Source organism: Meishania litoralis (assembly GCF_042611095.1).
GTDB classification, from domain to species: Bacteria; Bacteroidota; Bacteroidia; order Flavobacteriales; family Flavobacteriaceae; genus Meishania; species Meishania litoralis.
This window is the reverse complement of sequence record NZ_JBHFPV010000002.1, coordinates 917,447-975,117: the sequence shown is the minus strand read 5'-3', so window position 1 is coordinate 975,117 and position 57,671 is coordinate 917,447. Positions and strand designations below refer to the sequence as shown.

At 41.6% G+C, this 57,671-nt stretch carries 48 protein-coding genes and 2 tRNA genes; 22 read left to right on the top strand and 28 right to left on the bottom strand.

Translation table 11 applies throughout. The features are described from left to right. Positions 1-10 precede the first annotated feature (10 nt). Positions 11-4,696, top strand: a complete 4,686-nt coding sequence (locus ACEZ3G_RS13520) for a SpaA isopeptide-forming pilin-related protein (protein WP_432426025.1) — start codon at positions 11-13, stop codon at positions 4,694-4,696. 395 nt (positions 4,697-5,091) lie between these two features. Here ACEZ3G_RS13520 and ACEZ3G_RS13515 read toward each other — a convergent pair whose 3' ends face one another. The 15 genes from ACEZ3G_RS13515 to gcvT form a co-directional block, all read right to left on the bottom strand. Beyond that, positions 5,092-5,748, bottom strand: a complete 657-nt coding sequence (locus ACEZ3G_RS13515; RefSeq protein ID WP_432426024.1) for a class I SAM-dependent methyltransferase — start codon at positions 5,746-5,748, stop codon at positions 5,092-5,094. Between the two features lie 406 nt (positions 5,749-6,154). Beyond that, a complete protein-coding gene (locus ACEZ3G_RS13510) occupies positions 6,155-7,297 on the bottom strand; it encodes a serine hydrolase domain-containing protein (RefSeq protein WP_432426023.1) in 1,143 nt (380 codons plus the stop codon). 46 nt (positions 7,298-7,343) lie between these two features. After that, positions 7,344-7,949, bottom strand: coding sequence for a hypothetical protein (locus ACEZ3G_RS13505; RefSeq protein ID WP_432426022.1), 606 nt, complete (start codon positions 7,947-7,949; stop codon positions 7,344-7,346). A 162-nt stretch (positions 7,950-8,111) separates the two neighbouring features. Then, positions 8,112-8,912, bottom strand: coding sequence for an alpha/beta fold hydrolase (locus ACEZ3G_RS13500; protein ID WP_432426021.1), 801 nt, complete (start codon positions 8,910-8,912; stop codon positions 8,112-8,114). A gap of 251 nt (positions 8,913-9,163) precedes the next feature. Then, entirely contained in the window at positions 9,164-9,808 is a 645-nt protein-coding gene (locus ACEZ3G_RS13495; RefSeq protein ID WP_432426020.1) for a hypothetical protein, read from the bottom strand. A 215-nt stretch (positions 9,809-10,023) separates the two neighbouring features. Continuing rightward, positions 10,024-10,641 (bottom strand): CatB-related O-acetyltransferase, encoded by a 618-nt coding sequence (locus ACEZ3G_RS13490; protein WP_432426019.1) that lies wholly within the window; start codon positions 10,639-10,641, stop codon positions 10,024-10,026. After that, positions 10,638-11,024 (bottom strand): hypothetical protein, encoded by a 387-nt coding sequence (locus tag ACEZ3G_RS13485; protein ID WP_432426018.1) that lies wholly within the window; start codon positions 11,022-11,024, stop codon positions 10,638-10,640. Before ACEZ3G_RS13485 ends, ACEZ3G_RS13490 begins: the two co-directional genes overlap by 4 nt. Further along, complete coding sequence (locus ACEZ3G_RS13480; RefSeq protein WP_432426017.1) at positions 11,021-11,893, bottom strand: SDR family oxidoreductase; 873 nt, start codon at positions 11,891-11,893, stop codon at positions 11,021-11,023. Before ACEZ3G_RS13480 ends, ACEZ3G_RS13485 begins: the two co-directional genes overlap by 4 nt. A gap of 25 nt (positions 11,894-11,918) precedes the next feature. Next, complete coding sequence (locus ACEZ3G_RS13475; RefSeq protein ID WP_432426016.1) at positions 11,919-12,377, bottom strand: hypothetical protein; 459 nt, start codon at positions 12,375-12,377, stop codon at positions 11,919-11,921. Between the two features lie 21 nt (positions 12,378-12,398). Continuing rightward, positions 12,399-13,478 (bottom strand): serine hydrolase domain-containing protein, encoded by a 1,080-nt coding sequence (locus tag ACEZ3G_RS13470; protein WP_432426015.1) that lies wholly within the window; start codon positions 13,476-13,478, stop codon positions 12,399-12,401. A gap of 100 nt (positions 13,479-13,578) precedes the next feature. Further along, positions 13,579-15,351 (bottom strand): helix-turn-helix domain-containing protein, encoded by a 1,773-nt coding sequence (locus tag ACEZ3G_RS13465; RefSeq protein WP_432426014.1) that lies wholly within the window; start codon positions 15,349-15,351, stop codon positions 13,579-13,581. A gap of 276 nt (positions 15,352-15,627) precedes the next feature. Beyond that, positions 15,628-16,338, bottom strand: a complete 711-nt coding sequence (locus ACEZ3G_RS13460; RefSeq protein ID WP_432426013.1) for a YebC/PmpR family DNA-binding transcriptional regulator — start codon at positions 16,336-16,338, stop codon at positions 15,628-15,630. Positions 16,339-16,407: 69 nt separating this feature from the next. Beyond that, the gene (locus tag ACEZ3G_RS13455) at positions 16,408-16,695 is read right to left on the bottom strand and encodes a 4a-hydroxytetrahydrobiopterin dehydratase (RefSeq protein ID WP_432426012.1); all 288 of its coding nucleotides are present in this window, start codon (positions 16,693-16,695) and stop codon (positions 16,408-16,410) included. Between the two features lie 41 nt (positions 16,696-16,736). Next, positions 16,737-17,564, bottom strand: coding sequence for a sugar nucleotide-binding protein (locus tag ACEZ3G_RS13450; RefSeq protein ID WP_432426011.1), 828 nt, complete (start codon positions 17,562-17,564; stop codon positions 16,737-16,739). 27 nt (positions 17,565-17,591) lie between these two features. Continuing rightward, positions 17,592-18,677, bottom strand: a complete 1,086-nt coding sequence (gene gcvT, locus ACEZ3G_RS13445; RefSeq protein ID WP_432426010.1) for a glycine cleavage system aminomethyltransferase GcvT — start codon at positions 18,675-18,677, stop codon at positions 17,592-17,594. A gap of 141 nt (positions 18,678-18,818) precedes the next feature. Between gcvT and ACEZ3G_RS13440 the strand changes: the two genes are divergently transcribed. Continuing rightward, the gene (locus ACEZ3G_RS13440) at positions 18,819-20,435 is read left to right on the top strand and encodes an aminopeptidase P N-terminal domain-containing protein (RefSeq protein ID WP_432426009.1); all 1,617 of its coding nucleotides are present in this window, start codon (positions 18,819-18,821) and stop codon (positions 20,433-20,435) included. Here the strand turns inward: ACEZ3G_RS13440 and thrC are convergent. The 3 genes from thrC to thrA are packed head-to-tail and all read right to left on the bottom strand — an operon-like array spanning position 20,432 to position 25,094. Beyond that, positions 20,432-21,727: a threonine synthase gene (gene thrC / locus ACEZ3G_RS13435; RefSeq protein WP_432426008.1), complete on the bottom strand. Its 1,296-nt coding sequence runs from the start codon at positions 21,725-21,727 to the stop codon at positions 20,432-20,434. The genes ACEZ3G_RS13440 and thrC overlap by 4 nt on opposite strands. Then, positions 21,728-22,648 (bottom strand): homoserine kinase, encoded by a 921-nt coding sequence (locus tag ACEZ3G_RS13430; RefSeq protein WP_432426007.1) that lies wholly within the window; start codon positions 22,646-22,648, stop codon positions 21,728-21,730. A 1-nt stretch (position 22,649) separates the two neighbouring features. Further along, on the bottom strand, positions 22,650-25,094 hold the full coding sequence (gene thrA, locus ACEZ3G_RS13425; RefSeq protein ID WP_432426006.1) for a bifunctional aspartate kinase/homoserine dehydrogenase I: 2,445 nt from the start codon (positions 25,092-25,094) through the stop codon (positions 22,650-22,652). A 245-nt stretch (positions 25,095-25,339) separates the two neighbouring features. Between thrA and ACEZ3G_RS13420 the strand changes: the two genes are divergently transcribed. Continuing rightward, positions 25,340-26,902 (top strand): NAD(P)H-hydrate dehydratase, encoded by a 1,563-nt coding sequence (locus ACEZ3G_RS13420; RefSeq protein ID WP_432426005.1) that lies wholly within the window; start codon positions 25,340-25,342, stop codon positions 26,900-26,902. A gap of 49 nt (positions 26,903-26,951) precedes the next feature. On the opposite strand, the gene ACEZ3G_RS13415 is transcribed toward ACEZ3G_RS13420, so the two are convergent. Both ACEZ3G_RS13415 and ACEZ3G_RS13410 read right to left on the bottom strand, forming a co-directional pair. After that, positions 26,952-27,356: an STAS/SEC14 domain-containing protein gene (locus ACEZ3G_RS13415; RefSeq protein WP_432426004.1), complete on the bottom strand. Its 405-nt coding sequence runs from the start codon at positions 27,354-27,356 to the stop codon at positions 26,952-26,954. Positions 27,357-27,556: 200 nt separating this feature from the next. Then, entirely contained in the window at positions 27,557-30,106 is a 2,550-nt protein-coding gene (locus ACEZ3G_RS13410; protein ID WP_432426003.1) for an ATP-dependent Clp protease ATP-binding subunit, read from the bottom strand. A 263-nt stretch (positions 30,107-30,369) separates the two neighbouring features. On the opposite strand from ACEZ3G_RS13410, the gene gyrA reads away from it, so the two are divergent. Together gyrA and ACEZ3G_RS13400 are read left to right on the top strand one after the other, a co-directional pair. Beyond that, positions 30,370-32,895, top strand: coding sequence for a DNA gyrase subunit A (gene gyrA / locus ACEZ3G_RS13405; protein WP_432426002.1), 2,526 nt, complete (start codon positions 30,370-30,372; stop codon positions 32,893-32,895). Between the two features lie 32 nt (positions 32,896-32,927). Further along, a complete protein-coding gene (locus ACEZ3G_RS13400; protein ID WP_432426001.1) occupies positions 32,928-34,190 on the top strand; it encodes a tetratricopeptide repeat protein in 1,263 nt (420 codons plus the stop codon). 54 nt (positions 34,191-34,244) lie between these two features. On the opposite strand, the gene ACEZ3G_RS13395 is transcribed toward ACEZ3G_RS13400, so the two are convergent. Then, entirely contained in the window at positions 34,245-34,997 is a 753-nt protein-coding gene (locus ACEZ3G_RS13395) for a C40 family peptidase (RefSeq protein WP_432426000.1), read from the bottom strand. 22 nt (positions 34,998-35,019) lie between these two features. Next, on the bottom strand, positions 35,020-36,195 hold the full coding sequence (locus ACEZ3G_RS13390; RefSeq protein ID WP_432425999.1) for an acetyl-CoA C-acyltransferase: 1,176 nt from the start codon (positions 36,193-36,195) through the stop codon (positions 35,020-35,022). Positions 36,196-36,309: 114 nt separating this feature from the next. Here ACEZ3G_RS13390 and ACEZ3G_RS13385 point away from each other — a divergent pair, with 114 nt between their 5' ends. The 17 genes from ACEZ3G_RS13385 to ACEZ3G_RS13305 all read left to right on the top strand — a co-directional run bounded on the left by ACEZ3G_RS13385 (position 36,310) and on the right by ACEZ3G_RS13305 (position 51,928). Next, positions 36,310-38,358: an HD family phosphohydrolase gene (locus ACEZ3G_RS13385; protein WP_432425998.1), complete on the top strand. Its 2,049-nt coding sequence runs from the start codon at positions 36,310-36,312 to the stop codon at positions 38,356-38,358. Positions 38,359-38,480: 122 nt separating this feature from the next. After that, positions 38,481-38,564, top strand: a tRNA-Ser gene (locus ACEZ3G_RS13380). A 475-nt stretch (positions 38,565-39,039) separates the two neighbouring features. Continuing rightward, positions 39,040-39,114: transfer RNA gene (locus ACEZ3G_RS13375), tRNA-Pro, on the top strand. Positions 39,115-39,342: 228 nt separating this feature from the next. Further along, the gene (locus ACEZ3G_RS13370) at positions 39,343-40,599 is read left to right on the top strand and encodes a site-specific integrase (RefSeq protein WP_432425997.1); all 1,257 of its coding nucleotides are present in this window, start codon (positions 39,343-39,345) and stop codon (positions 40,597-40,599) included. Positions 40,600-41,552: 953 nt separating this feature from the next. Continuing rightward, on the top strand, positions 41,553-42,029 hold the full coding sequence (locus ACEZ3G_RS13365) for a helix-turn-helix transcriptional regulator (RefSeq protein WP_432425996.1): 477 nt from the start codon (positions 41,553-41,555) through the stop codon (positions 42,027-42,029). Between the two features lie 10 nt (positions 42,030-42,039). Further along, positions 42,040-42,696 (top strand): nucleotidyl transferase AbiEii/AbiGii toxin family protein, encoded by a 657-nt coding sequence (locus tag ACEZ3G_RS13360; protein WP_432425995.1) that lies wholly within the window; start codon positions 42,040-42,042, stop codon positions 42,694-42,696. Positions 42,697-42,992: 296 nt separating this feature from the next. Then, positions 42,993-43,664: a hypothetical protein gene (locus tag ACEZ3G_RS13355; RefSeq protein WP_432425994.1), complete on the top strand. Its 672-nt coding sequence runs from the start codon at positions 42,993-42,995 to the stop codon at positions 43,662-43,664. 118 nt (positions 43,665-43,782) lie between these two features. Further along, a complete protein-coding gene (locus tag ACEZ3G_RS13350) occupies positions 43,783-44,079 on the top strand; it encodes a helix-turn-helix transcriptional regulator (RefSeq protein WP_432425993.1) in 297 nt (98 codons plus the stop codon). 265 nt (positions 44,080-44,344) lie between these two features. Beyond that, positions 44,345-44,641 (top strand): mobilization protein MbpA, encoded by a 297-nt coding sequence (mbpA, locus tag ACEZ3G_RS13345; RefSeq protein ID WP_432425992.1) that lies wholly within the window; start codon positions 44,345-44,347, stop codon positions 44,639-44,641. Continuing rightward, positions 44,638-45,507: a relaxase/mobilization nuclease domain-containing protein gene (locus ACEZ3G_RS13340; protein WP_432425991.1), complete on the top strand. Its 870-nt coding sequence runs from the start codon at positions 44,638-44,640 to the stop codon at positions 45,505-45,507. Before mbpA ends, ACEZ3G_RS13340 begins: the two co-directional genes overlap by 4 nt. A gap of 4 nt (positions 45,508-45,511) precedes the next feature. Next, on the top strand, positions 45,512-45,979 hold the full coding sequence (locus ACEZ3G_RS13335; protein WP_432425990.1) for a DUF6730 family protein: 468 nt from the start codon (positions 45,512-45,514) through the stop codon (positions 45,977-45,979). A gap of 490 nt (positions 45,980-46,469) precedes the next feature. Further along, on the top strand, positions 46,470-46,757 hold the full coding sequence (locus tag ACEZ3G_RS13330) for a helix-turn-helix domain-containing protein (RefSeq protein ID WP_432425989.1): 288 nt from the start codon (positions 46,470-46,472) through the stop codon (positions 46,755-46,757). Between the two features lie 9 nt (positions 46,758-46,766). Next, the gene (locus ACEZ3G_RS13325) at positions 46,767-48,020 is read left to right on the top strand and encodes a type II toxin-antitoxin system HipA family toxin (RefSeq protein WP_432425988.1); all 1,254 of its coding nucleotides are present in this window, start codon (positions 46,767-46,769) and stop codon (positions 48,018-48,020) included. A 741-nt stretch (positions 48,021-48,761) separates the two neighbouring features. Then, the gene (locus ACEZ3G_RS13320) at positions 48,762-49,757 is read left to right on the top strand and encodes a fatty acid desaturase family protein (protein WP_432425987.1); all 996 of its coding nucleotides are present in this window, start codon (positions 48,762-48,764) and stop codon (positions 49,755-49,757) included. Between the two features lie 55 nt (positions 49,758-49,812). Continuing rightward, positions 49,813-50,007: a cold-shock protein gene (locus ACEZ3G_RS13315; RefSeq protein ID WP_432425986.1), complete on the top strand. Its 195-nt coding sequence runs from the start codon at positions 49,813-49,815 to the stop codon at positions 50,005-50,007. Between the two features lie 406 nt (positions 50,008-50,413). Beyond that, on the top strand, positions 50,414-51,451 hold the full coding sequence (locus tag ACEZ3G_RS13310; protein WP_432425985.1) for a bestrophin family protein: 1,038 nt from the start codon (positions 50,414-50,416) through the stop codon (positions 51,449-51,451). Between the two features lie 132 nt (positions 51,452-51,583). Continuing rightward, a complete protein-coding gene (locus ACEZ3G_RS13305; RefSeq protein ID WP_432425984.1) occupies positions 51,584-51,928 on the top strand; it encodes a hypothetical protein in 345 nt (114 codons plus the stop codon). A gap of 158 nt (positions 51,929-52,086) precedes the next feature. Here the strand turns inward: ACEZ3G_RS13305 and ACEZ3G_RS13300 are convergent, their stop codons facing one another. From ACEZ3G_RS13300 to ACEZ3G_RS13275, 6 genes are all read right to left on the bottom strand, one after another. Continuing rightward, positions 52,087-52,416: a hypothetical protein gene (locus tag ACEZ3G_RS13300; RefSeq protein ID WP_432425983.1), complete on the bottom strand. Its 330-nt coding sequence runs from the start codon at positions 52,414-52,416 to the stop codon at positions 52,087-52,089. Continuing rightward, on the bottom strand, positions 52,416-53,261 hold the full coding sequence (locus ACEZ3G_RS13295) for a prohibitin family protein (RefSeq protein WP_432425982.1): 846 nt from the start codon (positions 53,259-53,261) through the stop codon (positions 52,416-52,418). The genes ACEZ3G_RS13300 and ACEZ3G_RS13295 overlap by 1 nt, the downstream gene beginning before the upstream one ends. A 698-nt stretch (positions 53,262-53,959) precedes the next feature. Next, positions 53,960-54,487, bottom strand: coding sequence for a M15 family metallopeptidase (locus tag ACEZ3G_RS13290; RefSeq protein ID WP_432425981.1), 528 nt, complete (start codon positions 54,485-54,487; stop codon positions 53,960-53,962). 124 nt (positions 54,488-54,611) lie between these two features. After that, on the bottom strand, positions 54,612-55,697 hold the full coding sequence (locus ACEZ3G_RS13285; protein ID WP_432425980.1) for an alanine/ornithine racemase family PLP-dependent enzyme: 1,086 nt from the start codon (positions 55,695-55,697) through the stop codon (positions 54,612-54,614). Further along, positions 55,694-56,773: a DUF1611 domain-containing protein gene (locus ACEZ3G_RS13280; RefSeq protein WP_432425979.1), complete on the bottom strand. Its 1,080-nt coding sequence runs from the start codon at positions 56,771-56,773 to the stop codon at positions 55,694-55,696. The genes ACEZ3G_RS13285 and ACEZ3G_RS13280 overlap by 4 nt, the downstream gene beginning before the upstream one ends. Before the next feature lie 12 nt (positions 56,774-56,785). Next, on the bottom strand, positions 56,786-56,977 hold the full coding sequence (locus tag ACEZ3G_RS13275) for a hypothetical protein (RefSeq protein ID WP_432425978.1): 192 nt from the start codon (positions 56,975-56,977) through the stop codon (positions 56,786-56,788). Positions 56,978-57,671: the final 694 nt, after the last annotated feature.

Here is a 57,671-nt window from a genome sequence, read left to right as displayed (position 1 = left end):
CAGACCTGATATGAGAAAAATTACATTCTTGTGTGCTTTATTGCTCACTTTTATTACTGCTTTTGCCCAGACAACCCTAAGTGCTGGAGATATTGCCTTTTTGGGTATAAATACCGACGGGGAAACAGATACCGATGACAGCTTTGCCTTCATTTTGTTAAAAGATGTTGACGCTGCCACACAGATTATTTTTACGGATCGAGGTTGGAGTGATGTTACTGGATTCTCTTCTTTTGCCGGTGACGGTGAATTTACCTGGACTTCTGGTGTGGCCAGAACGGCAGGCGACGTTATTGTATTGGATTTTAGTAATTTGTCTCCACCGGCGGCTTCATTTACGGTATTAGGAGATCAACTGTTCGCCATACAGGGCAGTATCGCCAGCCCTACATTTATAGCAGGATTGCATTTTAATGTGGTATCTGGCGTAACAGATGATGCAAACTGGGATGGTGACGCAACGAGCAACACCACTTCAGCGCTTCCTGACGTTTTGACAACAGGCGATACCGCTATCAGATTGACAGGCCCAGGAGGAATTGAACAAGATAACTTTCAATTTAGTTGTGGTATAGCGGGTTGTCCCTTGTCGGGCACGCCCGAAGAAATTAGGGCAACCGTACATAATATTGCTAATTGGGTGAGCGATAATGAAAATGTCTATCCAGGTACGGTTGATGTTAATTTTGCAATTACAACAGGAGACCTTGTTGATATTTTCGCGACCAAACTCCAAGATGATGGAATCGGAGGCGTAAGCTTTGCGAACGATCCAAGACTCCCAGGATGGGAATTCACGCTCTATGATGAGAGTGGCAATGAGTTGGCCGATGGTATAACCGATGCCAATGGCGTGGTTTCCTTTGGTGCCTTTCCCGTTGGGACCTACACCATATGTGAAACCCCACAGCCTGGCTGGACCAACATATTAGGTGGAGGTGATACGGATCCGGAAGGGATGAGTCGCCCATGTACCCAATTCACGGTCGACAATACCGTTAGCAATAGATCGGTCAATTTCTGGAACTATGAGGTAGACCTTGTTGATATTTTCGCGACCAAACTCCAAGATGATGGAATCGGAGGCGTAAGCTTTGCGAACGATCCAAGACTCCCAGGATGGGAATTCACGCTCTATGATGAGAGTGGCAATGAGTTGGCCGATGGTATAACCGATGCCAATGGCGTGGTTTCCTTTGGTGCCTTTCCCGTTGGGACCTACACCATATGTGAAACCCCACAGCCTGGCTGGACCAACATATTAGGTGGAGGTGATACGGATCCGGAAGGGATGAGTCGCCCATGTACCCAATTCACGGTCGACAATACCGTTAGCAATAGATCGGTCAATTTCTGGAACTTCGATACCAATGAGGTGGACCTAGAACTTGAAATGAGCGTTGATAACGCCACGCCCAATGTTGGCGACCCTGTCACATTTACGGTGGTGGTGACCAACCAGGGCCCGAGTACGGCAACCGGGGTAGTGGTTACGGACCAATTGCCCAGTGGGTATACCTATACGGGCTTCACAACTAGCCAAGGAACGTATAACAGTGGTACTGGACAATGGACTTTGGGCAGCCTAGTGGCCGTCCAAAGCGAAACCTTGACGGTGTCGGCCACCGTAAATGCATCGGGGGATTATTTGAACCTTGCGGAAGTAACCGCGCAGAACGAAACCGATGTGGACTCTACCCCGGGCAATGGTGTGGATACCAATGGGGATGGTAATGTTATTGATGACCCGGGGGATGAGGATGATGGCGATGCGGCCACAATAGATGTGATTATTCCATGTGAAGTTTCAATTGACACCCAGCCCCAGGATGTAGAGGTCTGCGAATTTGAGCCCTATAGTTTTAGCGTTGGGGCCACTGGAAACGGAACACTTACATATCGTTGGGAATCATCGACTAGTGGAGGCCAATTTTGGACTAATCTTGATAATCAGACTGAAAGTATTATCAATGCGCCACAGGGTGCATTCGTCAATGCAGATGGATGGCTATACCGTGTAATAATAACTTCGGACAACGGTACGTCGAATGACCCCACGGACGATTGTTCGGTGACCAGTGAAGCGGCCACCTTAACGGTGAACCCGGCCCCTATGGTGGAGATCACCGGAAACGATAGCTATTGCCATGACGGGAACGGGGTTACCTTGGATGCCGGGGCCGGCTTTGCAAGTTATCTATGGTCACCGGGCGGCCAGACTACCCGGACCATTACGGCCTTGGAGGGAAGCTATTCCGTAACGGTTTCAAACGAATTGGGATGTGAGGCCACTTCGGAGGCTTTCATCGTAACCAACAACGAGCCGTTGACCTGTAGCATAGAGCAAGATAGGCTCGCAACGAACCATTTGACGCTAGACGGTGTTGCAACGGTGTACCCAAAAGGGGGCGCGGCAGAGTACACTTACCTTTGGGACAACGGTGAGAACACCCAAACAGCCACCACCTTGACCTATGGAATGCATACGGTGACCGTAACGGATTCCAACGGGTGTGAGACCACTTGTCAAATAGATATTGCCAAGGAACTATACTGTTGGACAAACTTGATACAGAACGTGAGCATCCGCGGAGGTAGCGATGGCGTTGCAAGTGTAAAAGGTAACGGGGGTTATCGGCCATATAGCTTTAAGTGGCAAGACGGCTCAACCGAGGAAGTGAACAAATCACTGTCTGCGGGTACCCATTATGTGACCATTACAGATGCCACGGGGGCCACATCGCAGTGTAGCGTGACCATATCTGAACCTGGTGAGGGTAGCTGCAATGATTTCATTTGCAGTGTTGAACAGGAAGAGCTTGCAACGAACCATCTAACGGAAGACGGGGTGGCTACCGTAAATCTAGAAGGTGGATCGGGTCCATTTACCTTTTTGTGGGACAATGGGGAGATTACCCAAACAGCGACTACCTTGACCTATGGTTTGCATTCGGTTACCGTTACTGATATAAATGGATGTGAGGCTGTCGGTCAAATAGATATAGCTAAAGAATTGTATTGCTGGATCAACCTTTATGGCAATGTAACCGTTCGAGGAGGAAATGACGGTTCCGCCAAAGTGCAAGGAAATGGGGGTTACCGACCATATACCTATCAATGGGAAGATGGTACAACAGAGCAGTTGAACACAAAGTTAAAGGCGGGCACTCACTATGTAACCATCACTGACGCCATAGGATTAACCTCCCGGTGCAGCATTACAATCACAGAACCCAATGGAGAAGTCTGCGATGGTATTGATAATGATGGTGATGGCGACATAGACGAAGGTTTCGACCAAGATGGCGATGGCACGGCCGATTGCTATGATAATTGTGACGATACGATTGACACTGACGGGGACGGCACTCCTGATTGTTCCGACCAGTGTGATGACAGTATTGACAGCGATGGCGATGGAACACCCGACTGTACTGATGATTGTGACGATACGATTGACACTGACGGGGACGGCACTCCTGATTGTTCCGACCAGTGTGATGACAGTATTGACAGCGATGGCGACGGAACACCTGACTGTACTGACGATTGTGACGATACGATTGACACTGACGGAGACGGCACTCCTGATTGTTCCGACCAGTGTGATGACAGTATTGACAGCGATGGCGATGGAACACCCGATTGTACTGACGATTGTGACGATAGGATTGACACTGACGGGGACGGCACTCCTGATTGTTCCGACCAGTGTGATGACAGTATTGACAGCGATGGCGACGGAACACCTGACTGTACTGACGATTGTGACGATAGCATGGATACCGATCAGGATGGGGTGCCTGACTGTATTGACGTTTGTCCTGGATCTGATGATACCCTGGATGCTGATGGTGATGGTATCCCAGATGGATGCGATATTGAGGTTTGCGATGGTGTAGATAACGATGGTGATGGAGAAATTGATGAAGATCTAAATTGCAACCCTGGATCAATTGACAAATGCGAAACGGCTTTTGCGAGATCTTCGGATGAAAATGTAAGGACTTGCTTCTTAGACATTCCCAATATAAGTGGGAATCGCTGGGGATGGACCAATGAGATTCCTTCTATAGATGGTATATATCAGATGGATCTTTATGCTGCTGCCGGGCAATGCGATATTGGCAAAGGAGCCCTGGTAGGAACCGTTGAAGTAACATTTTCCAACGGGTCTGTCAACGTTACGGTATCAACCCTAAACGATTATAAGATGACCGAGGCCCAATTGTATGTAGGCAGTAACTCCATACCTGTAAAACAGAACAATGGTAACTTAACCGTGGCGCCCGGGGATTACCCTTATTCAGATACGGTCAGTGGTGATTTCATTACCTACACATGGCAAAATCTGAATGCAGGCGATATGGATAGTTTTCATGTAATATTACACGCTGAGGTTTGCCCAATGGATGATGTTCAAAAGTATCGTACACCTGCCTTGGAATTGTCCGGATACCCAATTCCATTTAAAAATGACATAACGCTGGTGGTGAAATCACCAAACGATGTGACGGGAGAATTGTCCATTTATGATGGAATTGGTCAAAGAGTTCGAACTTTTGGTAAATACGATCTAAAGAAGGGCGTAAATGAGATTAACCTAACAACTGATAAACTACCGGCGGGAATGTATTATATATATGTTTCTACTGGAAATGGCAATCAGATTTTAAAAGTAATTAACAAACCATAAGGCTGATAAAAAGACAAAAAGCCACCTTGTGCAAGGTGGCTTTTTTTATGGTTTCAGGCGATATCATTTCTACGTCGTATGGTATACGTTCTGCCCATCATCGCCCTCTTTAATTATTCGAGTAGTTGTCGACAACGGCGGCTTCTTCGTCTGTCAATTGATTGGTCACTTGTGGAATACGCTCAAAATCCCGAGGAAAGGATTTCAATGCCCTGGTGCTCCCATTCCTTTAGAATGGCCCCGAAACTTTCGAAAGGCCCATAAATCGGCAATACCACTACTTCCTTATGGCTTCAACTATTGTTCGTACATAAATAGGTCATGATAGGCAATGTCATTCGCCTGAATTTACTTCGATGTAGACCAAAGCCTGCTATTCAACAGTTTAATGGTCCTTAGATATCCTCTACTCGACGATAGATTTCAATGTGCCAAGGGAAGGCCAGTGCATGCGAAACTCTTTTATATCCCTGTTGCTCGAACACTTGTCTGATTTGATTTACAGAGTGCACATAGGGTCGAAAAGAATTGTTTTTAAATCTTATGAATAGAGTGCCGAACCAAGATATGATTCTAGAAATCATACCATCAATGGGGTAACTCAGCGCAACATATGTTCTTGCTTGTTGACAGCTTATTTCAAGTATTTCCTTAAATTCAGGATAGCAGCAGACTACTTTGTCTAGTGTAATATAATCAGGTCGGTCGACTTGAGAATATACTTCGGTATAATCACCAAGAATGAAATGAGTTTTTGTCTCCCATCCATTTTTAGCAGCATGTTCCTCCGCTTGCCGCAGATAACCTGATGAGGCGTCGATAGATATAGTTTTTGACCCGCCCCGTTGAAGGAACCACCATTGCAGAGCACCGATACCGCCGCCCACATCAAGCAATGATTTACCTTCAATAGTCTGCCTAGTTAATTGTTGGATGATTTTTGCCGTTACCCTTGATGGACCATTTTTTAGATAGTGCCGATATTGTTTTTCTGCCGTTTTCCTGTCAAAAAACAAATCTGCGCCACAACAATGTTCTTTTACGGAGGTCATTTATTTGATTACTAAGTTCAAAAATATCAAGTTGCTGCAGGCTATTTAACGGCACTTTCAAAAAATGATAAGCCAATGGGCTTTTAACTATTGACTAAATTATTCTTATTCCTGCATGGTATGATATACGTTCTGTATATCATTAGTTTTTATTTAAAATACTCATAATCAAATAATTAAAAAAATATACAATAATGCTTGTTCGACATTTGTTCGGTAATTTATAAGTAAGCCTATTATAAAATTAAATATTTCTTACTCTTTTGATTTTTTTCTTACCAAAAATTCCTTGTAGATTTTAAGGTCTTCTTTCCAATCCGTTTTATGAACTGACTGTGCAAATACCGAAGGCGCTATGGGAATCATCAAAATAACGGCATAAACAATTCCTTTCCGAAATGAATACCTAGAAATACTCATTTTCTATAAGTTGAAGTAGGTTATACACTAATTTGAGGGTGCTTTTTGAAGCTTCCAATTGATTTAAAGTGCCTGATACGTAGGTGTCCAATTGCGGACAGTACCACAAAAAGGATGCAGTACTACCTGTATGCCCGATTACTTCCAAGTTTGTGTCATTATCAAAAAGGGTTGTAAAAGATACCTTTCGTATCCCATAACCGTATTCCATGCCTACCGTTTCATCGACCCATTGTTGCATCGCGTGGCGTGTATTCTTTTTTACCAATTTATTGGTGTTGTAAGCTTCAAGAAAGGTAATCAGGTCTTGGGTTGTGGACACCAAACCTCCTCCACCCCAATCGGCACTTAAACTTTTTAGCGTTGATAGTTCCATATCGTCAGCATAAAATTGGGCCATGGGCCGTTCATTCTTCAGCGATGATGATTTTAAATTGATATAGGAAGACTGCATCCCTAAAGGCTGAAAAATATGCTGTTTAAAAAACGCATCCAAGGAAAGGCCGCTTACCTTTTCGACCAGCAGTGCCAACAGCACATATTCCGTATCCGTATACTGATAGCCATCACCGGGTACAAAATGAGGTTTCATTTTTTCTTTGCTAAACCGAATCATTTCCTCGGGTGACCACGACTTATCCGTATCCATCAACAGCTGATTGATGATATTGGGACTACCATCTTCGGTTTTGTCCGTAAAATAATCTGGTAGCCCCGATGTATGCTGTAAAAGATGGGCGATGGTAATGTCTTTTGAGTAGTCCTTTCCATCCAATACGTGCAGCTTTTCAATTAGTGATTTTGGCAGATATTGTGCAATCTTATCTTCAAAACTCAGCTTCTTTTGGTCCTTTAACATGCCTACGGCGGTAGCCGTGAGCATTTTGGTAATACTGGCCGTGTAAAATGGGTTTTTAATAGTTATGCCATGTTCCGTTTCCACCTTACTTTCCGCCAACCGAACATCAATTCCTTTCGATTTGGAATGGACGTGCAGAAAAGCACTTTTGATAGGTTCCTTTTGCAATTCTGTCGTAAATAATTCCGCAATCTTTTGAGGTGCCGTCTGCTGACCAAAAGTCCATATGGAAACAAAGAGTACTATGGTTCGTATTACCTTATTTTTCATTGTATTGCTTTCGTTATGTAAGATACTTCATTTAAAATAGTCCTTATTAGAACCAACTGAACCCTAACCCTATGTTAAAGCTTACTGCGTCCCTATGTGCATCTCCTGCTAAAAATGCCCTGCCCATCACTAGCTTGGACTGCACGTTCAGCGCAAAATTTTTCTTCTTGTAGATTTCATAGCCCGTGCTGGCCATCACGGCACATCCAAAATTCCAATCATCATTTTCGTTGTCCTTAATGTCATAGAGTGCCGGTGAATCTATGGCCAAACCTATACCTCCATGAATCCACCAACGATCCTTTACCCAATATTGTAGGGACGGTATAAAGCCTCCAAAATGCCTGTCGTTGTCCTGAAATTCGTATAAGTTTCCAGGTAAAGAGACCGTAAGGGCGAGTTTATCGTTCAACATATGGCCGAACTTTAAATCTGGAAAAACAAACGTTCCCTGGGCTTTGTCAAACGTTTGATGGCCAGCACTATCTTCTATACCGATTATGCCTCCACCTACTTGGAATTCGAAGATGAAACCATCCCTCTGTGTTGTTGTTTCTGAATGTGCGTTTTGTGCATATGTTATACTGGATACGAATGCAAAAGCTACACAAGCCATTTTTAGTAAAATTTGTTCTTTAATTGTTTTACTCATGCCTTTGTTATTTAATTTTAATAGGTATTCGTGAATCTTTGATTTCATGATTGTTCGTTTTTTGATTGTTTTAAATTGATGTTACAAATTTGGGGTACCTATTCAAGCAAATCGTCTTGAATTATTATTTGAAACCTAGCTATTCCTTTTACTTTGGATTGATTACTTGTTGGCCGTCGCCAAAACATGGTATATCAAGTTTTGCATTTCTACCGATTTGTACATCGGTATTTGATGTCCCACATTTTTCAGCCGAAACAGTTGCTTTTTGGGTGCTTCTAGCCTTTCATAAAATTTTTGTGTGAGTTCAAAACCGGTGGTTAGATCGTTCTCCCCTATGAATACATACACGGGGATTTTAAAAAGGGTTCGATGCTTTAATGCCTTAATGCTATACAGTTCTTTATAAAGGGGCATCCATTGTGGCTCCCATTCCTTAAAGAATTTCATGTATTGACCAAATTCATTTTCTGGAATGGGAGTTCCCTTGTAATCACTGATCCATTTAAATTGAACGGCCATATCCTCGACGTTTTCATAAGGTATATGTACAGCTTTAAGTTGCCCAACGGCTTCCTTATTGTTCCGTGCCCTGTAGTGTTTTATCAGTTTGGCTTGGGTCGCATCTTGACTTTTTTGATTATCTATTACGGGACTAATGGCCACCAATGAGGCTATTTTATTTGGATATTTTGATGCCAAATGGAACCCTAAAACGGTTCCCCAAGAATTGGCTACCACTATCATTTTGTCTTTATGAAACGCTTCCAATAGATATTCCAAGATGTCCTCGGCATCTTGTGTCATAACCGAAAGGGAGGGCGATTTTAAATTACCGAGCGATGATTTTCCTGACCCTCTTTGATCCCAATGGACCACCAAGAAATGTTCTTCCAGAATATGGGTGATTTGTTCCCTGTGGGATGAGCTCGCCGCTCCAGGTCCACCATGTAAATACAGCATAAGCGGATTGCTTTTATTCCCTTTTATACTGATGAATTGCTTACTGTCCCTAATTTTCACAAATTGGGTGGTATCCACACGTTTTGAATCCAGCCTAGGGCTTTGCGCGAATAAAGTACAGGATAGCGCAATACAAATTACTGCTAATAGATATTTCATGATGTGGTGGCTAAAAAATTATTGGTTAAATCACTGTAATCCCAATTCTTATTTAATATTCCATGGAGGACTGAATCGCTTTGGGATTTTCATTAAAATTTGATTCCAACGTATAGATTCGGTTCAAAAAGGAAATAGGATTTCCATTTATTGTCTAATTGTTTAAAGGCGTCCGGGGTATTGGTATCGAACATCCAATTTTGAAAATGGACCTGTGGCTCAATAAAAATGCGCTTCTTTTTTCCGAAAGCAATATGATAACCCAAATGGTAAGACGTGTAAAGCTTGAATCCATTGGCTATTTTTTCATTGTTCAGGTCTAGATAGGTTTTGTATTGCGGTAGCACTTCCACCGTTGCAAACAGTCCTTTCCAAAGCATGCGTTGGTATGAAATTCCAATACCCGTTTCACGTAGGTAACCGGGATAGAATTCACTTTCGGAATCTATTTTATCCAGGAGTCCGTCCCACCACTGTATGCCCATGGGCTGAAACAATCTCCAAGTGGCGAATTTTACACCGATGATGTTTTTGGAATCCAATTCGCGCTTCACATGAAGCTCAATATGTTGGGTATTGGTTCTTTCGCCTCCTTTACCAATATTACCTAGGATGATGGCAGGAAAACTCACCCTGTACTTATAATCGGAATCATTACTCAGTATAGACTCCTTGTTACCCTGTGCAAAAACACTTAATGTGCAAAGTGTTAAACCGATGATGAATAGTTTTTTCATTGTAATGTGTTTTTAATTTTCGTTTTTGATTTGTTATGAATTGATGAGGCAAAGAAACTGTACACAGGAAGGCATATCGTCCTGAATTATGATTCAAAACCTTTTTGTTTTCCTTACTAATTCAAGGTTTTTGTATCGTGAAAAGAAAAGTTAGATGCACAAAAAAGGCTTAACCTTTTCAGTGTTAAGCCCTCTGGAACATACTATGTAAGTTTTTAAAACAACGCTTCAGGATTACTGGTGAGTTTCCCTAGATTTTGGGTGATTTTTTCTATATCCCAATCCCACCATTGTAGTTCCAACAATCTGGAAATGGTAGCCTCGGAGAAGCGTTTTTTAATTGGTTTTGCAGGATTGCCCCCCACAATGGTGTAAGGTTCCACATTTTTTGTAACCACCGCTTTTGTGGCAATAATGGCACCATCTCCTATGTGTATTCCCGGCATAATCGTTGCCCCGTGGCCTATCCATACATCATTGCCGATAATTGTATCCCCTTTTGTGGGATAGCTTTTGCCCTGCATGGCATTTTGCCAGGCACCTCCAAATATGGCAAAGGGATAGGCCGTTGCGGCTTCGGTGAGATGATTACCACCGTTCATAATAAAAGTAGCACCGGAGGCGATCATACAGAACTTTCCAATGATGAGCTTGTCCCCAATAAAATCAAAATGGTATTTGACGTTTTTTTCAAAGTTGGCAACATCTTCAAAATCATCGTAATAGGTATAATCTCCCACTATGATATTCGGATTTGTAACGATGTTTTTCAGAAAACAAAGCGTATCGTAGTTTGATAAGGGGAAGCGGGTATTTGGGTCCGGAGCTTTCATGGATTACGTTTGGACATTTTAAATAAACTTAGCGCTAAAATAAGGGTAAGCAGGGCTTGCGCTTTTTCAAAAATACTTTCAGCCAGTACATTCCCAAGGGTATTGAGCACAAAATATACGGAAAACACCAATAACCATCTGTTTAGGGTTTTCTCTTGCCATTTATTGGGAATTACTTTGGTTTTCATTAAAATCAAACTGCCTAAAAACAGCATAACCAAAAGTGCTACCCATTCTAAAATTAGGATTGTTTTGGGTTCCACTATTTTTCCTCCCCAAACCACATGGGATGGGATAAATTGCAATAAAATCAGTATATGAAATAGAACGTAGGCCATTACAATACCCAGCGCAATTCTTCCAAAAACGTTTATTTTTTTCATTTTGGTGCTATATTGTTTTGAACTACTTCCTTATAAAAATCCTCCAAATGATGGGTCCCTAAACAGGGAGCAATACAATCCTCTGCCATTAAGGTGAGAAAAAATTCGATGGGTCCATAGGTTTTGACACTGGTAAAAGTTCGCAAAAACCAAATGGTCAGTTTTCTGGACCAATCCGGCAAATGCACAATTTTAATGGGCTTGTTCAAGGTTTTTAGTGCAAGTTCACTTATTTCATTCAAGCTTAGAACATCCGGACCTCCAATGGTCAATTCTTTGTTGCCATCATCCAAGGCAGCTACAATGGTCCTTGCTAGGTCATCGCCATGGATAGGATTGAATTTTTGATGACCGGAACCGAACAAATAAACACGTCCCGATTTCGCCATTTCTAAAAAATCCTTCATATCCGAGAAAAAACCATTCGGCCGTACGATGGTATAATGCAATCCCGAAGCTTTCAAATCATCCGCAAACTTTTCCTTGGCCTCAAGGATTTTTAGATTGCGGTGTTTGTCCCCATTAATGGCGGACACGTACACAAAGTGTTTTACATTCGACTTTTTAGCTTCTTCCAACAAATTCAAATTGGCCTGATAATCGACATCCATGTAGGTAAGACCGTCTTTTTGCCTGGTGATGCCCACGGTAGAAATTACGGTGTCAATGCCCTTACAGATATCACGTAAGGTCTCAGGTCGTGTTACTTGGGCCTGTTTTATTTCCAAATAATTCTCATGGTCATTTTGCAAGCTATCGGGATTGCGAACAATGGCTACGACCTGATTTTTCCTTTCGATGAGGACTTTCAATAAGAAACCACCCAAATAGCCTGTAGCGCCTGCCAATAATACGTTGGTATGTTTCATCACTAATAAAGATTTAAAGGGTTTTTCAGTCCAGTTTTCTTTTAAAAATATATCGGGTTATAAAAATCCCATTATCGTCATTTCTACCCGCGTCACTTTCCACAGCACTGGTTACGAACACCAAATCCCAACCTTCCGTAAGCATGTCCGTCAGTTTTGATGAAATCAAGGCATCGTTCGCTACAATATTTTGAAAGCGTATGCCGCCCAAATTGTAAAAGTTCAACAGTTTCGTTTCTTCAAAGTTTTTAACCCTAATGTCCTTTCTCTTAGAGGTATTCCGGGAATTATCGTCATCCGTTTGTTCGGAAGTGAATTCTTTGTAGTTCCTTTCATCGTTGGATGAGAGTATACGTGATCGCCCCAATCCGCTTGAAACAATAGATTCTACACTTGTTATGACTTTAACTTCATAGTCTTGCTGACTAAAAACAGGATTTACACAAAATGTGTACAAGGCAAATAATACTACTAATTTTTTCATGTCTCTATAATTGAAATATTTTTAATTAAACGCTGTGGTCAATACGTGTTCTATAATCGTGTTACGTTGCGTTCCCGTATCGTCTTGCTGATTGCTTAACAGTACAATCGTGGCATCATATTCCGGTATAAAACCGATCATACTCCAATAGCCATTAATATCGCCACCGTGCCAGTACATGGTGGTATTGCCCTCTTGTGTGGTAAACCATCCCAAGCCAAAATCCACATAGCCACTTGGAACATCTTTGGCAAATATTTCCGACTTTTCAGCTTCGGTAAACCAATCCGTTTTTACGGCATTTGTCCAGGTTTCCATATCGCTTGGCGTACTACTGAAATCGCCTGCCCCAAAAGGAATTTCCATAGGATACGAACTGTTAGGGCTTCCATTCAAATAGCCCTGTGCGTGGGTATCGCTGTCAATCTCATCCGTCCCTTTGTAGGATCCTGACATTACCAACGGATTGAAAATTTTCTGCTGCACATATTCGTGATAGGGCATTCCCGATACCTGCTCCACCAACAAGGCTGCAATGAGGTAGTTTGAGTTGCAATACTCTTTGTTGGACCCTGGTGTAAAATCGAGTCCATTTTCAAGAATCAATTCCTTGATAAGGTCATAAATAGTCCCTTCATCCAAAGTTCCCCCTTGTTCGTAAGCGCCTTCAGCCAGTAATTGATACTCTGGTATACCGGATTGATGGGATAGTAACTGGGCAATGGTAATTTGATCACCATTCGGGAATTCGGTATCAAATTCATCCAAGGTTTGATCAAAGCTTTGGATCAACCCGTCACGTTTTAATTGTACTACCGCCGCTGCCGTAAGTGTTTTGGTAACCGAACCTATTCGGTACCCTAGGTTATCCCCTTGGGGCAATTCCGTGTCTTGATTGGCCCATCCAAAACCCTGGCGTACCAAATCCTTCCCGTTTTTGGTGACAATGGCATAGCCTTGAAACCCGATATCGGTGAGGACAGTTTCAATGGTGGTGTCGTTGGGATTGGGTGAAGTGGTGTCGTCTTCCTTAGAGCAAGATGTAAAAAGCCCTAAAAGGGATACCATGAAAACGACTAAGCGTTTGTGTAAAGTTGTCATAATTGTTCGTTTTTTGATTTATAATTTTGATGCAAAGATTGACCGTAAGTACACATCAATCGTTCTGAATTATAATCTGAAACGAACTAAAGAAGATGAATCATGAATTGGACTTCATCCAAGCCCTAGGGGTTATCCCCTCTATTTTTTTAAAGTAGGTATTGAACACACTTTTGGAATTAAAACCGCTGTCATAGGCCAATCCAAGAATGGTCAAATGCGAGTTTTTGGGGTCCAGGGCAATGGATTTAAAGCGTTTTAGGCGGTATGAATTCACAAAATCATTAAAATTTAGATCAAAGGCGGTATTGATCAGGTAGGATATTTTATTGGTGTTGAACCCTAGGACATCGGCCACGAATTTTAAACTCAATTGCGGATTCAAAAAAGGTTCCTCTTCCTCAAAATAGGTAAGCAGTTCCTCTTTTAAGGCCGCTATTTGGGAAGCATCTAATATAGTAGGTGTTGATTTTTCTTCCTCTTCCACGGGGGATGCAATATCCGAAAGGCACAGGTTGGAATGGTGCAAATCCGAAAAACCATTCATCCCGTGTAAGGGTTTCAAAAAAGGTTCTTGCCTGTAATTGATGATTTGGCCACGCCTGCGGTCGATCATTTCCTTCAAACGGGAAAAACCTAGCGCTTTATGGTTGGAATTACTTAAAATATAAAGGTCGTAGGGAACAAGCATGGTTTCGTTGCTTTCACTAGCTGTCCATCGTGATACAATTTCCTTCGGGACTTCAACAGACTTTTCATTGATAAGCCGGAACAACCATTTTTTCTCTTCGACTAGTGGCGTGTCCTTTATAAATTCTTCAAATTGCTGTTCTTGGTTTAACCATATCAAACAAAAACACTTTGAATGATGCGCTAGGGCTAATTCCGGATTAAGGATTAGGGCATAATCTACACTTTCCAAAGCTTTATCAAATTGACCTTGATAGTAGCAGATATGGGCAAAAGTGTAATGATTGTTTGCCGACAGCGGGTCTACATCCAAAAGTTTGTTGGCATATACTAAGGCCTCGTCAAAAAAGCCGAGGGCAATGAACAGTTCCGCCATAGCTTCCAACCCATCGATGTGATTCGGATTAATGGCCAAGACTTTATTGATATGGAGGTACGTATTTTTGAAATCCCATTCCCCCCAAAAAAACTTACCCACAAAGGAATGCGGATATTCGGGTAAGGAGGTGTCTATTTCTTTTGCGATCAAAAGATTGCCAATGGCCAAATCCATAGCTTCTTGGTAGGGCATATACCCCCACATGGCCAATAAGCCGTAGCATTGCAAATTGGCATAATAGGCTTTCGCATAATTTTTATCCAAGGCAATTGCCTGATTATAATAGGTTATGGCCTGGTTAAGGCTTTCCGGGGTCCATTTCAATTGTAACGATCTTCCTTTTAGAAATAATTGATAGGCATCAATATTGCTCGTAGGTTGGTCGATCAAATGCTCCTGAACTTCAAAGTGCCCAAAATTGTTGCGCACCTCGTCTGCAATCGCAAGACTGATCTCATCCTCCAAAACAAAGATGTCTGTCAATTCACGGTCAAATTTTTTTGACCAATAATGGGTGCCATGGGCAACTTCAATGAGCTGTGCAGTGATCCTGACCCTTTTATCGGACTTCTTTATGCTACCCTCAAGAATGGTATCTACGCCCAATTGCCAGCCTATTTCCCGTATATCGATATCCTTTCCCTTAAAGGCAAAGGAAGAGGTCCGGGCAATAACCTTAAGTTGGTTAATTTTTGTGAGTGCATTAATGATTTCCTCGGTAATCCCATCGCAGAAATAGTCATTGTCAATATCATTGCTCATATTGACAAAAGGTAAGACCGCTATGGACTGCACACTTTTCATTTCTTATCGAACTCAGTAAAATGCCGATTAATCTTGACTGAGGTAATTTGGGAAAGTTAGATATTTTGATTTGACCATCCCTAGGGATAAACTTTGTTTTTCAAAATTTAGATAAAAGCTGTGTTCAACTCATAAGTGCAACACACTTATTTTTGAGTACTTCGATAGGATTGTCATAATTAATATTCAAAAACTACGAAACTTGAAGTGTATAATGATGTACAAAACTTATCTTCTAAAATATAATTAAGTTACTGAATATCAGATTAATAAAACTTATTCCTGCATGGTATGATATACGTTCTGTACATCATCGTCTTCTTCGATTTTTTCGAGTAGTTTTTCGACATCGGCGGCTTCTTCGTCTGTCAATTGTTTGGTCACTTGTGGAATTCGCTCAAATCCCGAGGAAAGGATTTCAATGCCACGGTGCTCCAATTCCTTTTGAATGGCGCCGAAACTTTCGAAAGGTGCATATATCAAGATACCGTCATCATCGACAAAAACCTCTTCGGCCCCGTAATCGATCATATCGAGTTCAAGTTCTTCCGGGTCGATGCCCTCTGCCGGAACCCTAAAATTACAGGTATGGTCGAACATAAATTCAACAGAACCCGAAGTGCCCAAGCTACCGTCACATTTGTTAAAATAGCTTCTGATGTTCGCAACGGTACGGGTATTGTTGTCAGTGGCCGTTTCGATAAGAATGGCGATGCCATGCGGTGCGTAGCCTTCAAAAAGCACTTCTTTGTAATCGCCCAAGTTTTTATCGGATGCCCTTTTTATGGCACGTTCGATATTGTCCTTGGGCATATTGACCGATTTTGCATTTTGAATGACCGCACGTAAGCGTGAATTGGAATCTGGATCTGGCCCACCTTCTTTTACGGCAATGACAATATCCTTTCCAATACGTGTAAAAGCCTTGGACATGGCCGACCAACGCTTCATTTTTCTTGCTTTTCGAAACTCAAAAGCTCTTCCCATTTCTTTCGTTATAGATTATAATGGCTGCAAATTTAAGAAAAAGTCGAGGTATCGTTTTGCAATAACGCTCTATTCAGGGTCTATAATTCGTTCTATCGCATGGGCGAGCTCAAAGTCTTTTTCGGTAACCCCTCCCGCGTCATGCGTATTCAACCGTATATTCAAGGAGTTATAAATATTGCTCCAATCCGGATGGTGGTTCTGGGCCTCACATTCAAATGCGATAAGGGTCATGACTGAAAAAGCTTCCTTGAAATTTGTGAACTCGAAAGAGGTCTCGATGGCCCCGTTGACATATTCCCAACCTTCAAGTTTTTCCAATCGCTCCTCTATGGTTCGTTCCGACAATTTTTCCATGGATTCTTTTTTGGCCAAAGATAAGAAAGACCGTTATTTCTTCAACCTAAAATATGGTGGTCGATGATATCCTGGGCGGTTGCCCCTAAATTTTTAGGAAGCTTGTTGTACTTGGGCAGAACGGCCAGATATCGTTCTTCATTTGTAGTGTACACTCTTTTGTAAATCGGGTTGAAATTACCTATCCGTTCCACAATTTCTTTGATAAGATCTTCATGGTGTACCAAGTCGATACTTCCCAAATGGAATATACCTGTTTTATTATGGTTGATAAGATAATGTATTTGTTGTGTCAGTTTGTCATCATTGGTGACGTTGATGACGAGATTCGGAAATACCTCGACAGGTTCATTTAGTGAGATAAGGTTTTTTATTTCCTTAACGCGCGGCGAACCATTGCCAAAGACCATAGGTAATCTGAGAATGGCCATTTTGTCTTTGGGAAGTCGCAACAACATGTTCTCGATCTTTATTTTTAAGCGTCCATAAATGCTTTCTGATAGGGTTTTGTCATTTTCGTACGAAGGGTATTTGCTATAAGCGTCAAAAACATTGGCCGAAGAAAGAAAATAGAGTTTGCAGTCATGCCCCGAAACATATTCGGCGAGATGCTGGTGTAATTGTGCCTGTGCCGCAAAATTGCCCCGTAGGGCAGAAATGATTAGTTGTGGACGTAGTTTTTCCAACAAGTGAAAAACATCATCCTCTTGCATGTCGTATCTGAAAAATTTTTGGTTTTCCTCAAATGTCCTTCGGGCACTGAAGTAAGTGCCATAGGTATCGAAATAGTTGCAGAGTTCTTTGTAAATGGCATGGCCCAGAAATCCGCTTCCTCCTAAAATCAATATTTTCTTGCCTCCTTCTTCCAAGCTTACCCTCCGTTTGGCACAGTTGGATTATCCTTTATAAAAAGGAAGTTTGACCACCGTGGCCGGTACGGCGTTTTTACGTATTTGAATATGGATATTACTCCCGATTTCGGAAAATATCACTGGTACATAACCTAGGCCGATACCTTTTCCTAAAGAGGGCGACATGGTACCCGATGTCACTGTTCCAATTTTTTTGCCGTTCCCATCTACAATGTCATAACCTTGACGGGGTATTCCCCGATCATCCAATTCGAAAGCGACCAGTTTCCTTTCGGGGCCATGGGCTTTTTCTTTGGCAAGGGCATCGCTATTGACAAAATCTTTGGTGAATTTGGTTATCCAACCTAGACCCGCCTCGAAAGGAGAAGTGGTGTCATCAATATCGTTTCCATAAAGACAATAACCCATTTCTAGACGCAACGTATCCCTGGCGGCCAGTCCTATCGGTTTGATACCAAAATCTGCACCTGCCTCGAAAACCCTGTCCCAGACTTGTTTTACCTCTTCGTTCTTGCAATAGATTTCAAATCCGCCAGATCCCGTATAACCGGTCGCGGAAATTATCACGTAGTCGATTCCGGCAAAATCGGCGACAACAAAATTATAAAACTTGATTTCGGAGAGATCTGCCGAAGTCAAACTTTGCATGGCCTCGATGGCTTTTGGCCCCTGAATGGCCAAAAGGGAATAATTCTCGGAAAGGTCGCGCATCTCGGCATTGAATTCAGCGTTGTATTTAGAAATATGGTCCCAATCTTTTTGAATGTTCGAAGCATTGACCACCAATAAATACTGTTCTTCTTTGATGCGATAGACGATAAGATCATCGACAATGCCCCCGGTTTCGTTGGGCAGGCAGCTATATTGGGCCTTTCCGATAGTCAACTTCGACGCATCGTTCGAAGTGATTTTTTGAATAAGGCCCAAGGCCGTTGGCCCTGTAATCAAAAACTCGCCCATATGCGAAACATCAAAAACACCTACGCCTTTGCGAACGGTATCGTGTTCTATGTTTACACCCTCATATGAAACGGGCATATTGTAACCGGCGAACGGTACCATTTTGGCACCAAGGGCTTCATGTGTCTTTGATAAGGCGGTATCTTTCATAACCTTCATGTTTTGCTGGGCAAATTTATTGAAATAAAAAGGGAAACACTTGCTCGAAACCAGTATGTTTTTACAATTTTATGCCGGCTGGGGCATATTTGTTTAGCAAAATTGCTACTTTGAGCCATTAAAACCTTTGAGATGTTCCGAAGTACAGTAGCTTTTTGCATTGCCCTTTTCATGATGACAAATGCTGGGGCGCAGAATAGACCGACCGACTTCTTGTCGGCAGATTTTCATAAGGAAAGAAGGGATTTAGTCCGTCAGATGATGCCGGCCAATAGTGTCGCCGTGCTTTTCGCGAATGCAGAACGTAACCGTGCCAATGATGTTGACTACATATATCATCAGGATCCGGATTTTTATTATTTGACAGGATATAAAGAGCCCAATGCCGTTTTGATATTATTCTCTGAAAACCAAAAGGATAGAGAAGGTAAGGAATATAATGAATTGATGTATGTGCAAGAACGTGACCCATTGGCAGAGCAATGGAACGGCAAGCGATTGGGCGTCGAGGGTGTAAAGAAGCTATTGGGTTTTGAAAAAGTGTTCAATGGTGGTGAATTCGGCAAAATAGACATCGATTTTACCTCTTTCGACAAAGTTTTGTTTTTTGATTTCGAAAATGATGTCAGGGATAAAAGTGGCGCGGCCGACTTGTACGATCTGATCAAAACTTTCAAGATAAAAACTGAATATCCTGCCGATTACAGCGCAACGAAACAGCGATTGTACAGCCGAATACAGTCCACCGATATCGAGAACAGTGCCAATGTCGCGCAGACCTTGGGCCGCTACTTGAGCTATGACGATAGGCTTAAGGAAGATGAATTGTTAAGCGGATTTGTAAACGCCAAGGATGATGCCATACGCAATGAGATCAAACAAAAAGTAAGTTTAAAACTGGATGCCAACAACCTCGATTCAAGCATAATCTCGGAAATTATGGCGACCTTGCGCGAGACCAAGACCGAAGAAGAAATGGCGTTATTGAAGAAGGCCGTGGAAATTTCGGCGGTTGGTCAAATTGAGGTCATGAAGGCCATGCACCCCAATATGTCCGAAACAGAGATTCAAGGGGTGCACGAATATGTTTATAAAAAATATGGCGCCGAATATGAGGGGTACCCTTCCATAGTCGGTGGCGGCAACAATGGTTGCATCTTGCATTATATCGAGAACAATAAGCCCCAGGTCGGCAATGATCTTGTGTTGATGGACCTGGGGGCGGAATATCATGGGTATACGGCCGATGTCACGCGTACCATTCCGGCAAATGGGAAGTTCAGTCCGGAACAAAAGCTTATATACGATATTGTTTATGATGCCCAGGAAGCTGGTATCAGGGCCAGTGTGGTCGGCGCCCCCTTTCAGGCACCGGGAAGGGCGTCTAGTGAAGTAGTCGCCCAAGGGCTTATCAAACTGGGTATCATAAAAGAAGCCGAAGAGGCCAGAACCTATTTTCCGCACGGTACTTCGCATTATTTGGGACTGGACGTACACGATAAAGGTACTTATGGGGCCTTTAAACCCAATACGGTCATTACGGTCGAACCCGGAATTTATATTCCCGAAGGAAGTGATTGCGACAAGAAATGGTGGGGCATCGCCGTACGCATCGAAGATGATATTCTGATTACCGATGACGGCCCGGTCAATTTATCGGCGATGGCACCAAGAACTACCGAAGCTATTGAAGCCATGATGAAGCAGCCGAGTCCGTTGGATGATTTCGTGCTTCCCGAACTGGATTAACGGCCCAGTAAATACCTTTTCAACTCGTCGTATACTTTTATTGGAATGGATTTTTTTTCTTTGTCCATTACCTTTTGTATCTGGGGGGGAATTTCGGGCACAATGCCCAAAGCCTTTCGCACAACGGGGAGAAACTTCACCGGATGTGCAGTTTCCAAAAAGATTCCATAGTTATTTGGATTGTTTTCTTGATATTTTTTCAACCCCAAATAACCTACGGCACCATGGGGATCGGCCAAGTAACCGGAAGTTTTGTGAATGTGCGATAGCGCCTTTTTAGTCTCGGCATCCGAAAAGGAATAAGAAGAAAGGTTCTTGCCCAACAATTCGAAATCGTCTTGATATAAATGGCGAATCCTGACAAAGTTGCTGGGATCGCCGACATCCATGGCATTCGATATTGTGGCCGAAGAAGCTTTTGGGCGGTACTCGCCCGTTTTCATGAATTCGGGAACCGTATCGTTGATATTCGTTGCCGCAACAAAATGTTTGACCGGCATGCCCAATTTTTGGGCCACAATACCGGCACAGATATTTCCGAAATTGCCCGAAGGCACTGAAAAAACGATTTCCTTTCCCTTCGATTTTGCCTGTTTATACGCAAAGAGAAAGTAAAATAACTGTGGCAACCAACGTGCCACGTTAATCGAGTTCGCGGAAGTAAGTTTCATATGGGCCAAAAGATCTTTATCCAAAAAAGCGGCCTTGACCATTTTTTGACAGTCATCAAAGGTACCATCGACCCGTAAGGCCGTAATATTTTGGCCCAAGGTAGTCAATTGCCGTTCTTGAATATCGCTGACCTTTCCGCTTGGGTAGAGAATGACCACTTTTACCCCATCAACACCTAAAAAACCATTGGCAACGGCACCCCCGGTATCACCTGAAGTAGCCACAAGAACGGTGACTTGAGAATTTTCGCCTTCCGAAAAATAACCCAGACAATGGGCCATAAACCGGGCGCCGACATCTTTGAACGCCATCGTTGGCCCATGAAAAAGTTCCAAGGTGGCTACATTATCCTCGATTTCGACCACGGGAAAGTCAAAATCAAGGATTTTGGTAAGAATCTCTTTTAATTTATCATTGGGTATATCATCTGAAACAAATTGATGAATGGCATTGAAGGCTATCTCTGTGTTCGAAAGCTCTTCGATACGCTCAAAAAAACTGTCTGGTAGCGGTTCAATGAATTCTGGAAAGTACAGACCTTTATCCGGTGCAATTCCTGCAATGACGGCCTCTTTAAAAGGTACTTTTTGCGCTTGGCTGTTTAGGCTGTAGAATTTCATTTATATAGCTCTAACTCCGTTTGTATTGATTTTAGAAACATGTACATCATGGTCGATACCGATATCTTGATAGACTTCTTTCATGCTTTCACTTACTTTCTTGGCAATCGTTTCACCCTTGCAAAAGGCAAAGATCGATGGCCCGGAACCTGAAATACCGCAGCCCAAGGCTCCTGCATTTAGAGCTTCTGATTTCACATTGTCAAAACCGGGAATCAATATCGAACGGATAGGTTCTACGATATGGTCTTCTAAAGACCTACCGATCAAGTCATAATCGTTAGTGAAGAGGCCGGCAATAAGTCCGCCTACATTGCCCCATTGCTTTATACCCTGTGCGAGCGTTATCTTTGTGCGCAGCACACTTCTTGAATCAGAGGTTTTCACCTCTATTTGCGGATGTATTACCGTAGCGTATAGTTCAGGGGGATTTGGTATTGAAACGACGTCAAGTGGATCATAACTTCGAACAAGGGTAAACCCGCCGTATAGGGCAGGGGCCACATTATCGGCATGGGCCACGGCACTTGCCAAACGTTCGCCCTCCATGGCAAACCTTACCAAATCAATTTTAGAAAAAGGCCTGCCGAGCAATTCGTTCATTGCCCAGACCGCTCCGCTTGAACTTGCGGCGCTACTGCCTATTCCGCTACCGGCCTTGATCTTTTTGTAGATTTCGATTTCGAACCCACCGTCGTAGCCACTCGCCTCCAACAAAGTCAGACCAGCGACACCTGCAACATTTCTTTCGGTTTCTTTTGGTAGATCCTGACCTTCCAATTTTGTAATTCGGATCCCTTTTTCAGGAATCTTGCGGACGACCATTTCATCACCGACCGAATCAAGGGCCACGCCCAAAACATCAAACCCACAGGAGATATTGGCTATGGTAGCGGGGCAAAAGACGCGTATTTCGTTCATCTTAAAAATTTCCTATTCTTATTATATCGGCAAAAATGCCCGAGGCGGTAACATCGGCCCCGGCCCCGGCCCCTTTAATGATCATGGGTTGATTCGGGTAGCGCTCGGTATAGAACAAAACGATGTTGTCGCTTCCTTCCAAATTATAAAAATCGTGCCCAACAGGAATCTGCTGCAGGCCAACACTGGCCCTTCCATTTTCATATTGTGCGACATATTTGAGTTTGCTCTTGGCTTCGACCGCATCTTTATACAGTTTTTGAAAATCGCATTCATATTTTTTTAGGGATTCAAAAAAATCTTCGTTGTTTTTGGTATCCAAAGTTTCCTGGGGCAGAAAAGATTTGTTTTTGATATCCTCAATTTCCAATCGGTTGCCACTCTCACGGGCCAAGATCAATATTTTGCGCATCACGTCGATACCGCTCAAATCGATTTTTGGGTCAGGTTCGGTATAGCCTTCTTCTTGAGCCTGTTTGACTACATCATGAAAGGTGGTTCGATCATTGAAATTATTGAAGACGAAGTTAAGGCTCCCTGAGAGTACCGCTTGAATTTTCAGTATTTTATCCCCAGAGGCGATGAGGTTTTTTAAGGTGTCGATTATGGGCAGACCTGCCCCTACATTGGTCTCAAAAAGAAAGGGCGCATTATATTCGCGTGAGGCATTCTTAAGGTCCATATAGTTTCGGTATTCTGATGAGCAAGCTATTTTATTACAGGTTACTACCGAGATACTATTGGTCAAATAAGATCGGTAAGTCGAAGCCACTTCGTTACTGGCCGTATTGTCGATAAATATACTGTTTCGATAATTCAACTTTTGCACGGTCGCAAAAAAGTTGGCCCTATCCGCATTTTTACCATTGGCTAGCACTGATTCCCAGTTATCCAAAGATATGCCGCCGCCGTCAAAAGCCATTTTTCGTGAATTTGAAATACCGATTACCCGAACATTCAGTCTTAACTGCTCTTTTAAGAATTTACGCTGTTGTCTTATTTGGTTCAAGAATTTCGAACCAACATTGCCGACGCCCATTACGAAAAGGTTAAGCTGTTTGATATTTTCTTCAAAAAACTGTTCGTGAAGCGTGTTCAACGCTTTCTTGACATCATCGGCTTTGATCACCGCCGAGATATTTCGTTCAGAAGCACCCTGGGCGATCGCCCTTATGTTGACATTGTTCTTGCCAAGGGTGCTGAACATTTTACCACTAAGACCCTGATGGCTCTTCATTTGATCCCCGATCAACGCAATAATGGCAAGTCCGGTCTCTGAAACTACCGGATATATCTTGCCCTGCGATATTTCAAACGCGAAGGCGCTATTGATCTTTTCTACTACATTTTTAATATCTTTTTCAGATACGCCCACACATATTGAATGCTCGGAAGAAGCTTGTGTAATTAATATGACATTGACCCCTGCCCTTGAAAGCTCATCGAAAAAGCGCGCTGAAATTCCCGGTATACCTACCATTCCAGGCCCCTCCAAGGACAGGAGTCCGACGTTTTCAATTGAACTAATGCCGCTTACCGTCTTCTTATCGTCACCTTGGGCCTTTGTTATCAATGTTCCCTGTGCGCTAGGTTCAAAAGTGTTCTTAATATGTATGGGAATGCCTTTGTACAGTACAGGTTGAATGGTTGGCGGATATAATACCGATGCTCCGAAATGTGAAAGTTCCATTGCTTCTTCATAGGAAAGTTTTGCAATGGCCTTCGCTTGTTTCACGATTTTTGGGTTGGCCGTATACATACCACTGACATCCGTCCATATTTCCAAAACCTTGGCATTGTTCAAGGCAGCTATGATGGCTGCCGAATAATCAGACCCACCTCTTCCCAAGGTAGTGGTATTTCCGTTTTCTGAAGAAGCTATAAATCCGCCCATGACGATTATCTTGGCCGTGTTTCCTTCAAAAAACTCAGAGCACTTTTTATCGGTTGCCTTAAAATCAACCGTTGCCCTGCCATATTGCTCATTGGTCTGAATAAGTTCGCGGCTGTCTTTAAAGCAGACGTCCAGCCCTTCCTCTAAGAAGTAACGGCTAATGATGTACGACGACAATAATTCTCCATAGCTAACTATTTTATCGGAGAGTTTCGGGGTCAGCTCGCCAATCGAAAAGGCACCTTCCAACAGGTTTTCTAGATGGTTCAGCTCCGATTTGACCTTGCTCAGTACGGCACTTTGCGCATTTATCGGGAATAGTTCTTTTATCGTGGCAATATGGCGCGCTTCAAGTTCCTCGACTAGTTTCGAATACGAAATATCATTCGCAGCGGCCTTTTCTGCGGCTTGCAGCAGAAGGTCTGTAATACCCCCGAAGGCAGAAACGACAGTTACCAGTCCATTATTTTCGGTCTGGGCCACTATATTCTTTACCTGTTCAATGTTTTTTGCGTTGGCTACCGAAGTGCCACCGAATTTTAGAACTTTCATGTTTTAAACGATAAGTTGAAATACTGATTAACGGAAACGTACGGACGAGAGATATAATAGCTTACCCCCAAGGGGTCGTAAGAATAACTTTTCTTGAAGTATTTGAAGAAAGTCGAGGCTGTAAATAAGTCCTGAAAAATTTCATACCCTTATTAAAGGGCCAAAAGTAGTACATTTAATACCCCAATCAAATCTTTGACATTATTTTTGCGAAATTGTCAATAATTCAATAAAAGTGTTATTAAATGAAGCTTTTTACCGCCGAGCAAATATATGCTGCTGATAAATCAACAATAGCGAAGCAACAGATAACCAGTGATGCCTTGATGGAAAGAGCGGCAGAACAAATCTTTAACTGGATCCATAGTCGTATGCAAGGTGCACCGGTGAAGATCCATTTGTTCTGTGGAATTGGCAATAACGGTGGTGATGGGGTGGCGCTCGCCCGTCATCTTAAAGAACATGGCTATAATATTGCCGTTTATGTGGTCAATTACAGCAAAAAAAGATCTAAGGATTTTTTGATAAATCTTGAGCGGTTGAAAGATAGAAAAGTATGGCCCGAATTTTTGGAAAAAGGCTCTAAATATCCTGATATAGGTCGCGATGATATTATAGTCGATGCTATTTTCGGTATTGGCCTGAATCGCACCCCGGACGAATGGGTAAAACAATTGATGGAACATTTGCATGTCTCGGAGGCGTTCATTCTGTCCATTGATATGCCTTCGGGCTTGTTTATGGATAAGGTTGCCGAAGATAGCAGGGGAGTTGTGAAATCAAACTATGTGCTCAGTTTTCAAGTCCCAAAACTGGTGTTTTTCTTGCCTGATACCGGTATATACGTGGGCCAGTGGGAAGTATTGGATATCGGTCTCGACCCGGAATATCTCATGACAACGGAAACGGATTATGAATTGATCGGTAAGCAAGAGGTGTTGCCCTTGTATGTGCCCAGACAAAAATTCTCGCACAAAGGCACCTATGGACATTCATTGATCATCGGGGGAAGTTATGGCAAAGTAGGGGCCGCAATCTTAGCGTCAAAAGCGGCACTAGTCTCAGGAAGCGGACTGGTAACCGCCTTTGTACCTAAATGCGGATATGTGCCGTTTCAAACCGCTTTGCCTGAGGCTATGGTGATTGCTGACCGCAACGAGGCACATCTTTCAAATATTACTTTTGAAATTGAACCAAATGTCATTGGAATAGGTACGGGCCTAGGTACCGAAGAAGAAACAATAAGGGCATTTTCTGATTTCTTGGAAAATAACAAAACACCGATTGTCATCGATGCGGATGCATTGAACATACTTTCAAAGAACAAGGCCTTACTTGAAAAATTGCCTAAGCAGGCCGTTTTAACGCCGCACCCAAAGGAATTGGAACGTTTGATCGGAAAGTGGAAAGACGACTTTGACAAGTTAAAAAAGGTCAAATCGTTTTCTAAAAAGTATGATTGCGTACTTGTCGTAAAAGGAGCCCATACCATAACGGTATATGATGAAAAGGGCTATGTCAATGCCAATGGAAACCCGGGAATGGCCACTGCCGGAAGCGGTGATGTGCTCACTGGGGTCATTACAGGCTTGATCGCCCAAGGTTATGAACCTTTGATAGCTTCCGTTTTTGGGGTTTATCTACATGGCAGGGCGGGCGATATTGCCATTGAGAATACCGGGTATCAATCTTTGATCGCTTCGACCATTATCGATAACATGGGAAGGGCGTATATCGATTTGTTCGAAATTCCAGAAGTGCCAGTGCCGGTTGAAGAAAAGTCGAATAGCTCCCGTTCTGACGAGTGATTATACAATCAATGACTTATGCCTAAAAAACGTTGCCTTTGCCGCTCCTTTAGGTATTACTCTTTACACGTTGCTTCACCCAAGCAAGCGCGTTATTGAATTCGATAAAGAATTTCATAGGTCTCTTATAGAAAAGCTTTTCGATCTTGAAATTGTGCATGTCGATTTCCTTCACCGATACAATAGCGAACGCCTTAAGGTTTTTCAATTCCCTTAGGTAGCTGTAAATCGTGGGGTCGATAGCATAGGAGTGCTTTCTAAGGCTGATGAACCCGAAGTTCTTTTCCCTAAAGTGTATTTCCGAAATTCCTATTAATTGATACGCGCGTTCTAGGGTTATGGTAACCCCTTCTTCGAAAATGGCGACCATATAGTTGTCGTAGACTTGTACTTTTCCAATATCCAGCTGGTATTCCCTGACAATAATTGTCTTCTTAGGTGGTTTCACTCTCATAAAATATTCGTTATAGTGTCTGCAACGAATGTAGAAGTAAGCTGAAAAACTTTGGAAAATATTAGATTAAAAGCCTAAATATCGTTCATAATACCTTGCATGTTGAAATACTGTGATTTAATTCTTACGAACGTATTTTATGACATAAAAAAAGGGAGTCATTTTATACGACTCCCTTTTAGAAAAATTCTTACGACAAGTTATGTTTTGGATGATTTTTCAGCTTTTTTGATTTTTATACTCAGCTCATCCTTCTTTTTGTCAAGGTCCATAAAAATGCTGTCGCCTTCTTCCAATTTGGAATTTACTATTTCTTCGGCAAGCGCATCTTCGATATATTTCTGTATGGCACGCTTCAAAGGCCTTGCCCCATATTGCTTGTCAAATCCTTTATCGGCGATATAATCCTTTGCATTGTCGGTTAGGTTAAGGTCGTAACCAATGTCCTTGATACGGGCATACAGCTTTCGCAACTCGATATCAATAATTTTGTGTATGTCTTCCCTTTCTAAAGGATTGAATACGATTACGTCGTCGATACGGTTCAAAAATTCAGGTGCGAACGCTTTTTTCAAAGCACTTTCGATAACACTTTTTTGATGGCTGTCTTCCTGTGACTTTTTGGCCGCAGTACCAAATCCTACGCCCTGTCCGAAATCTTTTAATTGACGTGCCCCGATATTGGATGTCATGATTATTATGGAATTCCTAAAATCGATCTTTCGCCCCAAGCTATCGGTCAAGTATCCATCATCCAATACTTGTAGCAACATATTGAAAACGTCAGGATGCGCTTTTTCTACCTCATCGAGCAGTATTACGGAATAGGGTTTGCGCCGTACCTTCTCGGTCAGCTGGCCACCTTCTTCATAACCGACATATCCCGGCGGTGCTCCGACCAATCTTGAAATGGCGAATTTTTCCATGTATTCGCTCATGTCTATACGTATCAACGCATCTTCCGAATCGAACAGTTCTTTTGCCAACACTTTGGCCAATTGCGTCTTGCCCACTCCGGTTTGTCCTAAGAAAATAAAACTTCCGATGGGTTTGTTGGGATCTTTGAGTCCGGCCCTGTTTCTTTGAATGGCTTTGGCCACCTTGGCAACGGCCTCGTCTTGCCCGATGACGTTGGACTTGATAAGATCTGGCAGTTCGGCCAGCTTGTTGCTTTCGGTCTGGGCTATTCTGTTTACGGGAATACCGCTCATCATTGAGACCACATCTGCAACATTGTCCTCTGTAACCGTTTCTTTATGAAGTCTGCTTTCTTCTTCCCATTTTTCTTGGGCAATGGCCAAATCTTTTTCGATACGTTTTTCGTCATCGCGTAATTTGGCCGCTTCTTCGTACTTCTGCTTTTTAACGACGCTGTTCTTCAATTCGCGAACATCTTCCAACTGCTTCTCAAGTTCCAAAATTTGCTTGGGTACGTCCATATTCACAATATGAACTCTTGAACCCGCCTCGTCCATGGCGTCTATTGCCTTGTCTGGTAGAAAGCGGTCGGTCATATAACGATGGGTCAATTTTACACAAGCAACAATTGCCTCATCAGTAAATTGAACGTTGTGGTGGTCTTCGTATTTGCCTTTGATGTTCTGGAGTATCTCTATGGTTTCGTCTACCGTTGTCGGTTCGACGATGACCTTTTGAAAGCGTCGTTCAAGGGCACCGTCTTTTTCGATATACTGGCGATATTCATCAAGTGTCGTGGCACCGATACATTGTATTTCACCTCGTGCCAAGGCGGGCTTGAACATGTTCGAAGCATCTAGACTACCCGTGGCACCGCCTGCGCCAACGATGGTATGTATTTCGTCAATGAACAAAATGACATCGTCATTTTTTTCGAGCTCGTTCATAACGGCCTTCATGCGTTCTTCGAACTGGCCGCGATATTTTGTTCCGGCGACCAAAGAGGCCAGGTCTAAGGTAACAACACGTTTATTATAAAGAATACGTGAAACTTTTTTATTTATGATCCGCAACGCCAAACCTTCGGCAATGGCACTTTTACCAACGCCGGGTTCACCGATCAGTAAGGGGTTGTTCTTTTTTCTACGACTCAATATTTGCGAGACCCTTTCGATTTCTTTTTCCCTTCCGACAACAGGATCCAATCTATTTTCCTCGGCAAGTTTTGTCAAATCCCTACCAAAATTATCGAGAACGGGTGTTTTTGATTTCTTATTTCCTTTTTGGCTAGATGTCGATCCAAAAGTGCTTTCTTTCGAATCGCCCATATCTTCAGAGTCACCAGGAAAAGATTCCGATGTTGGCGAGTCTATGATCTCGTCATCACTGGTAATCATAAATTTGAACTGCTCTTTGACCCCGTCATAATCAACTTTCAATTTGTGCAACAATTTGGTTGTCGGGTCATTTTCATTGCGAAGAATGCACAACAACAAGTGCGCCGTATTTATCGAGGAGCTCTGAAACAGCTTTGCCTCAAGAAAAGTAGTTTTTAGGGCCCTTTCTGCCTGGCGGGTCAAATGAAGGTTTTTCTTGTCTTTTTGGGAACCACCCGAATTCGGATTCGAAGGGCTCAAAATTTCGACCTTGCGTCTCAAATGATCCAAATCGACCTCAAGAGCGTCGAGAATACTTATAGCTTTTCCATTACCATCGCGCAAAAGACCAAGCATCAAATGCTCGGTACCGATAAAATCGTGGCCAAGCCTAAGCGCTTCTTCCTTACTATATGCAATTACATCTTTTACCCGAGGCGAAAAATTATCATCCATAGACTATCCTTCAATTCAATTATAAAATTAGTAAATCTCGACCAATCATGGACAAATACCGTACCTATATTCGACAAACTTGTTCGAAATGACGAAAAAAGCATTGATTTACAAAATAATTAACAATGTAATTATCAACTATATCTAACGGTAAAAGTGTTGATAAATTATTGAATAAAGTATTTGTTCTTTTCTATGAAAGGATTGATTTTGCGTATATTGGCATGCTTTTTTAATACTTAAACAAAACAGAAGATTCATAGATGGCAGAAGGTGAAAAATTGATTCCGATCAACATAGAAGATGAAATGAAATCTGCCTACATCGATTATTCGATGTCGGTCATTGTGTCACGTGCACTTCCCGATGTCAGGGACGGTCTAAAGCCTGTGCACAGAAGGGTGCTTTACGGCATGCATGAACTGGGTGTCCGCTCAAATAGTGCACACAAGAAATCGGCACGTATCGTCGGTGAGGTTCTAGGTAAGTACCACCCACATGGCGATACATCTGTTTATGACTCTATGGTGCGCATGGCGCAAGAATGGAGTTTACGCTATATGCTGATCGATGGTCAAGGTAATTTTGGGTCTGTCGATGGCGACAGTCCTGCGGCCATGCGGTACACCGAGGCGCGTATGCGCAAGATCGCCGATGACATGTTGGCCGATATCGAGAAAGATACGGTGGATCATCAGCTCAATTTTGATGATTCGTTACAAGAACCTACCGTTTTACCGACAAGGGTTCCGAATCTATTGGTCAATGGGGCCTCTGGTATAGCCGTGGGCATGGCGACCAACATGCCTCCGCATAATTTATCGGAAGTGGTAGACGGTACCGTGGCGTATATCGATAATAACGATATTGAAATAGATGAATTGATCACGCATATAAAAGCACCCGATTTCCCGACAGGAGGGGTCATTTACGGCTACGATGGTGTGAAAGAAGCATTTCATACCGGTCGAGGGCGTGTCGTTATGAGGGCAAAGGCCAATTTCGAGGAGGTGCAGGGAAGGGAGTGTATCGTTGTTACTGAAATACCTTTTCAGATCAATAAAGCGGACATGATCAAAAAGACCGCCGATTTGATCAATGAGAAAAAAATCGACGGAATTTCAATGATCCGCGATGAGTCCGATAGAAAGGGAATGCGCATTGTATACATACTTAAGCGAGATGCTATACCGAACATCGTTCTGAACACCCTTTTCAAGTATACGGCACTCCAATCTTCGTTCAGTGTCAATAATATCGCCCTGGTCAACGGACGACCGGAAATGCTCAACCTCAAAGACATGATCTATCATTTCGTTGAGCATCGTCATGAAGTTGTCGTACGTAGAACAAAGTTCGAACTGAAGAAGGCCGAAGACAGGGCTCATATCTTGGAAGGACTAATTATCGCCTCCGATAATATCGATGAAGTCATTGCGATAATCCGTGGTTCGGCCAATGCCGATGAGGCCCGTGAGAATTTGATGGAACGTTTCAAATTGTCCGAGATACAGGCCAGGGCCATTGTAGAGATGCGTTTGCGCCAACTTACCGGTCTTGAACAGGATAAGTTGCGATCCGAATATGACGAAATTATAAAGACCATCGCCGATTTAAAGGATATTCTTGAGAAGAAAGACCGAAGAATGGAAATCATCAAGAATGAACTTTTTGAGGTCAAGGAGAAATATGGCGATGAAAGGAGATCTGAAATCAATTTTGCCGGTGGGGATTTGAGTATCGAAGATATGATACCCGATGAGCAAGTGGTGATTACCATTTCACATGCAGGATACATTAAAAGAACCCCTTTAACGGAATATAAGACACAGAATAGGGGCGGTGTTGGCCAAAAGGCCTCATCGACCCGTAATGAAGATTTTCTAGAACATCTTTTTGTAGGTACTAACCATCAGTACATGTTGTTCTTTACCCAAAAAGGGAAATGTTTCTGGATGCGGGTTTATGAAATTCCGGAAGGAAGCCGTACTTCTAAAGGAAGGGCGATCCAAAACCTTATCAATATTGAAAATGACGACAAGGTCAAAGCATTTATATGTACCCAAGATTTGAAAGATGAAGATTACGTCAACAGCCATTATGTAATTATGGCTACCAAACAGGGTACGGTCAAAAAAACATCGCTAGAGCAATATTCGAGACCACGCCAAAATGGTATCAATGCCATCGGTGTCAGGGAGGGCGATGAGCTATTGGAAGCTAAATTGACCACCGGTACAAGCCAGATTTTCTTAGGATTGAAATCGGGCAAGGCCATTCGTTTTGAAGAAAGTAAAACAAGGCCTATGGGCCGTAACGCTTCCGGTGTACGCGGTATTACATTGGCCGACGATAATGACGAGGTAATCGGTATGGTATCGGTCCATAATTTCGAAGATGAAATACTGGTGGTCTCCGAAAATGGTTACGGTAAACGCTCGAGTATCGACGATTATCGCGTTACGAACCGTGGCGGTAAAGGCGTTAAAACGATATCGATTACCGAAAAGACCGGTGGACTCGTCGCCATAAAGAACGTTTGTGATTCAGATGATCTGATGATTATCAATAAATCCGGTATCGCCATACGAATGAGCGTTGAGGACCTAAGGGTCATGGGTAGGGCGACTCAAGGCGTCAAGTTGATCAACATCAAAGGTGACGACTCGATTGCCGCTGTGGCCAAAGTAATGAAAGATGAAGACGCGGTAGAAGGCAATGATATACTTGATATCGAAGTAGATACAGAAGATGGCACGGCTATTGATAAGGAAGGTAGCGAAGAATAAAAATCTTTTAAACACTAAATATCTAATTAAAAATGAAAACTAGAATTTTAATGCTAGCGGTTACGCTGATCGGCGCGATCGGATTTGCACAGAAAAACGAAATAAAGGCAGCGGAAAAAGCCCTAAAGGGCGGTGATTCAATGGCTGCAAAAACAGCTTTGGAAGGTGCATCGGGCATGATTGCCGGCGCAGATGAGAAAACCCAGGCCCAATATCATTTTGTTCGAGGTAAGGTATATGCCGATTTGGCCAAGAAGGGAGACGCGACCGCTTTTGAAGATGCGGCTTCTTCATTGCAGAAAGTTATTGAAATCGAGAAAAATTCAGGAAAGTCAAAGTACACTGACGAAACCAAACAACATATGGAGTCCTTGACGGCAGATTTGGTCAACGCGGCGGTAAAGGACAATAATGAGGAAAAATACAAAGAAGCTGCTGAAAAGCTGTATACCAGCTACAAAATCAGTCCACAAGACACTTCTTATCTATATTTTGCCGCGGGAAGCGCTGTAAGGGGTGGACATTATGATCAAGCCTTAAGCTATTACGAAGAACTTAAAGCTATTGGGTATGATGGCGGCGGCTTGGTCTATAAGGCTACCAATGTAGAATCGGGAGAGGTAGAGGAGATGGATAAGATGCAGCGGGACCTAATGATCAAGGCTGGTACCCATAAAGACCCTATTGATGAGAAAACACCTTCGAAAAAAGCTGAAATCGTCAAAAATATAGCGCTGATCTATTCAGAAACCGGTCAAGATGAGAAGGCAATGGCCGCTTATGTCGAGGCCAGGGAAAACAACCCTGACGATGTCAATTTAATTTTGAATCAGGCGAACCTATATTATGCACAGGGAGATTTGGATAAGTTCAAGTCTCTAATGGGTGAAGCGACCACTTTGGCACCAGAGAATGCCGATCTTCATTACAATATTGGCGTTATAAACATGGAGCAGGGTAATATGGAAGAGGCCCGCGCATCTTACAAGAAGGCCTTGGAAATCAGACCTGATTACACCAATGCCCAGTTAAACCTTTCGACTACATATATCAATGAAGGCAATGCATTGATCGATGAGATGAATTCTTTGGGCAATTCAAAGGCTGACATCGCTAAATATGACGAACTCAAAACAAAGAAAGACAATTTCTTTGAGCAGGGAGCCCAAGTGTTGGAAGATGCCCTAAAGACAAGTCCGGATAGCAAGAGTATCATGGAACAATTGAAGAATATATACGGTGCAATGGGCGATAACGAAAATTTTATGCGCCTTAAGAAGATGATGGGCGAATAGAACATCTAAAGTAAAACGCAAATAAAAAAAACCTCCCAAATTTGGGAGGTTTTTTTATAGTACCTTTTTGATTACCCGTAAATTATGGGTGTAATTCCCTTCTTCGGTGTTGAAGATTCCGGTATGGTCCAAACGGTCTATACGAACTTTTCCATTGACATGAATAATATAGTTGTTATCCATAATTAGGCCGACGTGATCGATTACTCCCTCTGAGTTATCAAAAAAAGCAAGATCTCCGGCCTCGCTTTCCTCGATAAAACTCAATGCGGTTCCGACGGTAGCTTGTTCTTGTGCCTTTCGATGTAGATTGCACCCATGTAGTTTATATACCATCTGGGCAAAACCTGCGGCATCTATTCCAAAAGGAGATCTTCCTCCCCATAAGTAGGGCGTGTTCAAATAAAGCAAGGCCATGCTTATCAAGTTGGATTTATCGTGCGGACCGTTTACGGATCCACCCTCAAATTTGTGCTGAAGCAATGCGGTATTGCCAATCGTCGAGCCTAGGACTATTGGAACCAACAAGTTTTTTTTCGTCTCAACATAAGAAATCAGGTCTGAGGAACATTCATTTGAATTTCTGCTTTCTATATCCTTATAATCACTTTCAGAAATTTTATGCAGCTGGTTATTTACGGCCCATCCTTCACATCCGTCAAGAGCGATTCTGACCTTGCTCCAATGTTTGCGCTGTTCCAAAATTTTGAAGTGCTCGCCATACAAGATTTGCGTTACCATTTCACTTTGGTGATCCGGACTAAATCTGACGGGTACAATACTAAGCGCACAGATACCGTACTGCATAAGGCTTTCTTAGTATACGGGATTAGTGTTTTTCAAGAATAATTGCCGAGGCGCCCCCGCCACCGTTACAGATGGCCGCCGCACCGATTTTCCCTTTGTTTTGTTCCAAGACGTTCAATAGGGTCACAATGATACGGGCGCCTGAACAGCCCAAGGGATGCCCCAACGAAACGGCTCCGCCGTTTACATTTAAGTTTTTATCGGTAAGACCTAAAAGTTTCATATTGGCAAGGCCTACGACCGCAAAAGCTTCATTGAATTCGAAGTAATCCACTTGGTCTATTGAAATACCGGCCCTGGCCAAGGCTTTTGGCAATGCTTTGGCAGGTGCTGTGGTGAACCATTTCGGTTCTTGGGCCGCATCGGCGTACCCCCTGATGGTCGCAATGGGCTCGAGGTTCAATTCCTTTGCCTTTTCGGCACTCATTAAAACCAGTGCCGCCGCTCCGTCGTTAATGGTAGAGGCATTTGCCGCCGTGACGGTTCCATCTTTGGAGAATGCAGGGCGCAGAGAAGGTATTTTTTCCATATTTACGTTCTTATACTCCTCGTCCTCATCGACCAATATCGGTTCTCCTCTTCTTTGGGGCACTTCAACGGGCACGACTTCATTATCGAATTTACCGTTCTTCCAAGCATCTGCGGATCTGTTGTACGATTGAACGGCAAAATCGTCTTGATCTTTACGACTGAATTGATATTCTGCGGCACACGAATCGGCGCAGACCCCCATCGCATTTTGATCATAGGCATCTACCAGTCCGTCTTTTTGCATGCCGTCGATTAAAGACGCGGGCCCAAATTTGTGTCCGTTTCGCATATGAATATAATGCGGTATCAGGCTCATATTTTCCATTCCTCCGGCAATTACAATCGAAACATCGCCCAGGGCAATGGCCTGTGCCGCCTGCATTACCGATTTCATTCCCGAAGCGCATACTTTGTTGACCGTAGTGCATGGCACATCGTCAGGTATTCCGGCATAAATAGCGGCCTGTCTAGCTGGTGCTTGACCCGTGCCCGCCTGTACTACGTTGCCCATTAAAACTTCCTCGACCAGATCTGGCTTGAGACCTATTTTATCCATCGCACCTTTGATGGCAACGGCCCCTAATTTTGGAGCTGGAACCGAGGATAACTTTCCTAAAAAGCTTCCAATAGGAGTACGGACGGCCGAAACAATTACAACATCCTTCATTTCACGAATTTTGATGATGCGAAATTAAGAAATTAATGGACAATCGAATCAGGGAGCGGATCAAAAGGACTATGTACGTATATATTTTCTATTTTTGGTATAGATATTCCCTACATGCGAAATTTCTTGGAAAAGCTTTTCAAAAATCAATCACGCATTTACAAATACCTACTGTATCTGGGTGCCATTTGTTGCGTAGTATTTTTTTTTCCAAAGGGAGGAAAATTCAAATACGAATTTCAAAAAGGGAAACCTTGGCAATATGACAACCTTTATGCCCCCTTTGATTTTTCAATACAAAAAACACAGGATGAAATTGCCGAAGAAAAACGGCAGATCGAGAAAGGCCATTTGGACTATTTTCGTTTCGATTCTGAGATCGCCAATCAAGTTTATGAGGACTACAATATTGGCTTTTCCAATGAATTCGATAATTCTAGATATAATGAGGTGCAACGCCGAAGGTTAAGAACGGCCGGGAGGGATGTGTTGGACCGATTATACTCTAACGGAATATTAAAAAATGTGGAGGCTTCCGGTGCGGATCGAGATATCTATCTGGTCAGAAATAATGAAGCCCGGCGAATACCTTCTAAAAACCTATACGTAATCGGCGATGTCGAGCAAGTTATCCAAACGGTACTTCAAGAAAAAGGGCTGATCGGCTTCAAGAGCGCCTTCGACAATATGTTCTTTCGCCTGGTGAAACCCAATGTCTTTTTTGACCAGACCCTTTCAGGGACCGCCCTTTCAAATGAACTATCAAAGATATCGACCACAAGGGGTACGGTCGACGAAGGCAAACTAATCGTGGCCAAAGGCGAGGTTGTCGAGTCTGAGAATCTTAAAATTTTGGAATCTTTAAAATCAGAATACGAATCTGAACTTTGGACTGCCAATAATTATTACTTCATTTTGGCCGGATATACGGTTTTGGTAGCCTTGGTTTTGGTAATGCTATTATTGTTTTTAAAGAAGTATCGTAGGCGCATTTATGATAACAATGTCAAGGTCACTTTTATTTTCTTCAACATCTTGTTAATGGTTTTTGTGACCACCCTTGTGGTAAAGTATGACGAGGCTTATGTTTTTGTAGTGCCCCTTTGCATACTGCCCTTGATTTTGAAAACTTTTTTCGATGCCAGACTTGGGTTGTTTGTACATGTTCTTACCGTGCTGATTTTGGGTTTTGTGGTTCCTAATAGCTTTGAGTATATCTTTCTACAGATCATTGCGGGTATCGTGACCATATTGACAGTTTCAGAGCTGTACAAAAGGGCGAATCTGTTTATTTCGGTAGGGCAGATCACTTCTATCTATATTATCGGGTATTTGGCCTTTCATATAATCCATGAGGGAAATCTCGACAATATAATGTGGTTCACTTTAGGCCTTTTTCTACTCAATGGTATGATTACACTTTTTGCCCAACCACTTATCTATATCTATGAAAAGATTTTCGGATTGGTTTCCGATGTTTCCCTTTTGGAACTTTCGGATACCAATTCCAAATTATTGAAAGAGCTTTCGAACAAGGCCCCGGGAACGTTTCATCATTCGTTGCAGGTGGCAAACCTGGCCGAAGCCGCTGCCAACGAAATCGGGGCAAATGCGATGCTTGTAAGGGTAGGGGCCATGTACCATGATATCGGTAAAATGAACAACCCTACCTATTTTACCGAGAATCAGATTACGAATGTCAACCCCCATGATGAGCTTTCACCCAAGGATAGCGCGAAGATTATTGTCAACCATGTAATCGAAGGAATCGAGATAGCCCGTAAAAACAAATTGCCGGACAGGATAATCGATTTTATCCGTTCGCACCATGGTACTACAACGGTCTATTATTTTTTGAAGCGACAACAAGAAATAGATGAAAATGTGGATATGAAGGACTTCAGTTATCCAGGTCCATTGCCATTTTCGAAAGAGACCGCCATATTGATGATGGCCGACTCGGTCGAAGCGGCCTCCAAAAGCCTTAAAAATCCAACTTTTTCAATTATCGATGAATTTGTCGATAAAATAGTGGCGGGGCAAATGTCTGCCAACCAATTTTTGAACGCGAACATAACCTTCAAGGAGATTGAAACTATCAAAAAGATATTTAAGCAAAAACTTACAAATATCTATCATTTGCGAGTTGAGTATCCCGAATAGGCACTTCGTTTTCGGGAAATAAAAAAAGTAAATAAATTATTGCTTAATAGCTTGGGAAAAATGTACATTTGCAACCGCATTTTGCCGTTATGATTTTGGCGGTATGTTCATTTGAAATAATAGGAGAGGTGCCGGAGTGGTAACGGAGCAGATTGCTAATCTGTCGACGCGCAAGTGTCGCATGGGTTCGAGTCCCATTCTCTCCGCCTTCGCCCTCCGAAACGGATGTGGAGGAGGGCTTTTAAATTTTGATTTTAAGGCTTGGGCGGATAAATCCGCTATAAGTTCTTATTTGAACAAATATTGAATTTTCAGTTCTGATGAACTGTATCGGGGTGTAGGGCCTCGACTTCGCTCGGTCTAAACTCCGCCCGGCGGTCTACTTTAAGAAGTAGTTTTTTGAAAATGGGGTTTTTGAAATTTTGTTTTTCAGTTTTACAAACTGTATCGGGGTGTAGGACCTCGACTAGCTCGGTCTAAACTCCGCCCGGCGGGCTACTTTAAGAAGTAGTTTTTTGAAAATGGGGTTTTTGAAATTTTGTTTTTCAGTTTTACAAACTGTATCGGGGTGTAGGACCTCGACTTCGCTCGGTCTAAACTCCGCCCGGCGGGCTACTTTAAGAAGTAGTTTTTTGAAAATGGGTTTTTTGAAATTTTGTTTTTCAGTTTTATAAACTGTATCGGGGTGTAGCGTAGCCCGGTTATCGCGCCTGCTTTGGGAGCAGGAGGTCGCAGGTTCGAATCCTGCCACCCCGACTTAACTATTTTCATATAGTTGCATGACGTTGCAAATCACCTGATTTGCAACGTTTTATGTTTTTTTGGGGTGCCAAATGAAACCTCATGAAACCATATAAAAACACCGCATTGGTGTCCAAATCGGGAATTGATCTCCATCGTATTTTTTGTACATTGAAGTAGCTTTAGAAGGTATTTAACCCTGTGTTTTTTGCCATTTTATTCACTAATTTAAAGCTATGTAACATGTTAGAAAACAGTAGATTATCAGTCGTTTTCGTTACCCGAAAGCTCAATAAGGAAACAGGAAAACTAAAACTCTATGCCCGAGTCACAGTAGACGGCAAAAGAGCCGAATTCAGTCTAAATCGGGAATTGGAGGCGTCCCTTTGGGACGAAAAACGGAAAAGAGGGAAGGGATTTTCCAAGTACGTTATTTCACTGAACAAGTATCTCGATCAGGTTTTTACCGGACTGCACGAGGCCCATCGGCAACTTTTACTGGAAGATGTGGATATTACCTCTGCAGCGGTCAAGGCAAGGTATTTGAAGGAAGACGATAGGGGCAAAAGCCTATTGGATTTGATTACCTATCACAATACTACTATGAGTGCTGTTCTCAGAAAAGGCACCATAAAAAACTACTATAGTACTGAACGTTGTATCAAAGAGTTTTTAACGGAGGAAAGAGGAGTGGAGGACATACCACTTAAAAAACTCAATTATGGTTTTATCGTTGATTTTGAACAATATATTAGAAAGTACAAACCAGCTACTCGGATGGGCTGTGCCAACAACGGAACGATGAAGCATATGGAACGTCTGAAAAAGATGTCAAGATTGGCCGTAAAACTGGAATGGTTGGAAAAAGACCCTTTCATCAACTTTAAACTGCGTTTTGAAAAAGTGGAACGCCAGTATTTGACCGAACGTGATTTGGGGTTGATCGAGGAAACCATTTTTAAGGATGTTACTGTGGAACGTATCAAAGACCTTTTCGTTTTTGCCTGTTATACCGGATTGTCTTATGTTGATGTCCAGGAACTGAAAGCGGATCATTTGGTAAAGGGCATTGACGGTAATGATTGGCTCTACACCAAACGTACCAAAACCGATGAACCTTTAAAGATTCCATTGTTGCCAAGGGCCATGGAAATCATTGAAAAGTACCATGATGAAAAAGACTTGAAGGAGCAGGGGAAATTGCTGCCCATTTATAGCAACCAAATGATGAACCGCACCTTAAAGGATATTGCCAAAGTCTGTGGGATTCACAAAAAGATGACCTTTCATACGGCGCGGCATACCTTTGCAACTGCGATTACACTATCAAACGGTGTACCCATCGAAACTGTGTCAAAGCTTTTAGGGCATACCAAATTGTCAACTACTCAAATCTATGCCAGGGTGGTTGAAAAAAAGGTAGGGGAGGATATGCAGAATTTAATGGAAACGATGCGGTCAAGAAATAAAACTGCAAAGGAGGTTATTATTTATAATTGATTTTTTTGGCCAGTTTCAATCCTAGTTTCTAATTGGATAGGTATTTAATTTGGTGGCCTCTACCATCTTATAGGTAGTGTCGCGCAGTTTCAATCCTAGTTTCTAATTGGATAGGTATTTAATGTTGGTGAAAATTCGGCCATCTTATTTTTTGTTTTTGTTTCAATCCTAGTTTCTAATTGGATAGGTATTTAATCTAGTCTCAAAGCCCTCATTTATCTGGTCAACGGAAGTTTCAATCCTAGTTTCTAATTGGATAGAGCAGTACTAACGAAAGTGCAGGTTCCAAGTTCGAATCTTGGCAGGGGTTCAAAAAATTTCCCAATTTGTTTCTCTCTTTGGCTTTGCCATTCCCCAATTTTCAATAACGTATGCAGCATTTCTAGTTATTTAATCAAAAACGTTCTATCCATAGTCCCAGGGGCCATAGCATAATACTTCTTGCATTTTTATTTGGGGGAAAGTTTCTCGTAAGAGAATTCCTAAGATACTATGTTTGGATAAAATTTCCTTACTGAAAAGCGTAATTTTCAAAAAATATTTAAACGTTGTCAACCTCCGGAAGCCGGTCAACCTTCCGCTCCAATCCTCCCCATGCGGACGCGCTTCGCCAGTCCGCAACGGTCGTCTTTCCGCTACAGGTTGCCCGACATCCTCGGGGCCTAGCGAAAACACAACTGGCAAAAGGGCCACTTGACCTTTCCTTTCCCTTTCCACAAAAACCTAATTTTCCGCCCGATTATCGACGCGTATGGGATTGAAATATACCTGATAACTGAAAGTGCAGAAAATGAAGGTAACTTTTAATCGACCAAATAATCCAATGGAACTAAATAGCAATGTCCAATTTTACCATTTTGCGTTGGTCAGGTTATCCCTGAAAAAAGTTAAACCCACTAAAAACGGCATGCATCTTGCAATAAAACGTAAACAAATTTGTTTATATTTGTAACATGATTGCGTATGCCGAAAAATATAAGGGAATACATCCGGGCAGGGTGCTGAAAAGGGAACTGAAAAAGCGGTCCCTTAAGCAACGCCCTTTTGCCCTGTCCATTGGGGAACATCCCCAGACGCTTAATGCCATTACCAATGAGCGGCGCGACCTTAATACGGCTTTGGCCCTTAAGATCGAGAGTAAACTAGGACTGAAGGAAGGTAGTTTGGTTCTCTTACAGGCTTTTTATGACATCAAGAAAGAGAAAGAGGGACGGAACACGAGGACACCTGATTTTTCGATTTTGCGAAAATCCCTTTTCTGGGATACGGATATCGAAAAAATCGATTGGAAAGGGAAATACAAAGCGGTTATTCGCCGCGTCCTGGAACGTGGTAATGCTCTGGAAAAAAATGAGATTTCTCGATTTTATGGTGCAAAAAAGGTTGCTGCGGTCACCAACTCCATGAATGATATGACAACTTCACCTTAAACTCATTAATTTGCTCCATTACAAAACCGTAAACAATCTGCTCAAAGAAAGCCTCGTCAAATTAATGGGAGCAAAGGAATTTGAAGGTTTTCGATTGGTCGGTGGAACTTCCCTGAGTCTACAGATGGGTCATCGGGAATCGGTGGACATAGACCTGTTCAGTGATTTGCCCTATGGATCCATTGACTTTAACAGCATCGATAACTATTTGGACAAAGAGTTTCCATATGTGGACGATATCCGGGAACTGTTCCCTGGAATGGGAAAATCCTATCTCATTGGAAAGGATAAGGAAAACGCCATAAAGTTGGACGTATTCCATACCGATGGTTTTATAGCTCCAGTAAAAATCAAGGACGGAATCCGTATGGCCACTGTTGAAGAAATAATTGCCATGAAATTGGATGTAGTGCAACGGGAAGGACGAAAAAAGGACTTTTGGGACCTGCACGAACTTCTTACCGTTTATGGAATAGGGGAGATGCTGGAATTGCACCAAAGGCGATACCCCTATGGCCATGATAGGAATTTGATACTTGAAAATTTAACCAATTTCGAAAGGGCCGATGAGGATTTCGATCCCATTTGCCTACGGGGAAAGTATTGGGAGTTTATTAAGGAGGATATCGAGGAAGCCCTTGAAACATTTCGCATCGAAAACACCTGAAGTTCCTACGAGTATCCTTAATGTTCTTAAGCCCCTCCGGAAGTCGGCCAGACCTTCCGCTCCGATCCTCCCCTTGCGGACACGCTTCGCCAGTCTGCAACGGTCGTCTTTCCGCTACAGCTTGCCCGACACCCTCGGTGCCGCACGAAAGCACATGCAGCAAAAGGCCGCATGACCTTTCTTCTCCCTGCCCACAAAACTTTTTGATACTTCCGTCCAGTTAATCTGGCATCCCATCGATAATCATTTAGAGCACAAATCCTTTTTAACTATCTTGAAATCAATAGCCAGGAAAATTGAAAAAGATTATCGATCATATCGCGGATTGGCTGGTGGCCCTGAACGAAAGGAAAACCAAGGTCAACGATGACTATGCCACCTTTATGAAAAGGGGAAACAACGGTTTCATCTTCGGTATGACCCTTTTCGGGCTGTTCTTTCTATATATGGCCTATGACCTTTATGTAGATTATGGAAAGCTCTGGTTGGCCTCGATTCCGATAATCGCATTTGTCGTTACCGTATTCGGGATACTGATTTCGGATGCCTATAAGGACAAATTAAGAAAACGATATAGGAACCCTTCCATGAGACTGGTCGGTTTACATATGGATTTCAATGAATATATCCTCAGGAGAATATATAATTCATTGATTAACAATGAATTTTTGGACGAAAACCGGAACGAATTCGAACATTTCTACAATGTGCTGGTGTACGATTTCGAAGACCATGAATCCGTGCTGCATTTCAATTGCACTCAGGCCGAACTAAAGTACATATTGGAAAAATTCAAGCCGTTCAAAAAAGGACTACATCTATCAACTTTTGAACGCTCCGAGAAAATCTACAATAAAGGGGAGTTGATTTTCGCCAAGAAGCTTTCAAAAAGTTATAATAAAAACCCCTTAACAAGAGAAACTGAAGAACTTATAGACTCGTTCTTCGACTTTTTGGGGGATATTTAAAAGATCTTAGGGGGAGATTTCCCCTTTTCGCCCTTCCATTTGCTATCATCCATTTACATTGCATCGCACATTTGTAACACAAGTAGGCCGCATTGCGGCTCTATTAAAAGCGAAAATTATGGAAACGGAAAACGACATGATAGAACTCCTAAAGGATATCAAGGGGCTTCTTTCCCATCAAAAGAAAGTGATGAACGTTGATGACCTTGTGGCCTATACTGGACTCTCAAAAAGTAAGATTTACAAACTTACTCAATTACGGTTGATACCTATGGGCGGCAACAAACATATCCGTCAGAAATTCTTCGATAAGGATATTATCGATGCTTGGCTGTTGGGCGAACCTAATCTATCCGATGATTATTTGGATAGGGAGTTCGATAAAAAAATTGCACCTGAAAAGAAGAAAAAATAATTCAATACCGATATCAATTTTTAATCGAGAAAATGATTGAGAATAGTATATGAATACAGAAATACTAAAAATGAAAATAGTATCCAATATTTATTAGTAAGTAGTAATTCGAGATGTGTCATTGTCATGACAAATCTCGCTTTTGCTCCCGTTGGTCGCAAAAGAATAGGAACTAGCAATCGGGTTTTCAATATGTGAATTAAAACAGAATCTCGATTAGGACTATTAAAAAAATGCTCGGAAATAATATCCAGAAATACCAAAAGTGAAAAAGGAGTTCGTACAATTTCGATGTTCCATTTATGAGAAGAAGCTGCTCAGGGTCAAGGCCAAAAAGAGCGGACTTTCCATAAGTGAGTATTGTCGCCGTGCCGCATTTGAGGACAGGATCATCGAACGCTTTACAAAGGAGCAGATCGAAATGTACAAGATGCTGGCCAAGTATGAACTCAACTTTAAACGCATCGGAAATATGTTCCGGAAGCGCAATCCGAAGCTGGCCGATGAAGTAGTGCAATTGGCAAATAAGATACGTAGACATCTTTTGGGTTTCAAGAAATGATAGGTCTTGGGAAATCCATATCGCATACCGGAGCTTCTATGGGGTACGGTTGGAACGATGAAAAGGATGCCGAAGTAGTGTATCGGCAACATCTGTCTGGGGGTGACCCCAAGGAAATTACACAGGAATTCAAGGTCATACAATCGCAAAACCACAAGTGCAAAAAGAATACATTGAGTTTTGTACTGAGTCCCACCATAGAAGATGGCCGGGAATTAAAGACAAGGGAACTAAGAGAAATCACGGAACGATTCGTAAAGGAAATGAAATTACAGGAACGACAGGCGATTGCATTTGTTCATCGGAATATGAGCCACATCCATATCCATTTGTATGTAAACCGCATAAACTTTGAAGGAAAGGCGTATAAGGACAACTTTATCGGAAAACGGAGCCAACTAGCCGCCGAAAAGGTAGCAAGGCAATTGGGCATGACAACGGTCAGAGAGGTTCAACAACAAAAACTGGATAAGGTTAAGGATATACGGGCGGAAATAAAACAAATCCATGAAAAAGTCATGACGGAAATGAGACCAAAGGATTTTGACCAGTATATCAAGTATATGAAGCAACGGCATGTAGAAATCGTTCCGAGCATCAATAAACAGAACCAACTTCAGGGTTTTCGATTTGAGTACAAAGGAGAAAGCCTAAAAGGAAGCCATGTACACCGCTCCATGTCCATGGGAAGAATAGCTGAGCGAATCGGGCTGGATAGAACGGTAGCCCAAAAAAATGCTAAGGAAAACACAATGAACCTTCTTGAAAAGACCGCAGGGGTGTCGTCGAACTTGGCAACGACCCAAGCAAATAAGGCCATCAAAATGGCAGTCAAAAAATCGATTGGATTAGGAATGGAAATATAATACTATGGCAAAGCTGGACGAAATTATGGAAGTGTTTACCCAAGAAATATCGGGGTTCAACAATTCCATTGGAAAACTGGAAGAACTTTCTAAAAAGTTTGATGACGCAGAAATCAAAATAGATACCTCTCATCTAGAATTCCAAATAAAGGAATTCTTAAGGCTTCAGAACCGAACCAAGGATTCCTATGAAGAACGGATGGAGGAAGTTTTAAAAAAGGTTGAAAAATCTAGATGGACTCCCAAATGGGAGCTTGCATTGTTCTACATCTATGTAATTATCAATACTAGTGCGTTCTATTATTTCGGCTACTATAATATCAAATATGAACTTAAAATGCAGGATGCTGTTAGTACAGCGAGACAGGAAGGTCTTGGCAGGGCAAGGGGCTATTTTGAAGACCACGAAGTTATCTACAAGGATTTTGAAAGGTGGGCCAAAAAGCAGGACAGCGTTCCAAATCGAGAGTAGGGGTGCGCCCTATCCGGTTTTTGCTTAACGCTAATCTGCCGGAATCGCTGCAAAAACCGGACAGGATCCAGGCGCAAAGTTTTGGGGTAAGATTTGGGACGGACTTGCCCCAAACATAAACTACCAGCAAGTTGTGAATAAATCAATGTGTTCGGTCAATAGGAATTTGTGACCTGAAGGGCACTTCTTGTGGATAGGGGGAAGGAAGAAAAAGGTTATGAATTGTCATATTTCAATTTAACTTTAGTGATATTTTACATGTAGGGCTAATTTTGGTACAACAGTCTAGGCTAATTTTAGTATAATATTTACCCTGACTTTGTTACAAAAAATTGAAAAAATTACCCTTACTCTGTTACAAATAATCGTGAAAATTCGCCGAATATACTCTCTTTGAAAGACGGACGCTTATTGATTCCAAGAACATTTTTATTTAAAAAGGGTATTATTTTGCTCAAAAATGTTATATTTGGGATAAATATTACCCATAATGAAAAATAAGAGAGCCGTGCTATTTCCAAAATATCAAAAGATAATGGAACAGGTAGGGGAAAATATCAAACTTGCCCGTAAACGAAGAAAGCTTACCACTATTCAGATATCCGAAAGGGCTGGGATAAATAGACGAACCCTTTACGAAATTGAAAAAGGAAATTCGAAGGTCGCGATCGGGTCATATTTTAATGTTCTGATTGCACTTGGTTTACAAGATGATTTCTTGAAGTTAGCAACAGATGACGAATTCGGAAGAAAACTACAGGACCTAGATTTATTATAAAAGGGAAGAATGGCACAGGGTAAATTTGACATATACGTTTATGCACATTGGCAAGGAATGCCAGAAGCTAAGCTGATAGGTGTTCTTGCGGCCCATTATGCCAAAGGGAAAAAAGCCTTCAGTTTCGAATACAATAAGGATTGGATACAATCGGAACAACAGCTATTGTTAGACTCGGATATTCAATTTTATTCGGGTCCGCAGTACCCCAATAACAAGGAAAACTTTGGAGTTTTTTTGGATAGCATGCCCGATACGTGGGGAAGAACACTAATGAAAAGACGAGCGGCTCAACTTGCAAAAGAAAAGGCTCAAAAGGCTCCGACCTTATATGAGATTGATTACTTGCTAGGTGTCTATGATGAAAGCCGGATGGGGGCTTTACGTTTTAAAACGGATCCTAAAGGCCCATTTCTTGATAATAGCGAAAGCAATCCCACCCCACCGTGGTCATCGGTCAGGGAGCTTCAAGAAGCAGTCAAAAATTTTGAGAATGATACGGGTAACGAAGAAGCAAAAAAGTGGCTAGCCGTTCTTATGGCTCCGGGATCTTCTCTTGGGGGAGCAAGACCGAAGGCTAATATCTTGGATGAACACGGAAACTTATGGATAGCAAAATTTCCTTCCAAGAACGATACAATAGATAAAGGGGCTTGGGAATTTTTGGCATATCGATTGGCAGTAAATTGTGGTATCGAAATGGCATCTTCAAGAATTGAAAAGATAGTTGGAAAATATCATACATTTTTTACACAGCGTTTTGATAGGGCGGAAGGGGAGAGGATACACTTTTCATCCGCAATGACCATGACCGGAAACAATGAAGATACTATCCGGGATAGTCCGGCAAGTTATTTGGATATTGCAGCGTTTATACAGTCCGATGGAGTTAATGTAGATCAAAATTTACACCAATTATGGCGCAGGATTGTATTTAACATTGCTATTTCAAATACCGACGACCATTTGCGAAATCATGGTTTTATTCTAACCCCAAAAGGATGGATACTTTCCCCTGCGTACGATATTAACCCATCAATAGACAAAAACGGACTAGCATTGAACATTGATATGGATAACAATGCCTTGGATTTTGAGTTGGCAAAAAGTGTAGGCGAGTACTTCCGTTTGGACAATAAACAAATGGATACTATTATCGAAGAAGTTCTGGAATCGGTGGGGCAATGGAAGGAGATTGCCGAAAAAATTGGAATTTCTAGAGGAGAACAGGAATTAATGGCAGGGGCTTTTATGATTAACTAGCCGTTGTATTTTTTAAATATGTCGATAAAATTCTAAAATTTTGACATATGTAGAAAATATGTCGATGGGATAAACATCTAGCCATTTCACCTTGTTGGAAGTGTCGGATAAAATATGAATTAACGAAACTACATAAAAAAGTCCAGAATTGGGACATTCGGAGAATAGGCCTTTTGATTTGCCATATATGTCTGATAAAACGGCCTTGAGTAGAAACGCCCAAAAAGCATGCTAAAAATCCAATTCCAACTTATGTCAGTTACCTATATTACATAGGTTAAAATAATGAATACCAGTATTTAACATATAATTGGGGTATGTTACCCAAATTACAGGTATCTTTGTGAAGTTAAAATTCAGAAAGCCTAGATTCATTTAGTCTTACCCAATTCTCGATTTATTTTCAGCTCTCTTCATTTTTTAAAGCAATAGTGCAAAAAACATTTTAAGCTAAACGCAGGGTAGTGATTGTGGTTGGGATACAGTTTTTCCAATACAACAAGTCTTCACAATTAGATTTTCTCCTGGTAGCTCAAGGTTTTCATGCTTATACATAATCCTTAAGGTCTTAGGCTAGAAGGGATTCAAAACAAAATTACTAGCAGTATCAAAAATCCGAAATTCTCAAAAAGAGCAAACACTGATTTCTCAAGGACATTGAGAAAGAGGGTGAACCATTATTTCAAAACAAACAACATCAGTAAGCATGCCAACAAGAGCATGGTCACAAAGACCATAGCAATGCTAACCTTTTTCTTCGCTCCGCTGATTATTATAAATATTGGCCTTGTGGCCAGTCAATGGTTACTTTTCGTGCTGTACATCACAAGTGGAATTGGCATGGCGGGAATTGGTATGGGCATCATGCATGATGCCATACATGGCTCCTATTCCAAGCATCAAAAAGTAAACAAGTACTTGGGCTACACCATGAACCTGATCGGTGCAAATGCCACCGTTTGGAAAATACAACACAATGTACTCCACCATACCTATACCAATATAGAAGGAGCGGATGATGATATAAATGCACCTTTCTTTCTACGTTTCTCACCTCACGCCAAAAAAAATAAGCTCCACAGGTTCCAACATTTGTATGTATGGTTCTTTTATGGTCTGTCGACAATTTCATGGGTCACCGCCAAAGATTTCATCCGGCTTGCCCGCTATCGAAAAATGGGGTTTCTCGATAAAAAGAATGAATTTAGAAATGAGCTAATTAAGATAGCCGCTTGGAAGCTATTCTATTATACCTACGCCTTGGTCATCCCTTTGTTCCTGGTACCCCTGGCTCCCTGGATAATCATCCTGGCATTTCTTAGCATGCACTTTGTGACTGGTCTTCTGATCAGTATTGTTTTTCAGGTGGCACATATAATGCCAGACACAGAATTTCCACTTCCTGATGATGATGGAATGGTTGCAGGGGATTGGTCCGCTCACCAATTGGCCACTACCACCAATTTTTCACCAAACAGCAGTTTTTTTTCATGGTTGATAGGGGGACTGAATTATCAGATAGAACATCATCTGCTGCCTAATATCTGTCACGTCCATTACAAAAAAATATCCGGTATCGTTGCTGATACTGCCAGGGAATATGGGATGCCCTATCACACAAAAGTAAACTTTCTCTCTGCTGTCAAAGACCATGTCAAAACTTTGCATAAGTTGGGAAAGATACAGTCGATTCCTATGCAATTGGAACTAAATTTTAAGAACAGTAAAGAACAATGAACATTATTAAATCAAACGAACATTAAATAGATTAACAAACAATAAATATAAAGTAATGAAAGAAGGAACAGTAAAATTTTTCAACAATGCCAAAGGATTTGGTTTTATTAAACCTGTAGATTCCGATGAGGATGTTTTTGTACACCAAAGTGGTCTAGTAGATAAAATCCGCGAAGATGATAAGGTGAAATTCACAGTCGAAAGAGGTGAGAAAGGTTTGAACGCGGTAAATGTTGAATTGATTGGTTAAAACCTGTAGTTACAACACCCTTGAAAAAGCCATCTTTAAAGATGGCTTTTTAAGTCATTACCTCCAAACTGGTATGGATGGAAGTGCTCGAAATTGAAAATAAGGTTGGTTAATATTGAAATAACAACCCAAAGTCGGATATGATGAAATATGACCATAGAAATTTCAATCACGACAGCAAAATTCAGTATGAAGTCCTATCCAGTCATATAAAAAGAACACGATATTTTCTAAATTGACGACCACCGATTGAGCGTTTTAATCGAGCTTGATGCACGGTAGAATCATAGTGTCAAATCATTCGCGTACATAGTGATCATGTAGTCAAAGTTCACATCCGCTTAGCTGTAAATATAAATAGAGTATGTATCTAAAACCTGTTTACTCCTTAAAAATAGTACTCCTATTGACGAGAAAATATATTTATTTTTTTTTCTTAATGTCTATTGTACCGGTGATACTGTATGATGTGGTTGGGTTAAAATGGTTATATCTGCCTTGGCTTCCCATTGGACTCATAGGCACATCTCTCGCATTCATAACCGGATTTAAAAACAATGCTTCTTACGAAAGACTTTGGGAAGCCCGAAAGATATATGGAGGTATCGTAAACACTTCAAGATTATTGGCTACTATGGCCAATGACTTCATTACCAATGAATTTGTCAGAGTGGAGAGAACCGATGAAGAATTTTTTAATATAAAGAAAGTTATTATCATGCGCCATATAGCTTGGATGACTTCTCTTAGATACGCTCTTAGAATCAAAAAGCCTTGGGAAACCCTTGTGGGTAGTAAGTCAAGTAAAGAGCACATGAAAATGATAGAAGTAAGAGAACACGATCTGACGCTACAAGAAGAACTTCATGGATATCTAAATGAAGATGAAAAAGAATTTGTGCTGAGCATGACAAATAAACAAGCAGCGTGTCTCAATATGCAATCTAAGCAATTTAAAGAATTAAAATTAGAAGGATTGATTGATGACTTCCGACACATGGAGTTCAACAATATCATTGGTGAACTATTTACCTTACAAGGTAAGGTCGAAAGAATCAAAAACTTTCCATACCCAAGGCAATTTGCGACGCTAAACTTGTTTTTTCTATGGATTTTCATGATTCTCCTACCGTTTGGATTGATGCATGAATTTCATGAAATCGGACTCAATTTGGCCAATGATGAAAATAGATATTTTATGAATCGCCTAATTGTTGAGAACTTTGTTTGGATGACCGTTCCGATCAGTGTTGTTATATCATGGGTGTTCATGCTTATGGAAAAGGTAGGTGATGTGTCGGAAAACCCTTTTGAAGGGACCAGAAATGACGTCCCGATTACTACAATTTCAAGGGGAATTGAAATTGATGTCCGAGAAATAATTGGGGATGATAAAAATGTAATACCAAAACCCCATCCAAATTATGGTGATACTAAAATGTAAACAGGATACCAACGGCCAACCAGTTGCATAACTAACTGTTTTTGGTCAACAACGCCCTGGACATATAAAATTAAGGTATCGTTCCATCCCATAAAACGAACAGTTAAACTACCTTTTAAAGACATTAAGATAATGATACGTACAATGCTATTCTTTATATCTCTTATCCCATTGGCCATCGCCCCTTCCCAAGGAATAAGCCAAATAAATGAAATAGAAGGGGTCTTTCTTGGGTGTGTTGAGGATGGGTATTCGTTTTGTGGCAAAACAGCATTGGCTATGGAAGAAATAGTTGTCTTTGATGAGATTCTATCTGTTATCCTTGAAAAGTATCCACTACATGAGGATAAACACATTGGGGAAAATTTTATAATCTCGTTTATTGAGCATGTTGAGGTTTGGGAAGATGATGGCAAGGAAATATCCACTTTGATACGCTTACAAAAGCTTATGTCAGGACAACACCTTCAAGAGTGATGTTTCCGTAGTTTGGGGCATTAACCGAAATTTTCAGTGCTAACTATGGTGGATGCATCAACTATTTTACCATATATCGCGAAGTTCAGAGGTTTTAAGTCTTACTAATAGTTGAATCGATAAAAACACTGTTTTTAACCTTATGTGTTGTGGCATTTTTACAGATAGCATTTAGTACCCAATAATAATTGAATCCCATGGTTGCTTCCTTTTGTTGTTAAGCCATTCATTAATACATTAAAGAATAAAAATGCCATAATGGCCAGCAAAGCTGAAATAAGAAGAGTTGTTGTGCTAAAAACGCGATTCAACCCATTGTGTGCTAGTTTACGCAAAAAATTCATGGGAGGGTCGCCATAGTAATTATAATGGTATTTTTCAATCATATGATATCTATATAGCCCTCTAATAATGCCCACCGTCAAGTGAATAAACAATAGCATCGTAATCATGGATCCTGCATCCAAATCCCCAGATATTCCCATCATTAGTTATTAATTGCATCGCCTACTCCAATAAATGGAATTGCGCCTGCACCCGTTACCTCAGGTAAAATCCCGTTCCATTTTTCTATAGCCTTAAGATTTGCCTCTATCTTCCTGAGTTCGATAAGATCGGGTGAAATATTCATTTTTTGTAACCGTAATGCTTCAGCTTCGGCCGTTGCCGCGGCAATGGTCTGCTCTGCTTCTACCTTTATCCTATCCAAGTCCCTTTTTGCCTTTAGTGCATTTTGCTCTGCGGTTTGTTTTGCCTCAATGGCATCGGTAAAGGTTTGGGAAAAACTAAATGAGATAATCGAAAAGGCGTCAACCGCTATGTTCGATGCCAGCAATCTAGAAGTGAGCGCTTGTTGCATCTCGGTGCTGACAGCCGGCCTCTTGGTAATCAATTCCTCCGCAGTATATCTGGCAGACACCGCTTTCATTACTTCCTGAATGGCGGGGTCAATAATACGCTCTTTGAATTCCACACCTATAGTTTGATAAACCAAATTGGCCTTATCTGGTATGATGTGATAATTGAGGGCCACGGATAAATCCACATCCTGCAAATCAGATGAAGATGATGCCGCATCGGTCATTGCCTTTTGAATTTTTACGTCCATAAATATGACGGTCTGCACTATTGGTATTTTGAAATGGATTCCCTCATTCAACACCTTGTCCTGTACGGCGCCAAAATTCTGGACAACTCCTCGCTCACCCGCACCAATTTGAACCCATGGTTTAAATGCAAAAAGCAATATCGCCAATACGGCAATAACAATCAGATTTCTCCTTTGACCTTTTTTCAGTACGTTCTTTATTTCGCCCATAGGGTCATTAACCATAGTAATCAGGTTTATTATAAAGATAGGATTTCACGTATCCAAGTATATTGTACTAATCCAAGACAATCTTACATAAATCACACATTGTAAAGTGGAGATATGACGCTATTCGTCTTGAGTCTGGCTGATTAAAATTTTGGTGCTCTAAAAAAGAGGTGATTTCGGTACAAAAGAAAGCATTGGGCCATTCGCCCTTAGCGGAAGACTTTTTTAGATCCGAAGGGCCTTTTAGGCTTCAACAAGGCGTTCTAGGAATGTTTAACAACTATATGGCATTATGGGCCTTTGAAGGGTATTGTCGGCAGACGAGCAGAATGGTAATTACAAATCCTTAAATAACCAATGTCTCCCATTTTATCTATCCTAGTATCGTGTTAAACTTACCCTAATCATGTAACATTTAGACTATCTTTACGTCTTATAATATGTGTAGATAAGGATGCGTATTGCACCCATCACAACAAGTAAATAGAGAAGGAATAATGAAGCAGACAAAAAAAGGAACTGGAGACGGTAACATTGTTATTGACAGGCCATTGTCCCGCCATGATAGCTGGAAAAATCACCGAAGGCATACTGCCATAAAATTAATACGGTTTTCTTAAGGATCAGAAATATTAAAAAGGGGCGAAAGCCCTTTTTTTATGGAATGCCTTTTTGTCCAACATATCCATTTTTCAGTATGCTCATAGGCACAATTAGGTAATGGGGCCATAAATGGCAAACTCCTTGTCTTTTTCAATGGCCCAAATAGTATTGCCATAATCAAAATGCCAATACTCCTTTAGGTCACATACAAAATCTTCATCTTCAAATAAATTGATCAGCAGGGCTCTATTTTTCTTCGCTTCGGGGCTAATATTCGGATAGTAGGGATAGCACTTTTTTGAAAGATCAATCTCCAATCCTTTGTTGGTGCCAAAATTCATTACACAATCTTCGATCTTATCATAAATCAAAGCGTCCACTGCTCCACCGGTCACATGCATTGACTTTGTAGGGGGCGCGATGAAATAACTAATAATCTGTTTAATATCGCCATCCGATTTTTCTGGATGTTTTTTTTTAAAGGAAGCAAATGTAGTCTCCCAAAGAAGTCGCTGATGTTCAAAAGACCTCCAAGCGGAGCGAATGATCAGAATTTTATCTTGCTTGTCCAATACTTTGCTTATCCGGCCTATTTTTTCAATAATAGCTTCTCGGACCAAGTATTGATAGTTTTTCAAAATTGATGGTTCAAAAATCAAATTAAAATTCGTGTCCATCAAACTCACCAGTTGTGAGTGGTTTTCTCGAATCCAAATGGAGGGGACTAAAAGTTTATGCCGAAGGTCTTTTGTCTCCACCGCGTCACAGTATGCTTGCACATTCATATAGGTTGATCGTGTTTTTTGAAATGTTTGGGGTGCTAAATGCCCTTAATAGCGCACAATAATTGAGGTCGAAAGCTACGGTATCCCCCACTTTTAAACTTGTTTCGGTATTATCTATCAACATGTGATCACTACTAGCGCCGAGCACAGTTATTTTTTGTTTTGGAGTAATTCCTGAAACGATGACGTCCTGCATTCCAATCGCGAGAACGGCCCTATCCATTAAGCCTTCGTTCTCAAACTTTGGGATATCACCATTCGCATTTTGATATACCTCCCCATAGGGTTGTGATGGTTTTCGTTTTGCTTCGATAACCTCGGCAAGTAAAGTAAAGATATCAGTGAAAAGTCCTGGTATTTGTTTTCTACGAAGTGCTTCCCTACCTAAAAAAATGGATTCACCCAATCGTAAGCTATTTATTCTGCCCACATCTTTTGAAGATGTAAACCAGTTGTAATTTGCAGAGTTTCCGCCGGAGATCATTGCCAAGGTAATTTTGAATTTTTCTTCCAAACGAATCGCTATTGAGGACAACTCGTTCATTTTGTCTGCATCAGGGCTTATTCCGCCAAAGCATGCAAGATTCGTTCCTATACCTACCAAGACCAGGCCTTCCAAGTTTAGGACCTCTTTTACCATGGCATTCATTTCCGAAGGCATGATTCCTTCCCGTAAGTCCCCAAGTTCCACCATAAGAACAACCTTATGTATGATATGGTTTCTTAAGGCATATTCCGAAAGTTTTTTTAGAACAGTTAATTCAGAGTTTAAACTTATGTGCGTATGGATAACCACGGCTTCTACCTGACTGAGCGCAGGTGTCCTGAGTAACAGATATTGCGCCCGAATACCCGCTTTGCGCATTTTTATAATATTCGAAATTCTAGAGTCTGCCAGAATTTCAATACCATTTTTGACCAAGATGTCGGCAATTATTGGATTGCCCCCGATCACTTTGGTTACTCCTACTACATTGATTCCCTTAGAACCATAAAGCGTTTTCAACTGTTGTACGTTATGGGCAATCTTTCCTAAATCTATATCTATCCTAGGAAGATTCAAACCAACACCGACTCTCTCTTTAACTCTGGAAATGTTTTGACCAATTCCTTTACCAGTTTATCGCATCCATGTATAAGGACATCCGAAACAGGTAGATTATATTCTGATTCGTACTGCTCTATGATTTGGTTCACTTCAACAGCAGTCATTTTTTCATGGTTAATGGTGATGGCTATCACCTTTGATTTAGAGAATATTTCTATCATTTCAATCTCTTCTACCAAGCCCAGCATTGGAATTTTGGGATAGTCACAATAACTCTTTCGCTTAGGTGGATGCTGTATGATTATTGCATCAGGCGCTGCCCCACGAATTATGGCACTTGAGGAAGTAAATGCGGGATGGCTTAATGCTCCCTGTCCCTCAACAACGATGATGTCAGGTCCTTCTTGCTCATAGGCATTTAAGATGGCGTTTTCAACTTCGCCGGTAGCAAATCCTGATGTCAAAACATCTATAGCCACTCCGTATTTAGAGCCTTGGAGCAAGCCTGTCTGACCGGTGGTCACAAAGACGGCGTTCAGACCTTCATTGCGTAAGGCTTCCACCAATGCCAATGCGGTGGTTCTTTTACCAACCGCACAATCAGTGCCCATTACCGTAATTATCGGAACCTTTACCTCTTGAATGCGTCCCGAAAAATTATGGAGGTCTTCCCGCTTTGGCGGTTTTCTAACATCCAGTATAGTTACTCCATAATTGCGGGCCATACGGGTAAATTGGGTATTCTCGTTAAAAAATTCAGGAAGACCATTAACGATATTCATCCCACTTTTCATGGCGGTAAAAATAATTTCTTGTTGTTCATCGTTTAAAAAGGAAGCCAGTGGGGCGATACCGTAGATAAAATATTTCGGAAGAATGCTCAATTCTTCTAAGGCAAGTGCTATACTTTCGAAAATGGGAATGCCATTTTTTACACCATCAAGATATTCTCCAGCGTCCTGACCAGCCTTCGAACTGTCAATGACCCCAACAATATCATAGGTCTCCGATTGCCGAACAAGTCCATTGGCCACTTTACCGTCTATACGGCCAAATTCATTCTCACAATAAATTAAAGCCTTAGCTTTCATAAGTTGTATTATTTAGGTGTCCGAAGGGATAGTGCCTCCTTCATAAGGTTTTAATTCCCTATCAAAATAGACCTGATCTTTAGCGTTAGGTTGATTCTGAAGGGTACAGTAATAGATTCTGCGAGCATACAGTCGTACAACAAGTGCAATTGAAGGTTTTACCTTCGCGCATACCACGTCTCCTATTTCAAACCTTTTTTCCATTGTTTCATTTCTCTATTATACATTCATGCGCTACAGTTAGATCTTAATAGTAGTACAAATCATCTTGAATTTATGATTTGCTTCTATTGAGCTGGTGGAATACCCTGGTATTAGTATCGAGTCTCCCTTTTGCATAAAGGTGGAGTAATCATTGATAACAACTTCCGCTTTACCCTCAATTATGTGAATAAAACGTGAAAAAGGGGATTTCTCGTAAGATTGCACTTTGCCATAATCGAATACAAATGCCTGTATGACACAGTTGTTTTCGACCATTATGTTTTTTACAACTATCGTATTGGAAATATACTCTAGTGCATCTACCAAGTTAAACTTCTTGGATTCTTCAAATTCGCCCTTTTCCATAGTTGAGCAATTATGGCATGAATAAGATATATGACATCTGCCTTTTTTTTCCTATTCCGCTCTGTTTTTGGCATTCCGTTTTGCCCTTTTGGCGGCCTTTTTCTCTTTGGGAGTGCTTGATGGTGCTGTTTTTCCTGATTTTTGTTTCCCTTCTTTTTCTCTCGACATAATTTTTATTTTTTATTGATTTATGGAAGTGAAACTGCGACCACCAGCATTATTAATAAAAGCACAAAACAGATAACGCATTTTCTCATGGACTATAATTTATCAATGCTACTTTCGATATAAATTTGCTTTACAAAAACAATGGTTACCGCACCACCAA

What these genes read in the sequence shown, in the direction of transcription:
- ACEZ3G_RS13520 (WP_432426025.1), top strand. Translation starts at nt 11, where the DNA reads ATGAGAAAAATTACATTCTTGTGTGCTTTATTGCTCACTTTTATTACT.
- ACEZ3G_RS13490 (WP_432426019.1), bottom strand. Translation starts at nt 10,641, where the DNA reads ATGAAAGCTCCGGACCCAAATACCCGCTTCCCCTTATCAAACTACGAT.
- ACEZ3G_RS13460 (WP_432426013.1), bottom strand. Translation starts at nt 16,338, where the DNA reads ATGGGAAGAGCTTTTGAGTTTCGAAAAGCAAGAAAAATGAAGCGTTGG.
- ACEZ3G_RS13350 (WP_432425993.1), top strand. Translation starts at nt 43,783, where the DNA reads ATGGAAACGGAAAACGACATGATAGAACTCCTAAAGGATATCAAGGGG.
- ACEZ3G_RS13440 (WP_432426009.1), top strand. Translation starts at nt 18,819, where the DNA reads ATGTTCCGAAGTACAGTAGCTTTTTGCATTGCCCTTTTCATGATGACA.
- ACEZ3G_RS13430 (WP_432426007.1), bottom strand. Translation starts at nt 22,648, where the DNA reads ATGAACGAAATACGCGTCTTTTGCCCCGCTACCATAGCCAATATCTCC.
- ACEZ3G_RS13515 (WP_432426024.1), bottom strand. Translation starts at nt 5,748, where the DNA reads ATGACCTCCGTAAAAGAACATTGTTGTGGCGCAGATTTGTTTTTTGAC.
- ACEZ3G_RS13335 (WP_432425990.1), top strand. Translation starts at nt 45,512, where the DNA reads ATGGCAAAGCTGGACGAAATTATGGAAGTGTTTACCCAAGAAATATCG.
- ACEZ3G_RS13485 (WP_432426018.1), bottom strand. Translation starts at nt 11,024, where the DNA reads ATGAAAAAAATAAACGTTTTTGGAAGAATTGCGCTGGGTATTGTAATG.
- thrC (WP_432426008.1), bottom strand. Translation starts at nt 21,727, where the DNA reads ATGAAATTCTACAGCCTAAACAGCCAAGCGCAAAAAGTACCTTTTAAA.
- ACEZ3G_RS13370 (WP_432425997.1), top strand. Translation starts at nt 39,343, where the DNA reads ATGTTAGAAAACAGTAGATTATCAGTCGTTTTCGTTACCCGAAAGCTC.
- ACEZ3G_RS13395 (WP_432426000.1), bottom strand. Translation starts at nt 34,997, where the DNA reads ATGCAGTACGGTATCTGTGCGCTTAGTATTGTACCCGTCAGATTTAGT.
- ACEZ3G_RS13300 (WP_432425983.1), bottom strand. Translation starts at nt 52,416, where the DNA reads ATGATGGGAATATCTGGGGATTTGGATGCAGGATCCATGATTACGATG.
- ACEZ3G_RS13305 (WP_432425984.1), top strand. Translation starts at nt 51,584, where the DNA reads ATGATACGTACAATGCTATTCTTTATATCTCTTATCCCATTGGCCATC.
- ACEZ3G_RS13315 (WP_432425986.1), top strand. Translation starts at nt 49,813, where the DNA reads ATGAAAGAAGGAACAGTAAAATTTTTCAACAATGCCAAAGGATTTGGT.
- ACEZ3G_RS13470 (WP_432426015.1), bottom strand. Translation starts at nt 13,478, where the DNA reads ATGACAACTTTACACAAACGCTTAGTCGTTTTCATGGTATCCCTTTTA.
- ACEZ3G_RS13455 (WP_432426012.1), bottom strand. Translation starts at nt 16,695, where the DNA reads ATGGAAAAATTGTCGGAACGAACCATAGAGGAGCGATTGGAAAAACTT.
- ACEZ3G_RS13400 (WP_432426001.1), top strand. Translation starts at nt 32,928, where the DNA reads ATGAAAACTAGAATTTTAATGCTAGCGGTTACGCTGATCGGCGCGATC.
- ACEZ3G_RS13385 (WP_432425998.1), top strand. Translation starts at nt 36,310, where the DNA reads ATGCGAAATTTCTTGGAAAAGCTTTTCAAAAATCAATCACGCATTTAC.
- thrA (WP_432426006.1), bottom strand. Translation starts at nt 25,094, where the DNA reads ATGAAAGTTCTAAAATTCGGTGGCACTTCGGTAGCCAACGCAAAAAAC.
- ACEZ3G_RS13365 (WP_432425996.1), top strand. Translation starts at nt 41,553, where the DNA reads ATGATTGCGTATGCCGAAAAATATAAGGGAATACATCCGGGCAGGGTG.
- ACEZ3G_RS13475 (WP_432426016.1), bottom strand. Translation starts at nt 12,377, where the DNA reads ATGAAAAAATTAGTAGTATTATTTGCCTTGTACACATTTTGTGTAAAT.
- ACEZ3G_RS13320 (WP_432425987.1), top strand. Translation starts at nt 48,762, where the DNA reads ATGCTAACCTTTTTCTTCGCTCCGCTGATTATTATAAATATTGGCCTT.
- ACEZ3G_RS13295 (WP_432425982.1), bottom strand. Translation starts at nt 53,261, where the DNA reads ATGGTTAATGACCCTATGGGCGAAATAAAGAACGTACTGAAAAAAGGT.
- ACEZ3G_RS13275 (WP_432425978.1), bottom strand. Translation starts at nt 56,977, where the DNA reads ATGGAAAAAAGGTTTGAAATAGGAGACGTGGTATGCGCGAAGGTAAAA.
- ACEZ3G_RS13495 (WP_432426020.1), bottom strand. Translation starts at nt 9,808, where the DNA reads ATGAAAAAACTATTCATCATCGGTTTAACACTTTGCACATTAAGTGTT.
- ACEZ3G_RS13280 (WP_432425979.1), bottom strand. Translation starts at nt 56,773, where the DNA reads ATGAAAGCTAAGGCTTTAATTTATTGTGAGAATGAATTTGGCCGTATA.
- ACEZ3G_RS13410 (WP_432426003.1), bottom strand. Translation starts at nt 30,106, where the DNA reads ATGGATGATAATTTTTCGCCTCGGGTAAAAGATGTAATTGCATATAGT.
- ACEZ3G_RS13340 (WP_432425991.1), top strand. Translation starts at nt 44,638, where the DNA reads ATGATAGGTCTTGGGAAATCCATATCGCATACCGGAGCTTCTATGGGG.
- ACEZ3G_RS13505 (WP_432426022.1), bottom strand. Translation starts at nt 7,949, where the DNA reads ATGAGTAAAACAATTAAAGAACAAATTTTACTAAAAATGGCTTGTGTA.
- ACEZ3G_RS13500 (WP_432426021.1), bottom strand. Translation starts at nt 8,912, where the DNA reads ATGCTGTATTTACATGGTGGACCTGGAGCGGCGAGCTCATCCCACAGG.
- ACEZ3G_RS13330 (WP_432425989.1), top strand. Translation starts at nt 46,470, where the DNA reads ATGAAAAATAAGAGAGCCGTGCTATTTCCAAAATATCAAAAGATAATG.
- gcvT (WP_432426010.1), bottom strand. Translation starts at nt 18,677, where the DNA reads ATGAAAGATACCGCCTTATCAAAGACACATGAAGCCCTTGGTGCCAAA.
- ACEZ3G_RS13415 (WP_432426004.1), bottom strand. Translation starts at nt 27,356, where the DNA reads ATGAGAGTGAAACCACCTAAGAAGACAATTATTGTCAGGGAATACCAG.
- ACEZ3G_RS13510 (WP_432426023.1), bottom strand. Translation starts at nt 7,297, where the DNA reads ATGAAAAATAAGGTAATACGAACCATAGTACTCTTTGTTTCCATATGG.
- ACEZ3G_RS13420 (WP_432426005.1), top strand. Translation starts at nt 25,340, where the DNA reads ATGAAGCTTTTTACCGCCGAGCAAATATATGCTGCTGATAAATCAACA.
- ACEZ3G_RS13390 (WP_432425999.1), bottom strand. Translation starts at nt 36,195, where the DNA reads ATGAAGGATGTTGTAATTGTTTCGGCCGTCCGTACTCCTATTGGAAGC.
- ACEZ3G_RS13325 (WP_432425988.1), top strand. Translation starts at nt 46,767, where the DNA reads ATGGCACAGGGTAAATTTGACATATACGTTTATGCACATTGGCAAGGA.
- ACEZ3G_RS13465 (WP_432426014.1), bottom strand. Translation starts at nt 15,351, where the DNA reads ATGAAAAGTGTGCAGTCCATAGCGGTCTTACCTTTTGTCAATATGAGC.
- ACEZ3G_RS13480 (WP_432426017.1), bottom strand. Translation starts at nt 11,893, where the DNA reads ATGAAACATACCAACGTATTATTGGCAGGCGCTACAGGCTATTTGGGT.
- gyrA (WP_432426002.1), top strand. Translation starts at nt 30,370, where the DNA reads ATGGCAGAAGGTGAAAAATTGATTCCGATCAACATAGAAGATGAAATG.